This is a genomic window from Caballeronia sp. SEWSISQ10-4 2 (assembly GCF_030464885.1).
Taxonomy (GTDB): Bacteria; Pseudomonadota; Gammaproteobacteria; order Burkholderiales; family Burkholderiaceae; genus Caballeronia.
Map to the genome: position 1 here is coordinate 1 of NZ_JALPRJ010000016.1, position 57,671 is coordinate 57,671.

General features: G+C 60.6%; 50 protein-coding genes, 1 tRNA gene and 3 pseudogenes (1 of these 54 running past the window's edge). 36 read left to right on the plus strand and 18 right to left on the minus strand.

Features of this window, described 5'->3' with window-relative positions:
* From M0D69_RS12945 to M0D69_RS12960, 4 genes and pseudogenes are all read left to right on the plus strand, one after another.
* Positions 1–130, plus strand: a pseudogene (locus M0D69_RS12945) (IS5/IS1182 family transposase); the annotation flags it as partial.
* A gap of 851 nt (positions 131–981) precedes the next feature.
* On the plus strand, positions 982–1,164 hold the full coding sequence (locus M0D69_RS12950; RefSeq protein WP_301782396.1) for a hypothetical protein: 183 nt from the start codon (positions 982–984) through the stop codon (positions 1,162–1,164).
* 127 nt (positions 1,165–1,291) lie between these two features.
* Positions 1,292–1,549, plus strand: coding sequence for a transcriptional regulator (locus tag M0D69_RS12955; protein WP_301782397.1), 258 nt, complete (start codon positions 1,292–1,294; stop codon positions 1,547–1,549).
* A 131-nt stretch (positions 1,550–1,680) separates the two neighbouring features.
* On the plus strand, positions 1,681–1,917 hold the full coding sequence (locus tag M0D69_RS12960; protein WP_301782398.1) for a hypothetical protein: 237 nt from the start codon (positions 1,681–1,683) through the stop codon (positions 1,915–1,917).
* Positions 1,918–2,052: 135 nt separating this feature from the next.
* Here M0D69_RS12960 and M0D69_RS12965 read toward each other — a convergent pair.
* Positions 2,053–2,129 (minus strand) — tRNA-Pro (locus M0D69_RS12965).
* Between the two features lie 406 nt (positions 2,130–2,535).
* Between M0D69_RS12965 and M0D69_RS12970 the strand changes: the two genes are divergently transcribed.
* Positions 2,536–2,799, plus strand: coding sequence for a hypothetical protein (locus tag M0D69_RS12970; protein WP_301782399.1), 264 nt, complete (start codon positions 2,536–2,538; stop codon positions 2,797–2,799).
* 12 nt (positions 2,800–2,811) lie between these two features.
* On the opposite strand, the gene M0D69_RS12975 is transcribed toward M0D69_RS12970, so the two are convergent.
* From M0D69_RS12975 to M0D69_RS12985, 3 genes are read right to left on the minus strand one after another with little or no spacing between them, the layout of a single operon-like run.
* Positions 2,812–3,780 (minus strand): LysR family transcriptional regulator, encoded by a 969-nt coding sequence (locus M0D69_RS12975; protein WP_301782400.1) that lies wholly within the window; start codon positions 3,778–3,780, stop codon positions 2,812–2,814.
* A 47-nt stretch (positions 3,781–3,827) separates the two neighbouring features.
* The gene (locus tag M0D69_RS12980; protein WP_301782495.1) at positions 3,828–4,808 is read right to left on the minus strand and encodes a LysR family transcriptional regulator; all 981 of its coding nucleotides are present in this window, start codon (positions 4,806–4,808) and stop codon (positions 3,828–3,830) included.
* A gap of 29 nt (positions 4,809–4,837) precedes the next feature.
* Entirely contained in the window at positions 4,838–5,653 is an 816-nt protein-coding gene (locus M0D69_RS12985; protein ID WP_301782401.1) for an IclR family transcriptional regulator, read from the minus strand.
* A gap of 258 nt (positions 5,654–5,911) precedes the next feature.
* Between M0D69_RS12985 and M0D69_RS12990 the strand changes: the two genes are divergently transcribed.
* The 7 genes from M0D69_RS12990 (at position 5,912) to M0D69_RS13020 (ending at position 12,017) form a co-directional block, all read left to right on the plus strand.
* Positions 5,912–6,616 (plus strand): 3-oxoacid CoA-transferase subunit A, encoded by a 705-nt coding sequence (locus M0D69_RS12990; RefSeq protein WP_301782402.1) that lies wholly within the window; start codon positions 5,912–5,914, stop codon positions 6,614–6,616.
* Between the two features lie 110 nt (positions 6,617–6,726).
* Positions 6,727–7,395, plus strand: coding sequence for a 3-oxoacid CoA-transferase subunit B (locus M0D69_RS12995; protein WP_301782403.1), 669 nt, complete (start codon positions 6,727–6,729; stop codon positions 7,393–7,395).
* Between the two features lie 25 nt (positions 7,396–7,420).
* The gene (gene pcaF, locus M0D69_RS13000) at positions 7,421–8,623 is read left to right on the plus strand and encodes a 3-oxoadipyl-CoA thiolase (protein ID WP_301782404.1); all 1,203 of its coding nucleotides are present in this window, start codon (positions 7,421–7,423) and stop codon (positions 8,621–8,623) included.
* The gene (locus M0D69_RS13005; protein WP_301782405.1) at positions 8,623–10,008 is read left to right on the plus strand and encodes a 3-carboxy-cis,cis-muconate cycloisomerase; all 1,386 of its coding nucleotides are present in this window, start codon (positions 8,623–8,625) and stop codon (positions 10,006–10,008) included. The genes pcaF and M0D69_RS13005 overlap by 1 nt, the downstream gene beginning before the upstream one ends.
* Positions 10,008–10,796: a 3-oxoadipate enol-lactonase gene (pcaD, locus tag M0D69_RS13010; protein WP_301782406.1), complete on the plus strand. Its 789-nt coding sequence runs from the start codon at positions 10,008–10,010 to the stop codon at positions 10,794–10,796. Before M0D69_RS13005 ends, pcaD begins: the two co-directional genes overlap by 1 nt.
* A gap of 1 nt (position 10,797) precedes the next feature.
* Positions 10,798–11,187: a 4-carboxymuconolactone decarboxylase gene (gene pcaC / locus M0D69_RS13015; RefSeq protein ID WP_301782407.1), complete on the plus strand. Its 390-nt coding sequence runs from the start codon at positions 10,798–10,800 to the stop codon at positions 11,185–11,187.
* Between the two features lie 503 nt (positions 11,188–11,690).
* The gene (locus tag M0D69_RS13020; RefSeq protein ID WP_301782408.1) at positions 11,691–12,017 is read left to right on the plus strand and encodes a hypothetical protein; all 327 of its coding nucleotides are present in this window, start codon (positions 11,691–11,693) and stop codon (positions 12,015–12,017) included.
* On the opposite strand, the pseudogene M0D69_RS13025 reads toward M0D69_RS13020, so the two are convergent.
* Positions 11,946–12,257, minus strand: a pseudogene (locus M0D69_RS13025) (DUF2844 domain-containing protein); the annotation flags it as partial. The gene M0D69_RS13020 and the pseudogene M0D69_RS13025 sit on opposite strands and share 72 nt — an antisense overlap.
* A 12-nt stretch (positions 12,258–12,269) precedes the next feature.
* The gene (locus tag M0D69_RS13030) at positions 12,270–12,461 is read right to left on the minus strand and encodes a hypothetical protein (RefSeq protein WP_301782409.1); all 192 of its coding nucleotides are present in this window, start codon (positions 12,459–12,461) and stop codon (positions 12,270–12,272) included.
* A 510-nt stretch (positions 12,462–12,971) separates the two neighbouring features.
* Between M0D69_RS13030 and bamC the strand changes: the two genes are divergently transcribed.
* Positions 12,972–14,183, plus strand: a complete 1,212-nt coding sequence (bamC, locus tag M0D69_RS13035) for an outer membrane protein assembly factor BamC (RefSeq protein ID WP_301782410.1) — start codon at positions 12,972–12,974, stop codon at positions 14,181–14,183.
* Positions 14,184–14,793: 610 nt separating this feature from the next.
* Complete coding sequence (locus M0D69_RS13040; RefSeq protein ID WP_301782411.1) at positions 14,794–15,081, plus strand: putative quinol monooxygenase; 288 nt, start codon at positions 14,794–14,796, stop codon at positions 15,079–15,081.
* A gap of 43 nt (positions 15,082–15,124) precedes the next feature.
* Here M0D69_RS13040 and M0D69_RS13045 read toward each other — a convergent pair whose 3' ends face one another.
* The 3 genes from M0D69_RS13045 to M0D69_RS13055 all read right to left on the minus strand — a co-directional run bounded on the left by M0D69_RS13045 (position 15,125) and on the right by M0D69_RS13055 (position 16,740).
* Positions 15,125–15,388 carry a hypothetical protein gene (locus tag M0D69_RS13045; protein WP_031358965.1) on the minus strand — a complete coding sequence of 88 codons (264 nt, stop codon included), beginning with the start codon at positions 15,386–15,388 and terminating at the stop codon, positions 15,125–15,127.
* 192 nt (positions 15,389–15,580) lie between these two features.
* Positions 15,581–15,820, minus strand: coding sequence for a hypothetical protein (locus M0D69_RS13050; protein ID WP_301782412.1), 240 nt, complete (start codon positions 15,818–15,820; stop codon positions 15,581–15,583).
* Positions 15,821–16,098: 278 nt separating this feature from the next.
* Positions 16,099–16,740 carry a YdcF family protein gene (locus M0D69_RS13055; protein ID WP_301782413.1) on the minus strand — a complete coding sequence of 214 codons (642 nt, stop codon included), beginning with the start codon at positions 16,738–16,740 and terminating at the stop codon, positions 16,099–16,101.
* A gap of 398 nt (positions 16,741–17,138) precedes the next feature.
* Here M0D69_RS13055 and M0D69_RS13060 point away from each other — a divergent pair, with 398 nt between their 5' ends.
* Positions 17,139–17,453, plus strand: a complete 315-nt coding sequence (locus M0D69_RS13060; RefSeq protein ID WP_301782414.1) for a hypothetical protein — start codon at positions 17,139–17,141, stop codon at positions 17,451–17,453.
* Between the two features lie 334 nt (positions 17,454–17,787).
* Here M0D69_RS13060 and M0D69_RS13065 read toward each other — a convergent pair whose 3' ends face one another.
* Positions 17,788–18,048: a hypothetical protein gene (locus tag M0D69_RS13065; RefSeq protein ID WP_301782415.1), complete on the minus strand. Its 261-nt coding sequence runs from the start codon at positions 18,046–18,048 to the stop codon at positions 17,788–17,790.
* Between the two features lie 442 nt (positions 18,049–18,490).
* Positions 18,491–18,877 (minus strand): annotated as a pseudogene (locus M0D69_RS13070) (transposase); the annotation flags it as partial.
* Between the two features lie 412 nt (positions 18,878–19,289).
* Between M0D69_RS13070 and M0D69_RS13075 the strand changes: the two are divergent.
* The 9 genes from M0D69_RS13075 to truB all read left to right on the plus strand — a co-directional run bounded on the left by M0D69_RS13075 (position 19,290) and on the right by truB (position 32,272).
* Complete coding sequence (locus M0D69_RS13075) at positions 19,290–20,204, plus strand: LysR family transcriptional regulator (RefSeq protein WP_301782416.1); 915 nt, start codon at positions 19,290–19,292, stop codon at positions 20,202–20,204.
* 182 nt (positions 20,205–20,386) lie between these two features.
* Positions 20,387–21,640, plus strand: coding sequence for a pyridoxal phosphate-dependent aminotransferase (locus M0D69_RS13080; protein WP_301782417.1), 1,254 nt, complete (start codon positions 20,387–20,389; stop codon positions 21,638–21,640).
* A gap of 388 nt (positions 21,641–22,028) precedes the next feature.
* Positions 22,029–23,327: an SMC-Scp complex subunit ScpB gene (scpB, locus tag M0D69_RS13085; protein ID WP_301782418.1), complete on the plus strand. Its 1,299-nt coding sequence runs from the start codon at positions 22,029–22,031 to the stop codon at positions 23,325–23,327.
* Positions 23,328–23,427: 100 nt separating this feature from the next.
* Positions 23,428–25,362 carry a 23S rRNA pseudouridine(2605) synthase RluB gene (rluB, locus tag M0D69_RS13090; protein ID WP_301782419.1) on the plus strand — a complete coding sequence of 645 codons (1,935 nt, stop codon included), beginning with the start codon at positions 23,428–23,430 and terminating at the stop codon, positions 25,360–25,362.
* 431 nt (positions 25,363–25,793) lie between these two features.
* The gene (gene rimP / locus M0D69_RS13095) at positions 25,794–26,255 is read left to right on the plus strand and encodes a ribosome maturation factor RimP (protein ID WP_047898052.1); all 462 of its coding nucleotides are present in this window, start codon (positions 25,794–25,796) and stop codon (positions 26,253–26,255) included.
* Positions 26,252–27,727: a transcription termination factor NusA gene (gene nusA, locus M0D69_RS13100; RefSeq protein WP_301782420.1), complete on the plus strand. Its 1,476-nt coding sequence runs from the start codon at positions 26,252–26,254 to the stop codon at positions 27,725–27,727. Before rimP ends, nusA begins: the two co-directional genes overlap by 4 nt.
* Before the next feature lie 92 nt (positions 27,728–27,819).
* Positions 27,820–30,810: a translation initiation factor IF-2 gene (gene infB / locus M0D69_RS13105; RefSeq protein WP_301782421.1), complete on the plus strand. Its 2,991-nt coding sequence runs from the start codon at positions 27,820–27,822 to the stop codon at positions 30,808–30,810.
* A 121-nt stretch (positions 30,811–30,931) separates the two neighbouring features.
* Positions 30,932–31,339 (plus strand): 30S ribosome-binding factor RbfA, encoded by a 408-nt coding sequence (gene rbfA, locus M0D69_RS13110; protein ID WP_301782422.1) that lies wholly within the window; start codon positions 30,932–30,934, stop codon positions 31,337–31,339.
* A gap of 3 nt (positions 31,340–31,342) precedes the next feature.
* Positions 31,343–32,272, plus strand: coding sequence for a tRNA pseudouridine(55) synthase TruB (gene truB / locus M0D69_RS13115; protein ID WP_301782423.1), 930 nt, complete (start codon positions 31,343–31,345; stop codon positions 32,270–32,272).
* 74 nt (positions 32,273–32,346) lie between these two features.
* Here the strand turns inward: truB and M0D69_RS13120 are convergent, their stop codons facing one another.
* The 4 genes from M0D69_RS13120 to M0D69_RS13135 all read right to left on the minus strand — a co-directional run bounded on the left by M0D69_RS13120 (position 32,347) and on the right by M0D69_RS13135 (position 37,419).
* Positions 32,347–33,906: a DHA2 family efflux MFS transporter permease subunit gene (locus M0D69_RS13120; protein ID WP_301782424.1), complete on the minus strand. Its 1,560-nt coding sequence runs from the start codon at positions 33,904–33,906 to the stop codon at positions 32,347–32,349.
* Positions 33,907–33,936: 30 nt separating this feature from the next.
* Positions 33,937–35,193: an efflux RND transporter periplasmic adaptor subunit gene (locus M0D69_RS13125; RefSeq protein ID WP_301782425.1), complete on the minus strand. Its 1,257-nt coding sequence runs from the start codon at positions 35,191–35,193 to the stop codon at positions 33,937–33,939.
* Positions 35,194–35,235: 42 nt separating this feature from the next.
* Entirely contained in the window at positions 35,236–36,768 is a 1,533-nt protein-coding gene (locus M0D69_RS13130; RefSeq protein ID WP_301782426.1) for an efflux transporter outer membrane subunit, read from the minus strand.
* Between the two features lie 129 nt (positions 36,769–36,897).
* Entirely contained in the window at positions 36,898–37,419 is a 522-nt protein-coding gene (locus tag M0D69_RS13135) for a MarR family winged helix-turn-helix transcriptional regulator (protein ID WP_301782427.1), read from the minus strand.
* 373 nt (positions 37,420–37,792) lie between these two features.
* Here M0D69_RS13135 and typA point away from each other — a divergent pair, with 373 nt between their 5' ends.
* The 6 genes from typA (at position 37,793) to M0D69_RS13165 (ending at position 47,726) form a co-directional block, all read left to right on the plus strand.
* Positions 37,793–39,619, plus strand: a complete 1,827-nt coding sequence (gene typA, locus M0D69_RS13140; protein WP_301782428.1) for a translational GTPase TypA — start codon at positions 37,793–37,795, stop codon at positions 39,617–39,619.
* A 319-nt stretch (positions 39,620–39,938) separates the two neighbouring features.
* Complete coding sequence (locus M0D69_RS13145; protein ID WP_301782429.1) at positions 39,939–42,797, plus strand: 2-oxoglutarate dehydrogenase E1 component; 2,859 nt, start codon at positions 39,939–39,941, stop codon at positions 42,795–42,797.
* Between the two features lie 217 nt (positions 42,798–43,014).
* The gene (odhB, locus tag M0D69_RS13150; RefSeq protein ID WP_301782430.1) at positions 43,015–44,310 is read left to right on the plus strand and encodes a 2-oxoglutarate dehydrogenase complex dihydrolipoyllysine-residue succinyltransferase; all 1,296 of its coding nucleotides are present in this window, start codon (positions 43,015–43,017) and stop codon (positions 44,308–44,310) included.
* Between the two features lie 107 nt (positions 44,311–44,417).
* Positions 44,418–45,848, plus strand: coding sequence for a dihydrolipoyl dehydrogenase (lpdA, locus tag M0D69_RS13155; protein ID WP_301782431.1), 1,431 nt, complete (start codon positions 44,418–44,420; stop codon positions 45,846–45,848).
* Positions 45,849–45,976: 128 nt separating this feature from the next.
* Positions 45,977–47,074: a cell division protein ZapE gene (zapE, locus tag M0D69_RS13160; protein WP_301782432.1), complete on the plus strand. Its 1,098-nt coding sequence runs from the start codon at positions 45,977–45,979 to the stop codon at positions 47,072–47,074.
* Positions 47,075–47,240: 166 nt separating this feature from the next.
* Entirely contained in the window at positions 47,241–47,726 is a 486-nt protein-coding gene (locus tag M0D69_RS13165) for a transposase (protein ID WP_301782433.1), read from the plus strand.
* Between the two features lie 112 nt (positions 47,727–47,838).
* On the opposite strand, the gene M0D69_RS13170 is transcribed toward M0D69_RS13165, so the two are convergent.
* From M0D69_RS13170 to M0D69_RS13180, 3 genes are all read right to left on the minus strand, one after another.
* Positions 47,839–48,312, minus strand: coding sequence for a DUF2147 domain-containing protein (locus M0D69_RS13170; protein WP_301782434.1), 474 nt, complete (start codon positions 48,310–48,312; stop codon positions 47,839–47,841).
* Positions 48,313–48,477: 165 nt separating this feature from the next.
* Positions 48,478–50,181 (minus strand): ShlB/FhaC/HecB family hemolysin secretion/activation protein, encoded by a 1,704-nt coding sequence (locus tag M0D69_RS13175; RefSeq protein ID WP_301782435.1) that lies wholly within the window; start codon positions 50,179–50,181, stop codon positions 48,478–48,480.
* 490 nt (positions 50,182–50,671) lie between these two features.
* Positions 50,672–52,372 carry a collagen-like triple helix repeat-containing protein gene (locus tag M0D69_RS13180; protein ID WP_301782436.1) on the minus strand — a complete coding sequence of 567 codons (1,701 nt, stop codon included), beginning with the start codon at positions 52,370–52,372 and terminating at the stop codon, positions 50,672–50,674.
* A gap of 866 nt (positions 52,373–53,238) precedes the next feature.
* Here M0D69_RS13180 and M0D69_RS13185 point away from each other — a divergent pair.
* From M0D69_RS13185 to M0D69_RS13210, 6 genes are all read left to right on the plus strand, one after another.
* Positions 53,239–53,400, plus strand: a complete 162-nt coding sequence (locus tag M0D69_RS13185; protein ID WP_301782437.1) for a Flp family type IVb pilin — start codon at positions 53,239–53,241, stop codon at positions 53,398–53,400.
* Between the two features lie 226 nt (positions 53,401–53,626).
* Positions 53,627–54,175, plus strand: coding sequence for a prepilin peptidase (locus tag M0D69_RS13190; protein WP_301782438.1), 549 nt, complete (start codon positions 53,627–53,629; stop codon positions 54,173–54,175).
* Positions 54,176–54,288: 113 nt separating this feature from the next.
* Positions 54,289–54,708, plus strand: coding sequence for a TadE/TadG family type IV pilus assembly protein (locus M0D69_RS13195; protein WP_301782439.1), 420 nt, complete (start codon positions 54,289–54,291; stop codon positions 54,706–54,708).
* Between the two features lie 33 nt (positions 54,709–54,741).
* Positions 54,742–55,710: a Flp pilus assembly protein CpaB gene (gene cpaB, locus M0D69_RS13200; RefSeq protein ID WP_301782440.1), complete on the plus strand. Its 969-nt coding sequence runs from the start codon at positions 54,742–54,744 to the stop codon at positions 55,708–55,710.
* A gap of 135 nt (positions 55,711–55,845) precedes the next feature.
* Entirely contained in the window at positions 55,846–57,354 is a 1,509-nt protein-coding gene (locus M0D69_RS13205) for a type II and III secretion system protein family protein (protein WP_301782441.1), read from the plus strand.
* Between the two features lie 129 nt (positions 57,355–57,483).
* On the plus strand, positions 57,484–57,671 hold the beginning of the coding sequence (locus M0D69_RS13210; RefSeq protein WP_301782442.1) for a fimbrial protein. The gene runs 1,216 nt beyond the window's last position; the window shows 188 of its 1,404 coding nt (coding positions 1–188); it begins with the start codon at positions 57,484–57,486; the stop codon falls past the right edge of the window.

The following is a 57,671-nucleotide window of genomic DNA, read 5'->3' on the forward strand; positions in this document are numbered from 1 at the left end:
GGCCAAGAGCATCGGCGGTATGCGCCAGGTGATGGTGCGCGGCTTGAAGAAGGTCGATCAGATGTTCGTGCTGACGATGACCGCGTACAACCTCGTGCGCATGCGCACCTTGGGACAACTCCGTGCGTAGCAGCCGCAGTGAACCAAAAATGCGCAAGAGAACGTCATCAACAGGTCCGAAAACCGAAATTAACCGGTCCATATTTCAAACTATGAGAAATCCCCCGCCGAAAATTCTGATCAAGCTCATGGTTCAGTAAAGTCGGCCTGTATTTCCGCAGCCTGTTAAGCCAGTTCTGTTTCACTGCATATCAAACTCCTATTCCCAGTTCAAGCTTGCTGGCGGGTCAGGTTAAGCGATCAATATATCGCTTTCCACACAGGTCGTGCCGTATCGCGACAATCACGCTTTGCTGGTCGGTACACGTGCAGTCAAGGAATCCGCGTACCAGCGAGGTGGATGTCGAGCCATCCAACGACGTGTTTGTGCTGACCGTCAAGCGGGTGCCAGATGGTTTGCCGGTCGGTACAGTCGTTGATCCTGACGATGGGCCGGAAATCTCGGATAGTTAGGAAAACCTATTTATAGATCCGTGGCGGGCTTGGTGGGGGGCGGCGCCAGCTGTGAAGACGAGACGCTCGCTATCTCTTGTGGCGCTTTGAAACGGAGTTCTATGGCCACGCGGCTACCGATCAACCGGACGCAAGAATGCTGCAAACAAGTCTTCACGGTCTGATGTTCACGCGACAAGGGACGATCGGGTGTAATAGCGGAATGGCCGCACCTGGCAGGACTGAGACTGTCTTGGCCGGCGGCACACGTTCCACATCGAATCTTCAACGTCAAACACCCCCTTTCATGGCATCACGGATCCGCAACGGCGCTACACTAAAAAGGAAGCCGCACGCCGGAGAAAGCCATGACAGACTTTGACCCTGATACCACCTTTCGGTGGTTACCTCACCCCGGAGCAAAGCGCGATGCTTAAAGACATGCTGCAACCCCCAGGTGACGACAACGACGAATTCGACGCCTCGGTAGACGAGACGAAAGCGGCCGCCGAGCGCGCAATGGGTTCCGTTGAAGAAGAGATGGATCCCACCGAGGCGAGCGAGGAGTGGAACGCGATGGAGTCGGAAATTATGAAAGGGCCGAAGCGGTAAGGCTAGTGGGGCCGATTGCGAAGTTTCTCTCATCGCTGCTGCGTGCGCTTTCTACGCTTGAGCGCCAGTCTCGGCCCATCGACACACGGGGCCGCGATATTTCCATCGGACACACGAGGGGCTGAAGATGCGACTGATCGAACCGGATGAACACAAGGAGTTTCTTGCGACCTTGGAGCGCATTGGTCTGGCAAGAGATGATTTCAGTCTTCAGGAAACGGATACGACGGATCCCAAAGGCGACGAGAATTTCGGTCTGCAGGGCTATGTCGTCATTACCAGACTATCGACGCGGGTGACGAAGGAATACAGAATCGGCGACGAAGGCGACTGGCTAGAGCATTTCAGGAAAGATCTCAAAGCGGGCGCTTTCGATCTGGAATGAAATTCCGCATGCCATTGGAGCGAAGGTGACAAATTGCTGCCTGAGCTTGCGCGCTCTCGGTTTGGACTTTGTCCGGTGCCTGCGCTTCAATTGAATGGCCGTAACTTTTGCTACCGCGACACGTGAATGCGTTGGCCGCGCTGGGCGAAGGACAAATTCGCTGCCTCGGGGCGGCGATCCTGCTCGCCAAGGCTCACAGCGTACGCACGCCGCTCATCATTTTCGACGACGCGATCAACGCGATCGACCACGACAACCGCAGCGGCAACCGCCAACTGGGCGGCGCGTTAGCGTCATGCAGTAGTCATCCACTTTCCCCGCAAGTCTTATCACTTCGGTCTTGTCCGTCTAACGAAAAACCAGTCTGAGTCTTACTAATTCCGTTTCCCAACACGACTTACGAGGCCCGCCAGACCGACGCTGTGTTGGGGTCAATGTTCGAGTCAAACAACACATAATAAAAAAGGCCTTACGAACGAATGCTCGTAAGGCCTTGATTTTACTGGTCGGGGCGAGAGGATTTGAACCTCCGACCACCTGCACCCCATGCAGGTACGCTACCAGGCTGCGCTACGCCCCGAAAGACGCAAAGTATATCAGACAGTCTTGGATTTTAGAACCTGCGGGCTCATTTTTGAACCCAAAGCCCGTCAGTTTCACTCATCGATGGAGCAAATGGCGTTCATTCCGCCATCGTGGCAGATGCCGGAAACGGCCCTGCGGCTTAGGCCGATCGAGGCAGACCCGCACGACCGCCAACCTCAATACCGCAACTCCGACTGCGTGTACTCTGACGTTTGAATAACCACCGACGGTTCCGCACGCCGCTCTCGCAGCCGGAATCTCACCGCCATCAACGCAGCAACGCAGCAACGGCACAGGGAATCGCATACGCCATTGCATGTTTGCCAAAGGCCGACAGCGACGATAAATCGATGTAACGCTCTCGATCCGCGGTCGTCGCGGAAGCGAAAACAAAAGTCAGCGTGAAATCCAGCACCATCGCCAGAACGCAGAAGCCGATGAATATCAGCTCGCCGTTCCAGGCCGGTGCGCGGCGTCCGGCGTTCAGTGTTGCAGATCAACAGGGCCGCTGCCAGCAGGAGAAAATTGAGGATCAACGGAAACCAGGGGAAATTCATCACACGCCGCTTGGCAGTCTTGGTAGTGGAAGGAAAGAGCCTTCGGTCGTCATTTCCAGGGAATTGAACGAGCGAATCGGCGCGATCTTCACACGAGCGGTTACGTGATTTGAATACGATTTATCCTGGTTTTCGAGGCGATCGCGAGGAGCCGCGGGAGCGGGCGGGCGCATTGACGCGTGGCATGGAAGCGTCGACGGAATCATCGGCGGCGAGTGCTTCCGAGACAAAATCGATGAACGTACGCACCTTCGTCGTCATGTATTTGCGGCTCGTGTAGACGGCATAGACGCGCGGCGCGAACGTCGTGTACTCGGGGAAAAGATGCGTCAGTACACCCGACGCCAGTTCTTGCGCGACGATCCATTCAGGGAGGTAGGCAAGGCCAAGTCCGGCGCGCACAAGCTGTAGCGACATGGAGCTGTCGTTGGTCTTGAGCACGGCGTTGTTCTTCACCACGAAAACCCCATCGGGACCGGAAAACTCAACCGTGTCCACACTGGTGTAAGTTGGCAGCACGATTTCACGACGTTCGCTGAGTTCGCTGGGATGCCGCGGATAACCCCGCTGCTTCAAATAGTCCGGCGAACCCACGAGCACGAACGGCACGTTGCAGAGTGGCCGCACGATCATCGTAGGCGAGGGTTCCGAGGTTGCGCGCAACGCCATGTCGTAGCCTTCCTCCACCAGATCGACGAAGCGGTTTTCCAGCCTCAGATCGATCAGCACGTCCGGGTAACGCGCGCGGTACGCAACCAGGATATCGGCGAATTTCGCGGTCGCGAACCAGCCCGGCGCGGTGATCTTCAACACACCTCGCGGCTGATCGGTCTGCGATCCGACCGCGGCTTCCGCGGCTTGCAGGATATCCAGCGCTTCCCGGCACTGCTCGTAATAAACGCTGCCGGCTTCCGTCAGGCTCAGATGGCGCGTGGTCCGGTTCAACAGGCGCACGCCGAGTTGCCGTTCGAGATTCGCGACGTGTTTGCTGGTCATCGCCGTGGAAATATCGAGCCGCTCGGCAGCTTTTACAAAACTGCCTGCTTCTACAACATCGCGGAACACTCGCAAGCTGGTTAACGCATCCATGACTCGGCATCCATGACACTTTCCCAACAGGAAACAAAGCGCTCAGTTTAGCGGCGTTTGTCGTCACGACGCGATTGCTCGGGACGCTTTGGCCACTCGTCGAGTTCATCGTTGAAAAGCGATGCGACCACGCCGCGCAGCCACATCGTGCGCGGATCGTTGTGAAATTTCCGGTGCCAGTGCTGCTTCAGATCGAAGTGCGGCAAGGGCAGCGGCGGTTCAGCCAGCGTGATGGACGCGTGTTCAGCCACATAGGCGTAGCCGATGGCATGCGGCACGGTCGCGATCAGGTCGGTACGAGAAAGGATGAACGGCAAGCTCATGAAATGCGGCGTCTCGAGCACGGCGCGGCGATGGATGCGTTTTTTATCGAGGTAATTTTCCAGGACCTCTTGGCTTCGTCCCTCCGCGCGCACGACCGCGTGGCCGCATTCCACGTATTGCGCGAGCGTCAGCGGGCCGCGTGAGCACGGATGATCGCGCCGCATCAGGCAAATGAAGCGATGCGAAAAGAGCCGCTGCTGGAAGAAATTGTTGCCGGCGAGATCGGGGAAATAACCGACGGCCAGATCGATGTCGCCGCTTTCCAGGCCGCGTTCGACCTGATCGTGTTTCAACGATACCGACCGCAGATTCGCCCGTGGTGCGACGCTGGCAAGCGTCTGCAACAAGCGCGGCAAGAACACGATTTCACCGACATCCGAGAGCGCGATGGCGAAAGTGTCGGTAGTGACGGCGGGATCGAAATGCTGGGTATCGAGCAACCCGCGCTCGATCCGGTTCAGCGCCTCACGAGCCACCGGCACGAGCGCGAGGGCGCGCGGCGTCGGCTCCATGCCGCGCGACGTCCGCACGAACAACGGATCGTTGAAATACTCGCGCAAGCGGCCGAGCGCCGTACTGACACGCGGCTGGCTCACGCCCAGCCGCTCGGCCGCGCGGCTCACGTTGCGCGTCTCCTCGATCGCGACCAGATACGGGATCAGGTTCAGATCGAGGTCGTGCAGCGCTAGTTCACCGGGTTTCATCGCCATGATTTGATCGGCCTCCGCCTGGCCTAGCCACGTCTCGCGACCATTTCGGAGACGCGCTGGGCCGCCTCCAGCAGCGGTTCGAGGAACACTTTCACCATCTGCTTCGCGTTCTTGCGCTGCGCGTTGCCGCTGATGTTCAGCGCCGCGATCACGCGTCCCTGACGGTCGCGGATGGGCGCGGACATCGAAATGAGGCCTTCCTCCAGTTCCTGGTCGACGATGGCCCAGCCTTGCTTGCGCACCACGGCGAGCGCGGCTTTCAGCGCGGGTTTATCGGTGATCGTACGCGGCGTGCGGGCTTCCAGCGCACTGGCGTCAAGCACGGCGTCGAGTTTGTCGTCGTCGAGGGCGGCGAGCAGTACCCGTCCCAGCGACGTGCAAAACGCCGGCAGACGGCTGCCGATAGACAGGTTGATCGTGATGATCTTGTGCGTAGGCACGCGCAGCACGTACACGATTTCCGTGCCGTCCAGCACGGCGGCCGAACAACTCTCGTGCACCTGGCCAACAAGCTCTTCCATGACCGGTTCGGCGAGATTCCAGAACGGCATCGACGTCAGATAGGCAAAACCGAGGTCGAGGATTTTTGCCGTGAGCGTGAAATAGCGGCCGTCTGCATCGACATAACCGAGCGCCTGGAGCGTCAGCAAAATGCGGCGCGCGCCGGCGCGAGTCAACCCGGACGCAGCAGCGACTTCCGACAAGGTCTGCGCCGGGCGCGTAGCATCGAAGGAGCGAATCACCGACAAACCGCGCGCGAACGATTGCACATAAGCATCGCCCGGCCGGGAGGATGGCTCCGGGTCCGGCAATTGGGCTTCGGCAGAAGAGGTGGTCATCGTGGTTTCGTCCTGTGAATCGGATAAATCGCGGGTAAATCGCGGGTAAATCGCGGACAAATCGGTACAAACCCGAGGTTCATTGACAACGCAACGAATGCGGGAATACCATGACGCTTGTTCGTTAAACGAATCTATGTTCGCACAGCGAACTTAAAGATGCAAGCAATGCCGGTCGAAATCAGGTCACCCGGCGCGCTTCGGTTCAGTTGCAATGCGGCTTCGATGCATTCAGCATTCGTCAAAGGAAGAGACGGCATGATCAACAAGATTTTCGACTCGCTGAGTTCAGCGGTGAAGGACGTTCAGGACGGCGCGACCGTGATGATCGGGGGATTCGGCACGGCGGGCATGCCGTCTGAACTGATCGATGCACTGATCGAACAGGGTGCGCGCGAGCTCACGATCGTGAACAACAATGCGGGCAACGGCGAGACCGGTCTGGCGGCGCTGCTGAAAGCGAAACGCGTGCGCAAGATCATCTGCTCGTTTCCGCGCCAGAGCGATTCGCAAGTGTTTGACGGGTTGTACCGCGCGGGCGAACTCGAACTCGAGCTCGTGCCGCAAGGCAATCTCGCCGAGCGCATTCGCGCGGCGGGCGCGGGCATCGGCGGATTTTTCACGCCCACGGCGTATGGCACGAAGCTGGCGGAAGGCAAGGAGACGCGTCTTATCGATGGCCGGCATTACGTGCTCGAAGCGCCGCTGCATGCGGACTTCGCGCTGATCAAGGCGTTCAAGGGCGACCGCTGGGGCAACCTCGTGTATCGCAAGACGGCGCGCAACTTCGGACCGATCATGGCGATGGCAGCGAAGACGGCCATCGTGCAGGTCTCGCAGGTGGTGCCGCTCGGCGCGCTGGATCCGGAAGACATCGTGACGCCGGGCATCTTCGTGCAGCGCGTGATCGAAGTGCCGCAAGCGGTGCACGCGGCAGAGCTGGTGGCAGCGAAAGCGGCTTAAACAGAGCTGCTTTTGTGCAAGCAGCGCATGCGGCGATTCTGAGGCTAGCTTCTTAGGCTCGCTTCTTAGCCCAAGCCGCAACAACGAATGCATCAAGCAAGGACATCGACATGAAAAAACTGACTCGTGACGAAATGGCGCAACGCGTCGCCCGTGACATTCAGGAAGGCGCGTACGTGAATCTGGGCATCGGCGTGCCGACGCTCGTTGCCAACCATCTCGCAGCCGATCGCGAAATCTTCCTGCATAGCGAAAACGGTCTGCTCGGCATGGGCCCGGCGCCGGAGAAAGGCGCGGAAGACGACGAACTGATCAATGCCGGAAAACAGCACGTCACGCTGCTCACAGGCGGCGCCTATTTCCACCACGCCGATTCGTTCGCGATGATGCGCGGCGGCCACCTCGACATCTGCGTGCTCGGCGCGTTCCAGGTGTCGGCCAAGGGCGATCTCGCGAACTGGCACACGGGCGCGCCCGACGCCATCCCCGCTGTCGGCGGCGCGATGGACCTGGCAATCGGCGCGAAGAAGGTCTACGTGATGATGGAACTGCTCACCAAGCAAGGCGAAAGCAAGCTGGTGGCCGAATGTTCGTATCCGGTGACGGGCGTGAATTGCGTGAATCGCGTGTACACGGATCATGGTGTGTTCGACGTGACGCCGAATGGCTTCGTGGTGCGGGAAATTATCGAAGGTCTGTCGTTCGACGAACTTCAGAAACTGGCGCAAGTGCCGCTGACGTTTGAACCGCTCGAAGCGGCTTCGACGCTCGAAGCGTAATCAGGGAGTAGTCAAGGAGATGGGCATGAAAGAAGCTTTCATTTGCGACGCGATTCGCACGCCAGTCGGCCGTTACGGCGGCGCGTTGTCCTCAGTACGGGCCGACGACCTCGGCGCCGTGCCGCTGCGCGCGTTGATCGAACGCAATAAGGACGTGGACTGGAACGCCGTCGATGACCTGATCTTCGGTTGCGCGAACCAGGCGGGCGAAGACAATCGCAACGTTGCGCGCATGTCGGCGCTGTTGGCCGGTTTGCCGGACAGCGTGCCGGGCTCGACGATCAACCGCTTGTGCGGATCGGGCATGGACGCAATCGGTGTGGCCGCGCGGGCGATCAAGTCGGGTGAAGCGGCGCTGATGATCGCGGGTGGCGTGGAAAGCATGAGCCGCGCGCCGTTTGTGCAAGGTAAAGCGACGACGGCGTTTTCGCGTCAGGCAGAGATCTTCGATACGACCATCGGCTGGCGTTTCGTGAATCCGCTGATGAAGAAAATGTACGGCGTGGATTCGATGCCGGAAACGGGCGAAAACGTCGCGACCGATTACAAGGTGAGCCGCGAAGATCAGGACGCGTTCGCTGTGCGCAGCCAGCAGAAAGCGGCACGCGCGCAGAAGGACGGAACGCTTGCGCAAGAGACCGTGCCGGTTTCCATCGCGCAGAAAAAGGGCGATCCGGTGCTGGTCTCGCAGGATGAACATCCGCGCGAAACGAGCATGGAAGCGCTCGCGAAACTGAAGGGCGTGGTGCGTCCGGAGGGCACGGTGACGGCGGGCAATGCATCGGGCGTGAACGATGGTGCCGCGGCCTTGCTCCTCGCCGATGAAGACAGCGCGAAGCGTTTTGGTCTCGTGCCGCGCGCTCGCGTGTTGGGCATTGCGACCGCTGGCGTGCCGCCGCGCGTGATGGGTATCGGCCCGGCGCCGGCATCGCAGAAACTGATGAAGCGGCTGGGCATGACCATCGATCAGTTCGATGTAATCGAGCTGAACGAAGCGTTCGCATCGCAAGGCTTGGCCGTGCTGCGCCTGCTCGGCATTGCCGACGACGATCCTCGCGTCAATCCGAACGGCGGCGCGATCGCGCTCGGCCATCCGCTCGGCATGAGCGGCGCGCGCCTGGTCACGACCGCGACGTATCAGTTGCATCGGACCGGCGGACGCTTTGCGCTGTGCACGATGTGTATCGGCGTGGGGCAGGGTATTGCGATCGCCATCGAGCGTGTGTGATGTCTGAGCCGACATTTTCGGCGGCGGGACGGCTGACGGATCTGCTCTGCGGCACGCGTGAGATGAACACCGTGTGGTCCGCGCGCCAGACCGTTCAGTCGATGCTGGATGTCGAGGCGGCGCTCGCGCGGGCATCGGCGCTTCATGGCGTGATTCCGGTGGCCGCGGTCGACGCGATCGTGGTTGCGTGCAACGCTGATTTCATCGATGCCGACGCGTTGATGGCCGGCGCCGCATCCGGCGGCAATCTCGCGATTCCGCTGGTGAAGCAACTGACCGCCGCGGTCAAACTTAAAGACGCCGATGCCGCTAAATTCGTGCATTGGGGTGCGACGAGTCAGGACATCATCGATACCGGCACGGTTTTGCAACTGCGCGCGACGTTCGATTTATTGGAAGCCGGATTGAACGAGGCTTCCGACGCGTTGGCGCTTCAGGCGCAGAAATATCGTGGAACGCCGGCGATCGGCCGGACCTGGCTCCAGCAGGCTTTGCCGATCACGCTTGGCCTTAAATTCGCTCAGTGGCTGGATGCGTTGATGCGGCATCGCGAGCGTCTGGCTCAATGCCGGGCGCGCGTGCTTGCGCTGCAGTTCGGCGGCGCGGCGGGCACCTTGGCCAGTTTGCGGGACAAAGCGCCTTTGGTCGCTCAGGCTTTAGCCGACGAGCTCAGCTTGAACCTTCCTTCACTTCCGTGGCATACCCAACGCGACCGCATCGCGGAAGCAGCGGCGTGCTTCGGTATGCTCATCGGCACGCTTGGGAAGATAGCCCGAGATATCTCGCTGCAGATGCAAACGGAAATCGGCGAACTGGCCGAACCGGCTGCAGCAGGCAAGGGCGGATCGTCGACGATGCCGCACAAGCGCAATCCCGTCGGCTGCGCCGCTGTTCTCACCGCCGCGATGCGCGCGCCGAACCTGGTCGCGACCGTATTCGGCGGCCTGGTCCAGGAGCATGAACGCGCGCTTGGCGGCTGGCAGGCTGAATGGGAAGCGCTGCCCGATCTTGCTCGCCTGACGGGCGGTGCGCTCGCACAGATCACGGCGATCGTGTCGAATATCGAAGTGAACACCGAACGGCTCGCCGCCAATCTCGATCTCACTCACGGACTGATTCTCGGCGAAGCCGTGATGCTTGCGCTCGGTGACCGTATTGGCAGGCTCGACGCGCATACGCTTGTGGAGCATGCATCAAAGCAAGCCGTGGCGACCGGCGCGACCCTTTACGACGTGCTCTCGAACGACGAGCGTGTCACCCAGCACCTGTCTCTTGTTCAACTGCAAGCGTTGCTCGACCCGGCGAACTACGCCGGTCAGGCGCACGCTTTCGTCGATGCGGCGTTGCTTTTGCATCGATTCCCTTCATCCAGGAGTCTTCCGTAATGCCTTTTGCCGCCGTCAACGGTATTCAACTCTTCTATCGCGTCGACGTCACTGCCGGCAGCGACGCGCCCTGGCTCGTGCTGTCGAATTCGCTCGGCGCCGACGTGTCGATGTGGACACCGCAAGTGGAAACGCTCGCAACGAAGTATCGCGTGCTGCGTTATGACACGCGCGGCCACGGCCGTTCGGACTCACCCAAGGGTCCGTACACGCTCGATCAGCTCGCAGGCGACGTGATCGGTTTGCTCGACACGCTCAACATCAAGCGTGTGCACTATTGCGGCCTCTCGATGGGCGGCCTGACCGGCATCGCACTCGCGGCACGGCACCCCGAGCGCTTTGAACGCGTGGTGCTCTCGAACACGGCGGCGCTGATTGGCTCGGACGCGATCTGGACGCCTCGTGCGGCCAAGGCCCGTGAAGAAGGCGGCATGCCCGCATTGGTCGACGCCGTCCTGTCGCGCTGGTTCACGCCCGGCTTCACGGCGGCGCAGCCGCTTATGCTGTCGGGTATTCGCGACGTGTTCCGCCACACATCGGGCGAAGGTTACGCGTCGAATTGCGAGGCCATTCGCGACGCCGATGCGCGCGAAGAAGCCAGGACGATCAAGGCGCCGGTGCTCGTCATTTCGGGCACGCACGACCAGTCCACGACCGCTGCACAAGGGCGCGAGCTGGCCGGATACATTGCGGGCTCGCGCTATGTCGAACTCGATGCCGCGCACTTGTCGAACATCGAGCAAGCCGATGTTTACACTAAAACGCTGCTCGATTTCCTGGGAGCCTGACATGACCGAAGACGAACGTTACGAAGCAGGCCTGAGCGTACGTCGTGCAGTGCTCGGCGATGCGCATGTCACGCGCTCGCTTGAAAATCGTACTGATCTCACGACCGAATTCCAGAACCTGATCACGCGCTATGCATGGGGCGACATCTGGACGCGTCCCGGCCTGCCGCGCCATACGCGCAGCCTCCTGACCATTTCGATGATGGTCGCGCTCAACCGCAGCGAAGAACTCGCGCTGCATCTGCGGGCGGCGAAAAACAACGGCGTCACGCGTGACGAAATCAAGGAAGTGCTGATGCAGACGGCGATTTATTGCGGTGTCCCGGCAGCGAATTCGGCGTTCCATCTGGCGCAAAAAATCTTCGACGAAGACGATCGCGCGGTTGAGTGATTGTTTTGAGCGTCAAAAAATAACAGGCGGAGACAAAGATGGCGGCGTTGTTCACAACGCCGCCATCTTTTCAATTGAGGCCGCCGGTTTTAATTTTTTGCGCGTTTCTTGTCTGCACGCGCACAAGACGTTTTAGCTCACTCAGGATACACGGCCCCTCGATAGCCGGAAACCTTCTTGCGTCATCTCAGTGAAAAATGCACAAATAGTGCGTAGTAGAAGCTCGAGATCTCTATCGAATGGTCTATCTCCCGTCGTTTTAAGAGTTTTCTGATCGGGGAAATTTATCTTGACCTGTCACAGTGGCACACGAGCGTGCTACCGGCTTTCTGCCTGACAGGAACCACATTGATGACCGTCTGCTAGCCGCTGAAGCAATTCGGCGGCTGTGCGCGTTCCTGCGCACGCTCAAGTCGTCGGCCCGGATTGATCGACCGTCCAGGCCGATGCCAATGATTCCGAGGGCGCGTCCGCGTGTCTCAAGACCTGAGTGAGCAAAAGCAATGAACAAGACGCAGCGCGTGGTATCGAAGAAGCAGAATGAAGTGTCCGTTGGTCTGCGTGCGACCGGCTCGCACGATCTTTTGAAGGTCGCGGGCTCCATTCGGCGAACACGCGTGGGCGCCGCGGTATTCGTCGCGCTTGCGCCCGTCTCCTTGGTGGCCGTGTCGCAGGCATCGAGCGCCGCGCTCGTGGACAATCTTGCGAACGCATCGAATGAACGCGCGCAGGTTTATTCGTCGCAAGTACGCGAGGCGTTAAGCGCGGTTGCGCCGCGCGCCGCGGGGTCCGGCAGCGATGGCGCACGCCAGTTCGCGACGGTTGCCTGACGCGCGGCCGCTGAAATTGCGCAAACGTACGGCGGTTTCCACCATGAGGTCGCTGCTGCTCACGCGTGACGAGGGCAGGCCATTTGCATTGGGTAAGGCCGCGCTCGCGCCTTGTCGATATCGATCGAACCATGTGCCGAGCAGTGCTGCGAGATCGGGCATGGCGGGGCCGTCCCAGCTGACGGCATAAACCTGTCCCGATGACGCCACGTACTGGCGCACGCGAATCTGGTTGGCATCGGTTGATTCCTGCTAGCGCACCGCGCTGTTAGCGGCCTGGTGCAGCACGGCAGCCGATGCATCCGCTGTGTCCAATGAACTCGATGAACCCATTGCAGCAATCGCGACAGTGGCTCCAAGTTGTGCGTATGCCGATCCGCTTGCTGCAATCACCAGCGAGGCAGCGGTTGCCCGAAGAGGGATGAGAGACTTGACGTGAGGCATGGCGTTACTCCGTTCTCCTGGCCGTTCTTGTTGTCGAGAACTAATTTTAGGATCGCGATGCGTTCAAAAAACGAGTTAGGAATTGTCTTGCAGGGTCTTTAAAAATCTCAGCATAAATAGTTAAAAGTGCTTATTAAACAACGTGTTGGTTGTGAAAATGAGACTAGGACAAAGCAAGAATGAATGTCATAAATTGTCTCTTGCGTGGTCAGTAAAACGAGTTATGAGATTGAAAAGAGATTTCGGGGAGTAAGAAAAGCGAGCAGGACAGGGCGTAGAAACGGATGCGCGAAAGTGTGCAGAAAGATCCCGGTTGGCAGAACCCGGGCGCACGACGTCCATGCGAATTTCAAGGTCCGGAATTCGTGCCCGGGTGCATGTCGTTAATGTTCTGTCATTTGGGGCGTATGGCGTCAGGGGCACTGTTTTTGCACGGCGGAGCGTGGGACCGGTAAAATGCTTGGTTGATCCACGGAAAACGCCGTGGCGTAGCGGAAGGATTTCCCAAACATGACAGATTTTCGTGTGAACAAGCCGGCTTTGAAGGTGGCGGCCCTCTTGATGGTGGGTGGCCTTGTTGCCGGATGCGGTACGTCGTCTCCGAATGCAATCAATTACAAGAGCGATTCCCGATCAAAACAGGCATCCCTCGCCGTCCCGCCCAATCTGCTCGATGAAACGGGGGATCAGCGCTCGTTGCCGCCGCAGGGCGGGCAGGCATCGCTATCTGATCTCCAGCAGGTCCAGAAGGCCGCCCCGAACGCACCCACGGTTATCCCGCCCGTGTCCGGCATGCATATCCAGCGTGACGGCACGGAGCGCTGGCTGGTCATCGACAGCAAAACGCCCGAACAGGTCTGGCCGCAGATCCGCCGTTTCTGGCAGGAGCAGGGCTTTTTGCTGGTCGTGGACGCGCGCGACAAGGGCGTCATGGAAACCGACTGGAACGAAACGCATCCGCAGATCTCGGACGGGCTGATTCGTAACACGCTGACAATGGCAACAGGCAACTCCTACGTTGCCGCCGAACGCAACAAGTACCGTACCCGGCTCGAGGCAGCGCCGAACGGTGGCACGTATGTGTTCGTGAGCCAGAAAGGCATGCGCGAAGCGCTCACGGGCACCAATAACGAGCAAAGCCAGTGGCAAGCCAAGCCGAACGATCCCGCGCTGGAAGGCGAATACCTGAAGCGCTTGATGGCGAACCTCGGGCTGGCCGACGCGCGTCAGGCAAGCGGCCAGACCGGCGCGACCGACGCAGCCATGGCTGCTGCCGCGGCAGCGAGCTCGCCATCGGCGGCTACGTCGGCGCAGCGGGCCGCGCAGAACGCCACCCTCGCGGCGCAGACGCCGATCAAGGAAGACGTGGTGCCGGAGGCCAGCTCGGTTGAGATCAACCTGCAGGAACCCTACGATCGCGCGTGGCTGCGTGTAGGCCTGGCGCTGGACCGCACGAACTTCACCGTCGACGATCGTGATCGTGGCCGAGGCATTTACTTCGTCCGGTATGTCGATCCCAAGGACATGACGTCGGCCGAGCAGGGCTTCTGGAACCAGGTATTCCACGGCAAGAAAGAGAAGCTTGCGAAGAATTATGAGGTGAACGTGCGCGCGCTTACGGAGACGCAGACGCGCGTGTCGATCATCGATAGCAAGGGCAACGTCGACTCCTCGCCGCAAGCGCGGCAGATCATGGGCTTGCTCGACGACCAGTTGCATTGAAGTGCATGCCGGCGGCTTTCAGGCGGCTGGTTCAGGAAACTGAAGCAGTCGGTTGAACGCCACCAGAAGACGCCGAGCACCATGACCAACCCGCCTGACTTCAAGGCGGGTTTTTTTATGTGTCGGGGAGTATTTAAAGCAATGGAGTAAGCATTTTGCGCGGGAATGCGCGGTAACGCGCGCGAGCAACCGAAGTCGCCACGTTACGCTTCGAGCGAAGGGAGTCGAGCTTTGATGATGTCGATGTCGCGTTACAGGAAGTAGTTACATTGTCTTGGATCAGACGCTGTTTTTGCTTTTTTATGTGCGGGAAAGCTTATAGGAATCAATCGCATAGGGATTACATTGCATCTATGGCATGTAATCTGCTGGTGCCCGCGGCGAAAGCGCATTGCTGTGTCACATCGCCGCGTGTCACCCATTTTTGTTCTCGAATTGCGGTCCGCTGGCCAAGCGGATCTCGATGGCCCCGTCGCCTATCCTCGTAGGGCGACGGCTTTTGCCCGCGCTCCCCAAGGGAACGCGGGCTTTTTTCTTGTGCGTCCCAAGGCCGTTTCTGCGACCGCTCGGCGTCAACGTTATGCTTGATCCTTTACTCTGGAGTCAAGTCATGACGGAAATCGCCGTGGTCGCAACATTCGTCGCCAAGCCGGGCAACGAGGAGAAACTGAAGGAAGCGCTGCAAGGCATCGTGGCGCCGACGCTGAAGGAACCCGGAGCACTTCAGTACGACCTGCATCGCGACATCAAGGAGCCGCGCCGGTTCGTGTTCTTCGAGCGGTGGCTGAGCGAGGCGGCGCTGGCGCAGCACAACCGGACGCCACATATCCAGGCGCTCGGCAAGACACTGCCGGACCTGATCGAACACGGCGAAATCAACGTGGTGGCGAAGCTCTGAACGGCTGCATCGAGCCGTGCACGAACGTCAATGCATCAATGCATCAATGTGTCTCGTGCGGCACGTCAAGAATCAGGATGATGGTCCAGTCGGCGTCGCCGTCGTGATGGTACTGACGCTCGGCCACAATGAACGGCTGCTGTTTGCCGTCCGGGCCGAGGAACAGCACATCGCCTTCCATTGGCAGGCACTCCACGGGCGGCAGCGCAAGGTACGCGTCCTTGTCTTTCGCGTTACGCGGCATCAGCTTTTCAATCTTGCGCGAAGCTGCTTCCGTCCATTCGATATCCAGCTGGATGTTGCTCATACGTTCCTCCGCACACGAGTGCGATTCAATTTATCGACGCGGAATGTAGCATACGCCGCGTCGGCGAACGCATCGTTGCCTGAAGTTGGCGCCACGAAGAAAAGCCGGATATGACGCCTCGTGCGTCATATCCGGCTTTTTTCGCCGAACGGCTAACGTTTGCGCGCCGTTGCGACGCATACACCGAATCGCTTATTGGGCCATGCTCTTCGAATGCTTCATGCCCGACTTCTTGTGATGCATGGTGCCTTTGTGCATCGGCATTTCGGTCTGCATGCTCGACTGGCGCGTCTGCAGGTCCTGCGCGCGCTGCTCGATATCGGAGATCTTGGCCGGATCGGTGCTCATCGTGACGCCCTGATCGGATTGCGCGAATGCTGCGCTGGTCATTGCGCTCAGGGAAAACAAGACTGCCAGGGACATTTTCTTCATTGTTACCTCCATAGACTCGTTGAACCCGGGTTGGCCTGTCCCGATTGGCGAGACATTACACGTTGCGCAGCAAATACCGATCCTGCCCGCGAATCGTTACATGTAGTTACAGTGTTGTCACATTTCAGCGATGACACTGCGTTTTGACTCTAACAGAGCATCAGCCCGGCCAGTCGATTGACTGAGCCGGCGATAATACCGGCGAAGCTCATTGGTTTCTAGTACTGAATTTCGAGATACCCGTCGGTTCCATGGCACGATTTGTAACGGCAGCTCGACTAATACAGCCGCAAGCTCCTGTACACGTAAAAGCGTGCGACGCCGACCAGCTCATGAAGCGCGGTTTCCGCGTCGATGAAACCACGCGACCGCGGAAAGAACGTAGCCTTCGATTGCCGCGCGTTGCTGACGAAAGCTTGCGCGTTGATGCCGAAAGCATTGAAGGCAAGCAACGCCCGGTGCATGTGATAAGCCGACGTAATCAATACCAGCGTCTCGTCACGTTCGGGCTGCACGAGGCTCGCGACATTGCGAGCGTTCTGGTACGTGTCGAGACTTTCATTTTCCCGCACGAGATCGGTGGCGCTTACGCCGCGAGCGAGCAGGAAGGGCGCGTAATTGTCGGCTTCCGCTTGTTCGTGATGCTGAGGGTTGCCCCCGCTTACGATCACGCGGCAGGCACCGCCTGCACGCCTGCACTCACGGTACAGCTCGGCTGTGACAACAATGCGTACAAATGCATCACGTTTGGGAACCAGGTGTTTGTCGTCGTCGTAGCGGGTGCCTCCGCCAAGCAGCACAAAAGTCGTTCGCGATGCGAAATGCACGTCTTGCGGCGTCGACTTCTCTTCGAAACCGCGCTGCGCAAGGTGGAGCAGCGGTGCCGAAAGCCAACCCGCCCCCAGCGCCCAGAACAGCACGATGCAAACAGTCGCGACGGCGCGCCTGCGCTGTCGCCAAACGGCGAACAGTGCAAAGAAAAGCAGCAATAAAGTTATAAGAACCAATTTGGTTTGAGGTAACGTATAGGTTTTCGAGATAATCCGCTTCGTGGTCATCGCATTCTTGAGAATGCATCGCCGGAACTGCGGAACGCGTTGCGAAAGTTGTGTAATGCGTTTAACGGGCGCTCGGAATTATAAGTAGCGGTAAGCAGAAACAAGCAGCACCTAGCGCAAGCGGCGGCTGCGAGTTCCGGTCAGGGGCCGCAGAGTCGGCATTTTGACTGGTTTCGGGGCGTGCCGCGTTTAGTCGGTGCCGCTGGCAGTCTCTTACTGCCATGTGGCGCCGTCACGGCTGCACTGGAAGACATAACGAGATGACCACGTATTCAAACGAAGCCGTACTAGAAGCGCTCCGGCGAGCGCAGTATCGTCAAGTTCCGTGGGCAAAACGCCCTAACGTTTTCAGCCATCTGCGCGACCTGGGCCTGCTGGAACTGGTCCGGCAACGCACCGTAGCACCCGCGCCCGGTTTTCACGCACCTGTGGATATTGCAGTGGTCACCGAGCGGGGCAAACTCGAATTCTCCCGGCTTGCGCGCGACGAACGTTCGATGGAATGGGATCTGCACCGCGCCGCACCCTATTCTCCGGCGGTGATTCAGGAACCGATGGCCGAAGCGCGCGCTTAAAACCTTCCCATCCACCGCGTTTCGCGGTGTGTGCTTCGCAGTGCTCGAAGGTCGGGCAAACGGTTGCGCCACGGGTGTGCCGCGGTTACGCCATCGAAACGAAGTGGCGAGAGTGGCGCGCTGATGACGGCGACTAAAATTCCGGCGAAAAAAAGCCCGTATCGCAAGGATACGGGCATACCGGATTTGCTACTGCCACGCTGTGCTCATGGCATAACTTCCGACTTGCGCGACGGGGAAGGGTTCCCCATCAGCTAAATACAGCTTAAACAGCTTAAACAGCTTATACGCGGCAACATTCTGGCGGCCATGTGCTCATGTGCACGCCGGCTACTCAACGGTGATGCTGACGATCCCCGCGATCAGGCTCCGGCCGCGTGCGTGCGTTGTTCGCTATATCGCCGCGCAAATCCCCGCGTGGCGCCGGCTCGGTCATTTTGCGGCCACGCATCTGTTCCTTCTTCCATGCCTGCAGGCTGGCCTGCGTATCGGCGCGCAACGCGAAGTTACCCGCTGGTGATTCGGCGTGCACCTGAATCGCCGTACAAAGCGATGAAACCACAATGCCGCACGCCAGCAGTGACATTGGTTTCATGATGAAAATTCCCCTTCGGACCGGATATCGGTCCGCTAGCCAGCTTCACACGCTATGCCAGTGCACGAAAGGGTGCTGTAAATATTGGTAAAGAGTTGTTTCGTGAGCGTTGGGACCGGACACGACGAGTCATTGCGAGACGGGTGTTCGCGTGGTCGCAATATCAATGTGCGCAAAACGAGAATGCACGTCATGCGCTCGCTTTCGATAAACGAAAAGCGAGCGCTTGCCGGCAAATTTTTGACTGACTAAAACGGTCTGCGAGCGCAGACCGGTGGCTCGTCACTCGAGGGAACGCATCGGGTGGGAGCCCGGGTAAAGCGCAGGAAACCTGCGCGCGGGTGCTTCGCGTAAGCCTGATCGTACAGCGTGGGTCGTACAGCGATCGACCATACAGCCCGAACGTGCAACTTGCCGCGCAAACAGAGTCTCAGGCCATCTTGACCGGAGCGCGCCACGATTCCGGATTCGTCCAGAATGCGCCACGCAGACGGTCGCGGCTCGGCGGTGCAGGCGGCTTCGCAGCGGTAGAACCGATCCGGCCCCGCAGCGACACTTCACGGCCGTTGTTGCCGAGACGCTTCACAATTTCGGCGAGCGTACCATCTGCTTGCCATTCGTCGAACCGGCGACGGCAGGTCGGCGGCGACGGGTAACGGCCCGGCAACTTCGACCAGCCTTCGCCCGTGGACAGGACCCACAACACGGCATTGACGACAGCGCGTGCTTCGACGCGCGGACGGCCGCGCCGTTCACTGCGTGCCGGTTCTGCGCAAAACAAGGCCTCGACCAGCGCCCACTCGTTATCTCTTAAATCGTCGAACATCATGTTTCACCTCAGCGAAGCTAACCCCGGTGCGCTGCCCCGCGCCGCGCACTCTGGTCGGAATTCGAAGATCGAACCCAGGTAAGGTCGGAGCAGACATTGCGACGGACGATTTGCGTTTAGAACTGCAATGGCGCCGACCTCTGCACAAGTAAATGCGAGAACCGTGCCATGCTTGTATCGATCGGTCGGAAAGCCTCGCGGCAGTAGGCTGGCGCGGTGCCAGCATGGGCCGTATGAGACGCTATAAGTGCAGTTAATGAAATCGGGACAATCACCAATCAAGTGCAGCAAGCCCATCCGGCGTGCGCAGATGCATTTTTGCTGCACCGCAGCGCGACGGTTATGAAACCGTTTTCTTGGCGACCTTTGATCTACAATCTGCATTAATTAGAAAGATTGATGAGGATAGGGTATGAGTCGGGTGCTCAATGTGACGTTGCGGCAGCTACGCGTGTTTATCGAAGTCGCGAAGCTGCAGAGTTTTAGTCGGGCCGGCGATGAAATCGGCCTGACGCAGTCGGCGGTGAGCCGCTGCGTGCGCGAGCTCGAAGGGGAAATCGGCTTGAAACTGGTCGATCGGACCACGCGCGAGGTGCAACTCACCGATGTCGGCACGAATCTCGTGGGCAGTGTGTCGCGCTTGCTGTCAGACCTCGATGAAGCGCTCAACGAAATCCGCGATCTTGGTCAGCAGCGGCGCGGACGGGTGATCGTGGCGGCCAGTCCGACCGTGGCGTGTCGCTTGATGCCGCTCGTGATTGCCGCGTGTGTCCGGGAATTCCCGCTGATTTCGCTGGGTTTGCGCGACGACCTGCAGAGCGACGTGATCCGCAAGGTCAAGTCCGGCGAAGTCGATTTCGGCGTGGCTATCGGCCCGTATGCCAATGACGACCTGTATGGCGAAGTCGTAATGACCGACTCGTTCTGCGCGGTCGTGAGGCAGGACCATCCCCTGGCAGCCGCGCAGGAGGTGCCGTGGGCGGCACTGTCAGGAGAGCGTCTCGTCATGCTGGATCACGCCTCCGGAAGCCGTCCGATTATCGATGCCGTGCTACGCGAGCATCGCGTTATCGCCGAAGTGGTGCAGGAACTCGGCCATTCCGCCACGGTGTTCGGGTTGGTGGAGGCGAGCGTCGGGATTAGCGTGCTGCCGCGGCTGGCCCTGCCGTTGCCGGCGAATTCGTCGCTGTTAGCGCTGCCGCTCGTGCCGCGGGTTGAACGAACGGTGGAACTGGTGCGGCGGCGTGACCGGTCGTTATCGCCGGCGGCGGAGTCGGTGTGGGGATTGGTCGCCGGATTGCCGAAGCGGGTTGAAGAGCTGGATTAGCCGATTCGCGGAGGGGGGATGGCGAAGCGCGTAGGCGGTCCTCGAGCTTATTTCTCCGGTTTAGCCATCTCGCAGGCTTCGCGATTCCGCGTAAAACTGGCCTGATGGCTAACGCACGAGCCGTACAGCGCTTTTCCGAGGGTGTCGCGTTAGACTTTCGCTTTCCATCGGCGGAGGCGGCAATGAGCGAGTCAGAAGGAGCGGTTATCTCGGAACTTGGTGCGAGGGCGAGTGCGCAAAGCGCGCCGAATGCACGTGAGGCGGTCCGCGCGCTGCGCCCGTCGCAGATTCGCGAGGTCGCCAACGCGGGTTTCGGTGTCCCGGATGTGCTTCCTTTCTGGTTTGGCGAATCGAATCAGGTCACGCCGCAATTTATCCGCGACGCTGCCAGCCGCGCGCTCGCCGATGGTGCAACCTTCTACACGCACAATCTGGGCGTGGCGCCGCTGCGCGAAGCGCTCGCCGCTTACGTCGGCAAGCTGCATGGCGCTACCCGGCCTGCGGAAATTGCTGTGACAAGCGCCGGTGTTAATGCGCTGATGCTGGCGACGCAGTTGGTCGCGGGTGCCGGCGACCGGGTAGTGGCTGTCACGCCGTTGTGGCCAAATCTTGTCGAAATCCCGAAGATTCTCGGTGCTACCGTGGAAACGGTCGCATTGACGTATGGTGCCGACGGCTGGACGCTCGATCTCGACCGTTTGCTTGCCGCGCTGACGCCCGGTACGCGGATGCTGATGGTCAACTCGCCGAACAACCCCACCGGCTGGGTCATGACGCGCGAGCAGCAGCAAGCGGTGCTTGACCGGTGCAGGCAGCTTGGCATCTGGCTGGTCGCCGACGAAGTGTACGAACGCCTCTATTACGGCAATGACGCCACGGTCGCGCCTTCGTTCCTCGATCTGGCGAACCGCGACGAACGCGTGATCGCGGTGAACTCCTTCTCGAAGGCATGGCTGATGACGGGCTGGCGGCTGGGTTGGATCGTCGCGCCCGAGCGTCTGATGGAGGATCTTGCCAAGCTGGTCGAGTACAACACGTCTTGCGCGCCTTCGTTCGTCCAGATGGCGGGGATCGCCGCGGTGAAGGACGGCGAGCAATTTACGCGATCGCTGGTCGCTGACCTGCGCGCCAGCCGCGACTACCTGGTGACGGCATTGCAGCGCATCCCGGGTATTGACGTGCGGGCGCCCGCCGGCGCCATGTACCTGTTCTTCAGGCTTCCGGGCGCGGACCGCAGCCTCGAGTTGTGCAAGGCGCTGGTGCGCGAAAGCGCGCTCGGACTTGCGCCGGGCAGCGCGTTCGGTCCGGAAGGAGAGGGTTTTGTGCGCTGGTGTTATGCCTGCGACACCGCCCGACTGGACGCCGGCGTAGCACGTCTGCGGGCGTTTATGGAGGCGCACCCGGCTTCGTCACACGCAACGGGGCATCGGGGCTGAAGGATTTGGGCCGCAGGGCAGGGAGGCAGGCGAGAAGCGGTCACCTGCGAGGCCCGCCTGACGTGAGTCTTGCGGCGACCCAATGTTTCACCTTTACGCACCGTTTGTTTTTGCGTAATATGCGTCCAGTCACGCGCTTCCGCCTTGGAAAGTGCTACTTCGTCCGGCTGGGAAAAACTCGGCGATCAGGATCTGATCCCGTGTTTTGCTTCCCCCCGGTGCGTGCTCCCAATCAATATGACCGATCAGAAATCGGGCGAGCGCGTCGTCAGTATCCTCGTCCACGGTTTCCCAGTCTGAGCGTTGCGAATGGTTCGAGTAATCGGCGTCCTTCGTTTTCGGCCTGACTTGAACGGTTCATAGACCATACAGGGTCCTATCTAGCTGCATGAATACCCAAGAGGCGAAGATCGTCCTCGAGACTGCCTTGATCTGCGCGCAGGAGCCGCTGAAACTCGCCGAGTTGCGAAAGCTTTTCGTCGACGATATCTCGGCAGACACGGTTCGCACCTTGCTCGACGCCCTGAAGCAGGATTGGTCGGGACGCGGCGTGGAACTGGTGGCGCTAGCGTCCGGATGGCGGTTTCAGAGCAAACCTGCAATGCGGGCCTATCTCGACCGGCTACATCCGGAAAAGCCGCCAAAATATTCGCGAGCCGTGCTTGAAACGCTCGCGATCATTGGTTACCGGCAGCCGGTGACGCGTGGAGACATCGAAGAAATTCGCGGCGTCACCGTGAACACGCAGGTCGTGAAGCAACTGGAAGACCGCGGCTGGATCGAGGTGATCGGTCATCGCGACGTGCCCGGCCGGCCCGCGCTTTATGCCACCACCAAGCAGTTTCTGGATGACCTGGGCCTGAGCGCGCTGGACGAACTGCCCGCACTCGATAATCCGTCTGCGCAACTGGAAGCGTCGTTGCTCGCGCAGCATGCGATCGATTTTCCTGGCGACGATCCGGTGGCCGCCATCGGTGCCGCGCTGTCGCAAGGGCTGGTGGGATCGAAGCACGAAGCCGCTTCGCTGCCCGATGCGCCGGATGCGGAAATATCGACGCCGTCCGAGTCCATATCGGATGTTGATGTTGATGTTGACGTTGATGTTGACGCGGGCTTGGGCCCAACTTCGACGGCTATCGCCGAAAGAAAGCCGGATGGCGAGCATGGGGCGGTCGTCGATGTTGCCGATTCAGGAACGCCGGATGCTTCGGCAAGTATGACCAAGCATGACGCGGCTCAGCCGATGCATGTGGGGGAACCCGCAGCGCCGGGGCCAGTCCACGCAGAAGGCGAGCCGCTTTTGCACCCGCAGGCCGGTTCTGACGAGCCCGTGAACGAGACGAACGCCGATGCGCAAACGAACGCACCGGTGCAATTCCAACCGCAACATGCGGTGTCCGCGACCGGTCCGGAGCCGCACGAAGCGGTTGTGGATATCAACCGGAACCAGACGCACGCGAGGCCAGGCGACGCGGACAACCGTCGCGAGGCGCCGGATGCCGGCGCACTGACTGGCGACGCCGCGCAACACGCATTACCGCGCGCCGCAGATGAATCCGATGGCTTCGACGACAACGCGAGCGCACCGGATGCATCGAACCAATTCGACGCATCGAATGCGCCGGACGAATCAAACGAAATCGACGAATTCAACGCACCGGACGACCAGACTGCGCGCCGCGCCTGAGGCCTGTTTGCACGAACCTTCATTCGGCTATTAATCACCATCGGCCGGATTTTTTGACGCGCCTGCGACGGGCGCGCGACCCGACACAATTGAGGTTGTTTTGACACATTCCCACGACAGCGATTCGCCCGAATCCGAGCGCCCCGTTCGTGCCGATGAAGCACATGGCCAGGCCGACGCAGGCGAACGCACACGCAACGACGAACCCGCCGACGGTGAAGAACGTCCGCGTCGCGGCTTGCGGCGGGGGCCTCGCAGCCTGATCGCGCGCCGTCGCGCCGTCGCCAAGACGAAGGGTGCCGATGGTGCGCCGCCGGTTGCGCCGGGTGGCGTGATCGCTGAAGCGCCGCCGGACGGCGTAGTCGCGGCGCAGGTGCGGATGCCGCGCAAGGATGCGGGTTCGCGCGGGCCGCGAAACGGTGCGGGTAGCGCAGACAATGCGCGCGCCGGGTCGGGCGGCAAGCCCCGCGGTCCGCGTGAAGGTTCGGTCGAGGGTGCTCGCGAAGGCCAGGCGCCGCGCGAAGGCGGCCGTCGCCCGGCGCGGCAGGCTCAACCGGGGCAGGCTCAAAAACGCGGTCGCGGCGATGGCGCCGCAGCGCCGGCCGTGCCGGTGGCAGCGGGTGCGGAAGACGACGTTTTCGCCTACGTGACATCGCCGGCATTCGACGCCGACAACACCACGGGCGGCGTGCGTGCTCCCATGTTGCGCCGCGGCCGCACCGCACCTCAGAAACGTGTGCTGGAAGCGGACGACGACACCCCGAAGCTTCACAAGGTGCTCGCCGAGGCCGGCATGGGTTCGCGCCGCGATATGGAAGAACTGATCGTGGCAGGACGGGTATCGGTGAATGGAGAGCCGGCGCACATCGGCCAGCGCATCATGCCGACCGACCAGGTGCGCATCAACGGCAAGCCGGTGAAGCGCAAGCTCGCGAGCAAACCCCCGCGCATCCTGCTGTATCACAAGCCGACGGGCGAGATCGTGAGTCACGCCGATCCCGAGGGCCGTCCTTCGGTCTTTGACAACCTCCCGCCGATGAAAACGGCCAAGTGGCTCGCGGTCGGACGGCTCGACTTCAACACGGAAGGTTTGTTGCTGCTGACGACATCGGGCGATCTGGCCAACCGGTTCATGCATCCGCGTTACAGCGTCGAGCGTGAATACGCGGTGCGGGTGGTGGGCGAATTGTCGGAAGGCATGCGCCAGAAGCTGCTGCACGGCGTGGAGCTGGAAGACGGCCCGGCCAATTTCCTTCGTATTCGCGATGGCGGCGGCGAAGGCACGAATCACTGGTATCACGTGGCGCTGGCTGAAGGCCGGAACCGCGAAGTGCGCCGCATGTTCGAAGCGGCCGGCCTGATGGTGAGCCGGCTGATCCGTACCCGGCACGGCCCGATCGCGTTGCCCAAGGGGCTCAAGCGCGGCCGCTGGGAAGAACTCGAGGACAATGAAGTGCGTGACCTGCTGGCATCGGTCGGACTCAAGGCGCCGGCCGAAGAGCGGGGTTCGCGCAGCGCCGCGCCGCGCGTGCAGCCTGATCCGCTGCAAACATCGATGGGCATCATCACGCGTGAGCCCGTGCTCAGTTCGCATGGCCGATTCGCCCAGACGCCGACGCGCGGTGGCCCCGGCGGGACGGGCGGCCGGCGTGGTGCGCCCGGCGGTTTCGGCGGCGGCTCAAGTGGCGGTTATGCAGGCAGCGGCAGCGGAGGCGGTTACGGCGCACGCAGCGGCAACGGCGGCCGGGAAGCAAACGGCAATCGAGCGGGCGGCGAAGCGAACGGCAACCGCGCAATGCCGCGTCCGGGCGGCTCCGCCGGCGGTCCGCGCGGCAGTCGTCCACCAGGTTCACCTGCCATGGGCAATGGCAACGGGGCAGGCGGGCGCTCGGCAAATGGTGGCGGCAAGCGCCCCGGTCAGGGCGGCCGTCAAGGCCCGGCTGGCGCGGGTGCACAAGGTAATGGCGGCAACGCGGGCGGCGCAGGCCGTGGCGGCGCGCGCCCGGCGCCGCGCAACCGTACGCGCGGACGCTAAACTAAAGGTCAAACGTCGCGCCGATCGAACAGCTGGATGCGCGAGGGCGCGGTACTTCGTGGCGACGGCTAGTGGGCAGGCGGATCGCCAGCTCACCCGTTAGTGAAATTCCGCGCGATGACTTTAGCCTCGGGAAAGTCCGACAAAAGCGCACTAAATGCCTTCGATTTGCTTGGTAAATAGCCACCAAAGGGCTATATACAGGGCGTATTGGTTGCGTTTATCCCGAAAAATGGCTAACATCACAAAGTCGCTGGGCATGGTGTTTGTTTCGCCGCCCGGATGTGATCTCGGTACAGAAGGATGGGCGTTGCGCCCATTTTTTTTTGGCCGTTCGGTTCAGCATCTTGGGGCAACGAATGCGCGCCGGCTCAAGGCGCGGTCCGCAGGTGTTCGGCGTGGAGCGCGCGAACATCTTGGAGTCTTTCACTGTGCAACTGACGGAAATCATCGAAACCACGGTCTCGGGCCTGGGCTACGAACTTGTCGATATCGAGCGCGCGGGAGGCGGTTTGCTGCGTATCTCCATCGACCAGCCCGCCGGTATCGCGATTGAAGACTGTGAGAAAGTCACACGTCAGCTTCAATATCTTTTCGAAGTGGAGAATATCGATTACTCACGGCTCGAAGTCGGGTCGCCGGGTCTCGATCGTCCGCTCAAGAAATTGGCGGATTTCGAACGCTTCGCGGGCAGCGAAGTCACTATCACATTGAAGAAGCCGCTGGACGGGCGTAAGTCGTACCGTGGCATCCTGCATGCCCCGGACGGCGAGTCGATTGGTTTGGAATTCGAAGGGAAGGACGGCGGCGCTGCGATGCTCGATTTCACGCTCGCAGACCTCGATAAAGCACGTCTCGTCCCCAAAGTTGACTTTAGGAGCCGCAAACAATGAGTCGCGAAGTTTTGATGCTGGCGGATGCGCTGGCGCGCGAGAAGAACGTCAACAAGGACGTGGTGTACGCAGCGCTCGAAGCAGCGCTTGCTTCGGCAACGAAGAAGCTGTTCGAGGAAGACGTGGATATCCGCGTGGCGATCGACCGTGAAAGCGGTGAGCACGAAACCTTCCGTCGCTGGAAAGTGGTGCCGGACGAAGCCGGCCTGCAGGAACCGGATCAGGAAATCCTGTTGTTCGAAGCGAAGGAAGAGAAGCCTGACGCACAAATCGACGACTACATCGAGCAACCCATTCCGTCCATCGAGTTTGGCCGGATTGGCGCGCAGGCTGCCAAGCAGGTGATTCTTCAGAAGGTTCGCGACGCTGAGCGCGAGCAGATCCTGAACGACTTCCTGGAGCGCGGCGAAAAGATCATGACCGGCGCGGTGAAGCGTCTGGACAAGGGCAATTTCATCGTCGAATCGGGTCGTGTGGAAGCGCTCCTGCGCCGCGACCAGTTGATTCCGAAGGAAAACCTGCGTGTCGGCGACCGGGTTCGCGCTTATATCGCGAAGGTCGACCGCACGGCACGTGGCCCGCAGATCGAACTCTCGCGCACGGCGCCCGAGTTCCTGATGAAGCTGTTCGAAATGGAAGTGCCGGAAATCGAGCAGGGCCTGCTCGAAATCAAGGCGGCCGCGCGCGATCCTGGCGTGCGTGCGAAAATCGGGGTGATTGCTTACGACAAGCGCATCGACCCGATCGGTACATGTGTCGGGATTCGCGGTTCGCGGGTGCAGGCGGTGAGAAATGAGCTCGGTGGCGAGAACGTCGACATCGTGCTATGGTCAGAGGACCCCGCTCAGTTCGTGATCGGCGCGCTCGCGCCGGCCGCCGTTCAGTCGATCGTCGTCGATGAAGAGAAACATTCGATGGACGTCGTCGTGGACGAAAATGAACTCGCGGTTGCCATCGGCCGCAGCGGCCAGAACGTGCGTCTTGCCAGCGAATTGACCGGCTGGCAAATCAACATCATGACGCCGGACGAGTCCGCGCTGAAGCAGAACGAAGAGCGTGGCACGTTGCGCAGCCTGTTCATGGCGAGACTCGACGTTGATGAGGAAGTGGCCGACATTCTCATCGACGAAGGCTTCACCAGCCTCGAGGAGATCGCGTATGTGCCGCTCAACGAAATGCTCGAAATCGAAGCCTTCGACGAAGACACCGTTCACGAATTGCGTAACCGCTCTCGTGACGCGCTTCTGACGCTGGCGATAGCGAACGAAGAGAAGGTCGAGGGCATCGCGCTCGACCTGAAGAGCCTCGAAGGTATGACCGATGAGTTGTACGCGAAGCTCGAAGAACATCAGATCCGGACGCGCGACGACCTCGCCGAGCTGGCTGTGGATGAGCTGGTCGAGATGACCAGTATTGAAGAGGATGCCGCTAAGGCGTTGATCATGAAAGCACGTGAACACTGGTTCCAGTGAGAAATGACCATGGCGCACTGACATATCGCGGCCGTTAGGCCGCATGACCCGATCAAACAGCAGGGAATTTGTCCTTGCATCAAGAGGAATGAATGGCGAGTAACAACGTAGCCCAATTTGCCGCGGAACTCAAAATGCCTGCGGGCGTCCTGCTCGAGCAGTTGCAGGCGGCTGGCGTGACGAAAGCGAGCGAGGATGACGATTTGTCCGAGACGGACAAATCGCGCCTGCTCGAACACTTGCGCAAGTCGCACGGTTCCGCCGATGCTGACAAACGCAAGATCACTTTGACCCGCCGGCATACGTCGGAAATCAAGCAATCCGACTCTACGGGTAAAGCTCGCACCATTCAGGTCGAGGTCCGCAAGAAGCGCGTGTTCGTGAAGCGCGACGAGAGCGGTGTTGAACAGGTCGTCGAAGGTGCGAACCACGTCGAAGAAGACGAAGTGGACGAAGCCGAATTGCAGCGTCGGGACGAAGAGGCGCGTCAAGCTGCCGAATTGCTCGAGAAGGAAGCGCTGGAGTTGAAGGAACGTCAGGAACGCTTCGAACGCGAAGAGGCGGAACGGGTCGCGCGTGAAGAGGCTGCCGAGGCCGAGCGCCGCCGTGCCGAGGAAGAAGAGGCGAAGCGTGCTGCCGCCCAGGCGGAAGCCGCGGAAATTTCGCGTGCTTCGTCCACGGCTCGTCCGGAGTCCCGCGCTCAATCGAAGGCGGAACACGTCGCTGACGGACCGGCGAAGGCTCAAGTCGTTGCGCCGCAGGTCGACGAGAAGGCCGCCGCCGAGCGTGCCGCTCAGCGCGAAGCCGCGAAGAAGGCGGAAGATGCCGCGCGCGCCGCGACCGAAAAGGCGCGTGCCGAGCACGACCAGATCGCGAAACGCCGTGCAGCAGCTGAAGCTGAAGCGCGCGCTATCCGCGAAATGATGAATACGCCGCGCAAGGCTCAGCAGGCGAAACCGGCTGAGCCGGCACCTGCAGTCGTGGCTGCGGCTGCTGCTGCCGCCAAGGTGGCGGAAGTTGCCAAGGCTGCGGAAGCCAAGGGTACGCTGCACAAGCCTGCACGTCCGGAAGGCTCGGCTCCGGCACGCCCGGCGGTCGCCAAGAAGCCGGCCGCAGGCGCACCGGCTGCGACCACGCCGTCGTTGGGACCGGACAAGAAAAAGGCCGGCGGCAAGAGCAGCTGGCAGGACGATGCAGCCAAGCGTCGCGGTATCAAGACGCGTGGCGACACCAGCGGCGGTGTGGACCGCGGCTGGCGCGGCGGCCCGAAGGGCCGTGGCAAACATCAGGATCAGACCAACTTCCAGGCGCCGACGGAACCGGTGGTGCGGGAAGTGCACGTGCCGGAAACGGTATCGGTGGCAGATCTGGCGCACAAGATGTCGGTGAAGGCTTCAGAAGTCATCAAGGTGATGATGAAGCTGGGCCAGATGGTCACGATCAACCAGGTGCTCGACCAGGAAACGGCGATGATTGTCGTCGAAGAACTGGGTCACAGCGCGGTTGCGGCCAAGCTGGACGATCCGGAAGCCATGCTGGTCGAGGGCGAAACGCAGGAAGAAGTGGGCGAACGCCTGCCGCGTCCGCCGGTGGTTACCGTCATGGGTCACGTCGACCATGGCAAGACCTCGCTGCTCGATTACATTCGCCGCGCGAAGGTGGCTTCTGGCGAAGCGGGCGGGATTACGCAGCACATTGGCGCCTACCACGTGGAAACGCCTCGCGGCGTGATCACGTTCCTGGACACGCCGGGTCACGAGGCCTTCACGGCCATGCGTGCTCGCGGCGCGAAGGCCACGGACATCGTGATTCTCGTAGTCGCGGCTGACGACGGCGTGATGCCGCAAACGAAGGAAGCCATCGCTCACGCGAAGGCGGGTGGCGTGCCTATCGTCGTGGCGATCAACAAGATCGACAAGCCGGGTGCTGCTCCTGAACGCGTGAAGCAGGAGCTCGTGGCTGAAGGCGTCGTGCCGGAAGAGTACGGTGGTGATTCGCCGTTCATCGAAGTGTCGGCGAAGACCGGTGTTGGCATCGAAAGCTTGCTGGAAAACCTTTTGCTGCAAGCGGAAGTGATGGAGCTGAAGGCGCCTGTCGATGCACCGGCCAAGGGTCTGGTCATTGAAGCCAAGCTCGATAAGGGCAAGGGTCCGGTCGCAACTATCCTGGTGACGTCAGGTACGTTGAATCGCGGTGACATCGTGCTGGCGGGCACGGCTTTCGGTCGCGTCCGGGCCATGCTCGACGAAACCGGCAAGCCGATCAAGTCCGCGGGTCCGTCGATTCCGGTCGAGATCCAAGGTCTGTCGGAAGTGCCGGGCGCAGGCGAAGAAGTCATGGTCCTGCCGGACGAACGCAAGGCGCGCGAAATCGCGTTGTTCCGTCAAGGCAAGTTCCGCGACGTCAAGCTGGCGAAGCAGCAGGCAGCGAAGCTCGAAAACATGCTCGAGTCCATGACGGAAGGCAACGTGCAGAACCTGCCGTTGATCGTCAAGGCCGACGTGCAGGGCTCGCAGGAAGCGCTGGTGCAGTCGCTGGTCAAGCTGTCGACCAACGAAGTGCGCGTACAGATCGTGCACAGCGCGGTCGGCGCGATCAGCGAATCGGACGTCAATCTGGCGACGGCGTCGAAGGCGGTCATCATCGGCTTCAACACACGAGCCGACGCCCAGGCGCGCAAGGTGGCGGAGTCGAACGGTATCGACATTCGTTACTACAACATCATCTATGACGCTGTAGATGAAGTGAAAGCGGCCATGTCGGGCATGCTGGCGCCGGAGAAGCGCGAAGTGATCACGGGTATGGTGGAAGTGCGCCAGATCATCCGTGTGCCGAAGATTGGCGCGATCGCGGGTTGTATGGTCACCGACGGTTTCGTCAAACGGAACTCGATGGTGCGCGTGCTGCGCAACAACGTGGTCGTTCACACGGGCGAAATCGATTCGCTCAAGCGCTTCAAGGACGACGCGAAGGAAGTGCGTCAGGGCTTCGAGTGCGGTATGTCGCTGAAGAACTACAACGACATGGTGGAAGGCGATCAGTTCGAGATCTTCGAAGTGACCGAAGTCGCACGTACGCTATAAAAGATTCACCGCTGGACTCGAGGGCGGAGTGGGCTTCACGCCCGCTCCGCCCTTTTTATTTGCCTGGTCGAACGCTCGTGCGAGGCCGGCATCCGGCGGCATACAAATTTACGGAAACATCATGGCCAAGAAACGTACTTCCCCTAATCGCAACGTGCAGATTGCGGATCAGATCCAGCGCGATCTTTCCGAACTGGTGCGCGATATCAAAGATCCACGCGTCGGCATGGTAACGATGCAAAGCGTCGAACTGACGCCCGACTACGCGCACGCGAAAGTGTATTTCACGACGCTGACCGGCGATCCGAAGGAAACGGAAGCCGGGCTGAATCACGCAGCGGGGCATTTGCATAACCTGCTGTTCAAGCGCCTGCATATCCACACCGTGCCGACGCTGCATTTCCACTACGACCAGACGGTCGTGCGTGCGGTGGAAATGTCGAAGCTGATCGATGAAGCGAATTCGACGCGCGCGAAGGACGACGAAGAAGACGAAGCAAACAAAGCAGACGACGAGAAGGGCGCCTGATCGATGAACGGTTCTGCTCGTCCGAAGATTCCGCGTCGTTTGCTGGATGGCGTGTTGCTGCTCGACAAACCGCTCGGTCTTTCCAGTAACGACGCGCTGATTCGCGCTAAAAGAATTTATCTGGTGAAGAAGGCCGGGCATACGGGCACGCTCGATCCGCTCGCGACCGGTTTGCTGCCGCTGTGCTTCGGCGAAGCGACGAAGTTCTCGCAGGATTTGCTCGAGGCCGACAAGACTTACGAAGCAACGATGCGTCTCGGCGTGCGCACAACGACGGGCGACGCCGAAGGCGAAGCGCTGCAAACGCGCGAGGTCACTTGCGACGAAGCCGCGATCCACGCAGCCATGGCCCATTTCCGCGGTGAGATTGCGCAAGTCCCGCCGATGTATTCCGCACTCAAGCGCGACGGCAAACCGCTGTACGAATACGCACGAGCCGGGCAGACGGTCGAGCGCGAAGCCCGCAACGTGACCATTCACGCGCTTGAAATGATCGCGTGTGCGTTGCCTGACGTGACGTTCCGCGTGACGTGCAGCAAAGGGACGTACGTGCGAACGCTTGCCGAGGATATCGGCGAGAAGCTGGGGTGTGGCGCCCATCTGGTCGCGCTGCGGCGCACGGGCGTAGGCGCGTTGACGCTCGAACACGCGGTCACGCTCGAGACGCTTGCAGAGGCTACGCAAGCCGAGCGCGACAGCTGGCTGCAACCGGTGGATGCATTGCTGACGACGTTTCCGGCCGTTCATCTCGACGCCGATGCCACGCGCCGTTTTGCGCAAGGCCAGCGCTTGAAGTTATCGGAGATTGCGGATGCGCCGGCCGAAGCGGGCCGCGTGCGTGTCTATGCCATCGATGACCAGCGTTTGCTCGGCGTAGCACGAGCGGGCGAGGGCGTGCTGGCGCCGGAGCGACTGGTGGTATCGACGGTTTAAAGAGCCGCCTCGCCAAAGAAAAACGCCACGGAAGAAAATTCCGTGGCGTTTTTTATTAGCGATTCAAACAAGCTTCAATGCGCCGCCGAAGCCGCGGCCGCCGAATCTCCGCCGCCTGATCGATCGGGCTTCGTGATCCAGATGAGCGCGATCAGCGCGACGAATATTCCCGCCGATATATAGAACAGATCGTTCACGCCCAACTGCGCGGCCTGCTGGGTCGCCATGCTATTGAAGAGCCCGTAACCCTGCGGCTGGCTAAAACCGGCCGCACCGAACTGCTGCATGGAAGCGTTGAAGTTCGGGTTATACAAATTGGCCTGTTCCACCAGTTGCGCGTGATGAAAATTCGACCGACGATCCCACGCGGTCGAAAAAATCGATGTCCCGATACCGCCGCACATGATCCGCACGAAGTTCGACAATCCCGATGCCGCCGGAATCCGGTTTCCCGGCAGCCCGGACAGTGTGATGGACACGAGCGGGATGAAGAACCCAGCCATGCCGATGCCCTGAATCAAGGTGGGCATCATCAGCGAGAAGGTATCGACGCCCGTGGTATAGCGCGAGCGCATCCAGAACACGAGCGCGAACACGAGGAAGGCGGCGGTTGCGATCTTGCGTGGATCGGTGCGCGGCAGGAACTTGCCGACTACCGGCGAGAGCAGCACCGCGAACAATCCGACGGGCGCGAGCACCAGACCGGCATCGGTAGCGGTATAGCCAATATCGGTCTGCAACCATAGCGGCAGCAGCACGAGATTACCGAAGTACAGCCCATAGCCGATGGCGAGCGCGATCGTTCCGCCCGTGAAATTGCGCAGCTTGAAGAGTGACAGATCGACGACCGGATGTTCCGCGGTCAGCTCCCACACAATAAAGAATGCCAGCGCGATCACTGCAATCAACGTCAACACGACAATGGTGGTCGAGTTGAACCAGTCCAGATCCTTGCCCTTGTCGAGCATGATCTGCAGCGAGCCGACCCAGATCACAAGCAGGCTTAAGCCGACCGTATCGATGGGCGCCTTGCGAATCACCGAATCGCGCTCGCGGAAGATCGCGAACGTGGCGATCGCCGCAACAATGCCCACCGGAATATTGACGTAGAAAATCCACGGCCATGAGATGTTGTCGGAGATCCAGCCGCCGAGAATCGGGCCGGCGACTGGCGCGATGAGGGTGGTCATTGACCACATGGAGAGCGCCATTGGCGCCTTCGCTCTGGGGTAACTCGCGAGCAGCAAGGTCTGCGAGAGCGGGATCATCGGCCCGGCGACCGCGCCTTGCAACACGCGCGCGGCGAGCAGGAAGGGCAATGTGGGCGCGAGTCCGCACAGCCACGACGCGAGCACGAACAGCACGATGGACGTCATGAACAGACGCACCTGGCCGAAGCGCTGTGTGAGCCAGCCGGTCAGCGGCACCGAGATTGCGTTGGCGACCGCGAACGACGTAATCACCCACGTGCCCTGATCCGACGATACCCCGAGGTCGCCGGAGATCGACGGAATGGACACGTTCGCAATCGACGTATCGAGCACGTTCATGAACACCGCGAGCGAAACCGCGATCGTACCGATTACGAGTTTCACGCCCTCCAGCGGCGCATGAACGGCGTTTGCTTGAGACATATGACAGGCCCGATAGAACTTGAAAAACGCTTACATCAGCTTGGCTAGATCTTGCTTCGACGCGGGTTGCACGTTTTCCTTCGACGTCTTCTGCGAGCCGCCCGTGCCCGGACCCGAGCTGCCTTCGTTCGCCTCGATAATGCGGGCGATCTCGGCATCGGCCTGATCGCCGTACTTGGCGAACACGTCGGTCTGGTACACCGTGTTCGGCGCCGCCGCAAGCTGGCCGCCTTGCTCGCTCTTGATCGTCACGTCCACGTTCATCGACAAACCGATGCGCAGCGGATGTTTCTCAAGTTCCTGCGGGTCAAGCCCGATTCGCACCGGCAGACGCTGCACAACCTTGATCCAGTTGCCGGTTGCGTTTTGCGCCGGCAGCAGCGAAAACGCCGAGCCCGTGCCTGCCGAGAAGCCGATCACCTTGCCGTGGAACACGACGTTGGAGCCGTAGACGTCCGCCGTCAATTCGACCGGCTGGCCGATGCGCATATGCGTGAGCTGCACTTCCTTGAAGTTCGCGTCGACCCACACGCTATTGAGCGGCACGATCGCCATTAGCGGATTACCCGGCGAGACGCGCTGGCCGACCTGCACCGAGCGCTTGGCGACATAACCCGTCACCGGCGCCGGCATGGTGTTGCGCGCGTAGTTGATGTACGAATCGCGGACCTTCGCGGCGGCGGCGAGCACGTTCGGATGGCTCGCGATGGTCGTATTCGCGGTGAGCGAACGGTTCGACTGAAGCTCTTGTTGAGCGGCGTTCAGCGACGCTTGCGCGGCCCGCACGGCATCGCGGGCGTGGGAGATTTCTTCGCCCGAGACCGCGCCCGTTTGCGCCACCGTCATGCGGCGGCGCAAATCGTCTTGCGCACGCGAGAGATCCGACTGACGCAGCGCGACTTGCGCCGCGAACTGGTTGTCGTTGACGAACAGCGTGCGGACCTGGCGCACCGTTTGCGCGAGATTCGCTTCGGCCTGATCGAGCGCGACCTTTGAGTCGGCGGGATCGAGTACCACGAGCGGGTCTCCCATCTTCACGGTTTGCGTGTCGTCGGCATTCACCGAGATCACCGTGCCGACCACTTGCGGCGTGATCTGCACGATGTTGCCGTTCACGTAAGCATCATCCGTGCTTTCGTGGAAACGCGCGATCAGGAAGTAATACAGTCCGTAAGCGATAGCCGCGATGATCACGACCAGTACGATCAGGCTCATCAGAACCCGGCGCTTGGTGTTGTTGGTTTTAGGTGCCTGCGCGGCTGCGGCGTTTTGTTGAGGGTCGCTCATGAATGGCTCCGTATTCTTTGTCTTGGATTGCTGCTAATCGATTCAGTTGGCTAGCTTGGGCGCGGCCGACGCGGTCTGCGAAGGTGCGCTCTTCGATGTCTGTCCGTCGATGGCCAGGTTCATGTCGGCGGCGTCGAAACCTCCGCCCAGCGCCTTGATGAGACCGAGTTGCAGGTCGCGGCGCTTCAAGCGCAGGTTCGTCACGGTCTGCTCGTTCGCCAGCCGGTTCTGATCGGCGGTGAGCACCTGCAATTGCTGCGACAAACCGGCCTTGTAGCGGATCACGGCAAGCTGGTATGCATGCGTGGAGGCATCGAGGGCGCGGGTGGCATCGCTGGTTTGCTGATCCACTGAACGGATCGATGCAATCTGCGTGGCCACGTCATTAAGCGCGTTGATCAGGGTCTGGTTGTAGTTCGCCACGTCCAGGTCGAAGTCCGCGTAACGACCTTTCAGCTGTGCGCGCAACGCGCCGGCATCGAAGATCGGTAAATGCACGGCCGGTCCCACGGTGTACTGACGGCTGCCCGCAGTGAGAAAGCGGCCCCAGCCGAATGCGTCGAAACCTGCCGCAGCCGACAAATTGATATCGGGGAAAAACTCGGCTTTCGCTTCCTTGATGTTCGACGTCGCCGCTTCCACTTGCCAGCGGGCCGCGACAATATCCGGGCGGCGCGACACCAGATCCGCGGGCACGTTGTCCGGCAGCGCGACCTCGATCTTCGTATTCAGCACCGGCTTCGCGATCTTCAGGCCACGATCCGGGCCTTGACCGAGTAGTGCCCCAAGCTGATAACGCGTGGTCGTGATCTGGCCGTCGAGTTCGGACAGGTTCGTCTGGCTCGTCGCGATATTGCCTTCGGCGGTGCGGCTTTCCACGTTTGTATCGAGGCCCGCGAGCACACGGCCGTTCGTGATGCGTCCGATGTCCACCCGGTTCGCGATCTCGCGCTGGGCAACGTCGCGCAGCGCGTAGAGCAGGGCGAGCTGGTTGTAGGTCTGCGCAACGGATGCCGCGAGCGTGATGCGCGCTTGCTGCATGTCGGCCTCGGCGGCCTTCTGCTGCGATACCGCCTGATTCAACCGCGCGCGATTCTTGCCCCACAGGTCGAGATCCCACGACGCGCTCGCGAGCGCATTGTTTTCGCTATACCAGGTCCCGCCGTAAGGAGGCGGATAGAGCGCGTTGCCAGAAAACAGTTCGCGCGACCATGAATACGAGCCGTTCACCTTCGGATAAAGAGCGGAGCGCGACGACTCGATATACGACGACGCCTTCGCAATCCGCGCTTGCGCCTGGGCAATCGACGGACTGCCGGCCAGCGCTTCGTCGATCAGTTGCGGCAATTGCGGATCGCCGAACTGCTTGGCCCAGTCGAGCGACGGCCACTGGCCGCCTTGTGACGGCAGGCTTTGCGTCGCTTGCAGGGCGTCGTTTTGCGGCTGGGCGATTTGCTTGTCGCTTTTGATGCCGGCGTAGTTTGCACAACCTGCAAGGGCGAACGCCGCCACGGCGGCGGCCAGAACGCTTCGCGCAGCGATGGGCGCGGGCGCGGACGAATAAAAGAGTTTCATCGCTCGGCTCTTTGATATTGGATGTAAAGATGGACGCTGCAACTAATTTCTTTCATTTTTATTTCAACGGCGGCGCTTCGGGGTGGGCCGTTGTTCTCCGGGCGCCGATTCGAAGCGCGCGGCGTGACATCAATAAGAGGATTTAGAGGCAGATTTGTCCTGCATTCCCAGCAACGCTGCGCATGCCGGGTCGCCTGAGTTGAGCAGAATTCGACGCAGCATGCTTTTTAGGAAGCCTACTTCTTCAGGCGTAAAACCGCTAAGCAGCTTGTCTAGTACCTTTGTAAAAATAGCTGGAATCTGCCCGGCGAGCGCATGGCCTTCGTCGGTCAGCGCCAGCCGGACGACCCGACGGTCTTCCTCGCTACGCAGGCGTGTTATGAGTCCGCGCTTTTCCAGGCGGTCGATCAGGCGGGTAACGGCGCTCGCGTCGATCCCGTATTCGCGGGCGAGATCGGCGGCGGCAAGCGCCCGGCCGCTCGCCAGCATGAACATGATGCTGGCCTGCGTACTGGTGATGCCAAGGTCAGTCATGGTGTGTTGCGTGACCAGGTTCCACAAGGTCGAGCGGACACGGCTAAGCAGATAACCGACGCTTTCGCTGAGTTCGTAGTTTGAAATTTCAGGAACTGGCCGAGGGGCGTCGCTCATGGATACTCGTGCGCCTGCAATAATTGACTATGCAACATTATAGAATCGCATCGTTGACCCGGCAAGTACTTTAAGAGTCCTCTTAATTCGCTGCCTGTTTACGTCGATGTCGTTATTTTGGGATTGGCGCAAGACCCGCTGAGCCGTGAAGGCAGGCATTGACGGCGTTTTTCGGCTGTCTTGAAATAGAAAAGCGCTTCCGGGTTATGTCCTATTGCACGATGGGGAGGAAGTGGACACGTCGGCGTGTTACACTCTCGGGTTCCCATCGCGCCGAGTGCGGGGGGCGTGGACGTTTCCTTTTGAGCTGATTCCACGGCCTGCTGCTTGCACCCACGGCGCTCAACTGTATGTACAAGCTCCTCAGCCTCCTATGACTCGCGCCCTCCGCAATATCGCCATCATCGCCCACGTCGACCACGGCAAGACAACGCTCGTCGACCAACTGCTCCGCCAGACGGCCACGTTCCGAGAGAACCAGCAAGTGGTCGAGCGCGTGATGGACTCGAACGACATCGAAAAGGAACGTGGCATTACGATCCTTTCGAAGAACTGCGCGGTCGAGTATGAAGGCACGCACATCAACATCGTGGACACCCCCGGACACGCCGACTTCGGCGGCGAAGTGGAGCGTGTGCTGTCCATGGTCGACTCCGTGCTGCTGCTGGTGGACGCCGTTGAAGGCCCGATGCCGCAAACGCGCTTCGTGACGAAGAAGGCGCTGGCGCTGGGACTCAAGCCTATTGTAGTGATCAACAAGGTCGACCGGCCGGGCGCGCGGATCGACTGGGTGATCAACCAGACTTTCGACCTGTTCGACAAGCTGGGCGCCACCGAAGAACAACTCGATTTTCCGATTGTCTATGCGTCGGGCCTGAACGGTTATGCCGGACTGAACCCGGACGTGCGCTCAGGCGACATGCGCCCGCTGTTCGACGCCGTGCTGGAACACGTTCCGGTTCGCCCGGCCGATCCGGAAGCGCCGCTGCAGCTCCAGATTACGTCGCTCGACTTTTCGTCGTATGTCGGCCGTATCGGCATCGGCCGTATCACGCGCGGCCGCATCAAGCCGGGCATGGCTGTCTCCGTGCGCTCGGGTCCTGACGGCGCGATCCTGAACCGCAAGATCAATCAGGTTCTGTCGTTCAAGGGTCTGGAGCGCGTGCAGGTCGAAGAGGCCGAAGCCGGCGACATCGTGCTGATCAACGGTATCGAGGAAATTGGCATCGGCGTGACCATTTGCGCCGTGGACACCCCGGAAGCGTTGCCCATGATCACCGTGGACGAACCCACGCTGACCATGAACTTCCTGGTGAACTCGTCGCCGCTGGCTGGCCGCGAAGGCAAGTTCGTCACGAGCCGTCAGATCCGCGACCGCCTGTTCAAGGAACTGAACCACAACGTGGCGTTGCGCGTGAATGAAACCGGCGACGAAACCACGTTCGAAGTGATGGGCCGCGGTGAACTGCACCTGACCATTCTCGTGGAAAACATGCGTCGTGAAGGCTACGAACTCGCCGTGTCGCGTCCGCGCGTGGTGATGACCGAAGTCGACGGCGTGAAGCACGAGCCGTACGAAAACCTGACCGTCGACATGGAAGATGCAAACCAGGGCGGCGTGATGGAAGAACTGGGCCGTCGCAAGGGCGAAATGCTCGACATGGCGTCGGACGGGCGCGGCCGTACGCGTCTTGAGTATCGTATTTCGGCGCGCGGCCTGATCGGCTTCCAGTCGGAATTCCTGACGCTCACGCGCGGCACGGGTTTGATGAGCCACACGTTTGACTCGTATCAGCCGGTGAAGGAAGGCGGTGTTGGCGAGCGTCGCAATGGCGTGCTGATTTCGCAGGACGACGGCGCAGCTGTCGCCTACGCATTGTGGAAGCTGCAGGATCGCGGCCGCATGTTCGTGTCGCCGGGTGATGCACTGTACGAAGGCATGATCATCGGCATCCACAGCCGTGACAACGACCTGGTCGTCAACCCGATCAAGGGCAAGCAGCTGACCAATGTGCGTTCGTCGGGAACGGACGAAGCGGTGCGCCTCGTGCCGCCGATCCAGATGTCGCTGGAATATGCGGTCGAATTCATCGACGACGACGAACTGGTCGAAGTCACGCCGCAATCCATCCGTCTGCGCAAGCGTTACCTGAAGGAACACGAGCGCCGCAGCGCCAGCCGCAAGGGCGCAGTGGACTAAGCTGACACAGCGCAGCCTGTCGGAAAAAGAAAAGCCGCCTTCGGGCGGCTTTTTTATTGCAAAAGCGGCGCATAAGCGCCTCGTGTTTAATGCGTCCCTTATTCGCGAAAGATCCTCGAAAGCCCGCTGGATAAGCATCCTGGCTGCGACCATCCGCGCGTCGACCTATTGACCTGTGCTATGCTAGCGAAAGTATTGCCAGTTTTAGGTCCTTCCAAGCAGACTTGATTCGCGCAATCCGCTAAACGGTCAGGCCGTGTTGCGGAAGGTTGAGTAACCCGCTATTTCTCGAGAAACTCGAAGAAAGGTGAGCGTAAAAATGATGAAGAATTCCCAGCTGAACTCTTATTTGTTCGGCGGTAATGCCCCGTATGTTGAAGAACAGTACGAGGCATATCTCGATAATCCCGCGTCAGTGCCCGAGACCTGGCGTACCTATTTCGATGCGTTGCAGAACGTGCCTGCATCGGATGGGACCAATCACAACGACGTGGCCCACGGCCCGATCGTCGAATCGTTTGCGCAACGCGCGAAATCGAATGGCTTCGTGCCGCGCGAGAGCAGTGGTGATCTGGCGACCGCTCGCAAGCAGGTCTATGTCCAGTCGCTGATTGGCGCGTACCGTTTTCTCGGCTCCCAGTGGGCCAATCTCGATCCGCTGAAGCGCCGCGAGCGCCCGGCCATCCCTGAGCTCGAACCCGCGTTCTACGACTTCACCGAAGCCGACATGGATCAGATGTTCCATGCACAGAACCTGTATTTCGGTTTCGAGCAGGCGTCGCTGCGTGAGATCGTGAAGGCATTGCGTGACACCTACTGCGGCACGATCGGCGCCGAGTTCATGTACATCAGCGATCCGGAACAGAAGCGCTGGTGGAAAGAGAGGCTCGAATCGATCCGCTCCACCCCGAATTTCTCGCCCGACAAGAAAAAGCACATTCTTCAGCGCCTGACGGCTTCCGAAGGGCTCGAGCGTTTCCTGCACACGAAATACGTCGGCCAGAAGCGTTTCTCGCTGGAAGGCGGCGAGAGCTTTATCGCGTCGATGGACGAAGTCGTGCGCCACGCTGGTGCAGCGGGCGTGCAGGAAATCATTATCGGCATGGCTCACCGCGGACGTCTGAACGTGCTGGTGAACACGCTGGGCAAGATGCCGGCTGACCTCTTTGCCGAATTCGAAGGCAAGCACGTCGATGACCTGCCGGCCGGTGACGTGAAATATCACAAGGGTTTCTCGTCGGACGTTTCGACTGACGGCGGCCCGGTGCACCTGTCGCTCGCGTTCAACCCGTCGCACCTTGAAATCGTGAACCCGGTGGTCGAAGGGTCGGCCAAGGCGCGCATGGATCGTCGCGGCGACGTCGACGGCCTGCAAGTGCTGCCGGTCCAGATTCACGGCGACGCGGCGTTCGCCGGTCAGGGCGTGGTCATGGAAACGCTGAACCTCGCGCAAACGCGCGGTTACGGCACGCACGGCACGCTGCATATCGTTATCAATAACCAGATCGGCTTCACGACGTCCGACCCGCGTGATGCGCGTTCGACGCTGTATTGCTCGGACGTGGCGAAGATGATCGAAGCGCCGGTGCTGCACGTGAACGGTGACGATCCGGAAGCGGTCGTGCTGTGCACGCAGCTGGCTATCGATTTCCGCATGCAGTTCCACAAGGATGTGGTTGTCGACATCATCTGTTTCCGCAAGTTGGGTCACAACGAGCAGGACACGCCGGCGGTCACGCAGCCGCTGATGTACAAGACGATTGCGAAACATCCGGGTACGCGCGCGCTGTACGCTGAAAAGCTCGTACAGCAAGGCGTGATGACGGCGGAAGACGCTGACGGTTACGTGAAGGCGTACCGCCAGGCAATGGACGACGGTCATCACACGGTCGATCCGGTGCTCTCGAACTACAAGAGCAAGTACGCGGTGGACTGGGTGCCGTTCCTGAACCGCAAGTGGACCGACGCCGCCGACACGGCCGTGCCGCTGGCAGAACTGAAGCGTCTCGCTGAACGGATCACTACGGTTCCCGATAACTTCAAGGTGCATCCGCTGGTCGAGCGCGTGATCAACGATCGCCGCGCAATGGGCCGTGGCGAAGCGAAGCTCGACTGGGGCATGGGCGAGCATCTGGCTTACGCCTCGCTGGTGGCATCGGGATACGCCGTGCGACTCACGGGCCAGGACTCGGGCCGTGGCACGTTCACGCACCGTCACGCCGTGCTGCACGATCAGAACCGCGAACGCTGGAATGACGGCACGTACATTCCGCTGCAGAACATCGCTGAAGGTCAGGCGAAGTTCACCGTGATCGACTCGGTGTTGTCGGAAGAAGCGGTGCTCGGTTTCGAGTACGGTTATTCGACGGCGGAGCCGAACACGCTCGTCGCGTGGGAAGCGCAATTCGGCGACTTCGTGAACGGCGCGCAAGTCGTGATCGACCAGTTCATCTCGTCGGGCGAAGTGAAGTGGGGCCGTGTTTCCGGTCTCACCATGCTGCTGCCGCACGGTTATGAAGGGCAAGGTCCGGAGCACTCGTCGGCACGTATCGAACGGTTCCTGCAACTGTGCGCGGATCACAACATGCAAGTGGTCCAGCCGACCACGCCGGCGCAGATTTTCCATTTGTTGCGCCGTCAGATGATCCGCTTGTTCAGGAAGCCGCTGATCGTCGCTACGCCGAAGTCGCTGCTGCGTCACAAGGAAGCTGTTTCGGATCTGTCGGAACTGGCGAAGGGTTCGTTCCAGCCGATCATCGGCGAAGTGGATGGCGCGGTCGAGCCGAAGAAGGTCAAGCGCGTGATCGTGTGCTCGGGCCGCGTGTATTACGACCTCGTGGCGCATCGTCGCGAAGCGAAGGCGAACGACGTCGCGATCCTCCGTATCGAGCAGTTGTATCCGTTCGCCCACAAGCAGTTCGACGCGGAAATCAAGAAATACGAAAACGCGAACGAAGTGGTCTGGGCACAGGACGAGCCGCAGAACCAGGGCGCCTGGTTTTACGTCGAGCACCATCTGCGCGAAGGCATGCGTGAAGGACAGAAGCTCGCTTACAGCGGCCGTCCGGCATCGGCATCCCCGGCAGTCGGCTATTACGCGAAGCACTACGAGCAGCTGAAGGCGCTGATCGAAGGCGCGTTTGGCCGGCTGAAGGGCGCGCAGACGATCTCGAAGTAAGCGGTTGTGACCGGGGAGTGTCGCTTTTGGCGGCTCCCCGGTTTTTCACGCGCTGTCCTGTGATTCGAGTTTCGATTTTGAACGTGGAATGCAGAAGCAGCGCTCGCTTTTCGGTTGAAGCGCGCAGCGTTCACACGGCTCGAGCTTAACGAAATTCATAACGAATTGACGACGATTCGATTTACGTCGTACCCAGATACATTCAGGAAAAAACATAATGTCTATTGTAGAAGTCAAGGTTCCCCAGCTCTCCGAATCAGTGTCGGAAGGCACCATGCTGTCGTGGAAGAAGAAGCCGGGCGAAGCAGTTGCTATCGACGAAATCCTCATCGAAATCGAAACGGACAAGGTCGTGCTGGAAGTGCCGGCACCCGCTGCAGGCGTGCTCGCGCAAGTGATCAAGCATGACGGCGATGTGGTCGGCGCGGAAGAAGTGATCGCGATGATCGACACGGAAGCGAAGGCGGGCGTTGCACCGGTTGCTGCCGCTGCAGGCGCCGCCGAAGTGAAGCCGGCACCGGCTGCGCAAGCTCAACAAGAAGCCGTGCCGGCAACGGCTGCCGCTTCGAACACCGCTGCATCTCCCGCTGCCGCCAAGATCCTGGCCGAGAAGAACGTCTCGAACGACCAGGTTTCGGGCTCGGGCCGCGATGGCCGCATCACGAAGGGCGACGCACTGGCCGCGACGCAAGGCGCGCCGGCTGTGTCTGCTTCGGTCTCGGCGCCTGCTGCAAAGGCAGCCGCTCCCGCCAAGGCTGCCCGTCCGTCCCTGCCGGACGTGAAGGCGCCGGGTGCTGACCAGTGGCTCAAGGATCGTCCGGAACAACGCGTGCCGATGTCGCGTCTGCGCGCCCGTATTGCCGAGCGTCTGCTCGAGTCGCAGCAAACGAACGCCATCCTGACCACGTTCAACGAAGTGAACATGGCGCCGGTGATGGATCTGCGCAACAAATACAAGGACAAGTTCGAGAAGGAACATGGCGTGAAGCTTGGCTTCATGTCGTTCTTCGTAAAGGCTGCCGTCCACGCGCTGAAGAAGTATCCGCTGGTGAACGCATCTATCGACGGTAACGACATCGTCTATCACGGTTACTTCGATATCGGTATTGCCGTCGGTTCGCCGCGTGGTCTCGTGGTGCCGATCGTTCGCAATGCGGATCAACTGAGCCTGGCCGACATCGAGAAGAAGATTGCTGAATACGGGGTGAAAGCGCGCGACGGCAAGCTGTCGATCGAAGAAATGACCGGCGGTACGTTCTCGATCTCGAACGGCGGTGTGTTCGGGTCCATGTTGTCCACGCCGATTATCAACCCGCCGCAGTCCGCAATCCTGGGCGTGCACGCAACGAAGGAACGCGCTGTGGTCGAGAACGGCCAGATCGTGATCCGTCCGATGAACTATCTGGCGCTGTCTTACGACCACCGGATCATCGACGGCCGCGAAGCCGTGTTGTCGCTCGTCGCGATGAAGGATGCGCTGGAAGATCCGGCCCGCTTGCTGCTGGACCTGTAAGCCTTTAAGCGTTAGGCCTTTAAATCAAGCGGTAAAACCTTATTTGGGACTCATGGCGCGTTCGATAGACTCGGACGCGCCATGTATCCAACAAGAGAAGGATAGTCATGTCCAAAGAATTTGATGTCGTCGTGATTGGTGCGGGCCCTGGCGGTTACATCGCGGCGATTCGTGCAGCGCAACTCGGCAAGTCGGTTGCGTGTATTGAAAGCTGGAAGAACCCGGCCGGCAATCTGAAGCTCGGCGGCACGTGTCTCAATGTGGGCTGCATTCCGTCGAAGGCGTTGCTGGCATCGTCGGAAGAATTTGAAAACGTTTTGCATCACCTGGGCGATCACGGTATCAACGTAGGCGATGTGAAGCTCGATCTCTCGAAGATGCTTGCCCGCAAGGAAGGCATTGTCGAGAAGATGACGAAGGGCATCGAGTTCCTGTTCCGCAAGAACAAGATCACGTGGCTGAAGGGCCATGGGAAGTTTACCGGCAAGACGGACGCCGGCGTGCAGATCGAGGTCAGCGGCGAAGCAGAAACCGAAACGGTGACCGCGAAGAACGTGATCATCGCGACGGGATCGAAGGCGCGTCATCTGCCGGGCATTCCGGTCGACAACAAAATCGTTGCCGATAACGAAGGCGCGCTGTCGTTCGATGCCGTACCGAAGAAGCTCGCCGTGATCGGCGCTGGCGTGATCGGTCTGGAACTGGGTTCGGTGTGGCGTCGCCTGGGTGCGGACGTGACCGTGCTCGAAGCGTTGCCCGCGTTCCTCGGCGCATGCGACGACTCGCTCGCAAAAGAAGCCGCGAAGCAATTCAAAAAGCAGGGTCTGGACATCCACCTCGGCGTGAAAATCGGCGAAGTGAAGACGACGGATTCGAGCGTTTCGGTGGCTTACACGGACAAGGACGGCAACGCGCAGACGCTCGACGCTGATCGCCTGATCGTGTCGATCGGACGCGTGCCGAATACGGATAACCTCGGTCTGGAAGCCATCGGCCTGAAGGCGGACGAACGTGGTTTTGTTCCCGTCGACGACCATTGCGCGACGAGCGTGCCGAACGTGTACGCAATCGGCGACGTGGTGCGTGGCCCGATGCTCGCGCACAAGGCGGAAGACGAGGGTGTGCTGGTGGCCGAGATCATCGATGGTCAGAAGCCGCATATCGACTACAACTGCATTCCGTGGGTGATCTACACCGAACCGGAAATTGCGTGGGTCGGCAAGACGGAGCAGCAGCTCAAGGCCGAAGGCCGCGAGATCAAGACCGGCCAGTTCCCGATGATGGCGAATGGCCGCGCGCTGGGTATCGGCAAGGCTGACGGCTTCGTGAAGATGATCGCCGACGCGAAGACCGACGAACTGCTCGGCTGCCACATCATCGCGGCGAACGCGTCGGACCTGATCGCTGAAGCGGTTGTGGCGATGGAGTTCAAGGCGGCGTCGGAAGATATCGGCCGGATCTGCCATCCGCACCCGTCGTTGTCGGAAGTGATGCGCGAAGCCGCGCTCGCCGTCGACAAACGCGCGCTCAATATGTGAACGTAGCATCGCGCAGCATCGTTTGAGCGGCAGGACGAAGGCGGGCGGGAGTTTTCCCGCTCGCCTTTGTTTTATCCACGGCCTTTAGCCTCTTTAGCCCATCTTCAGGGCGGTCAAACCCTCGCACCATGAACGTCACCGAATACTACGCACACGAACTGCAGACGCGGGGTTATCAGTCGGATGCCGCACAACTCGCGGCGGTCGAACGTTTGCAGCGCTGCTACGACGAATGGGTCGCTTATAAGGCACGCCGCTCGAATGCATTCAAGAAGCTGATCGTGCACCCGGAGTTGCCGCGAGGCATCTATATGTGGGGCGGTGTAGGGCGCGGCAAGAGCTTCCTGATGGACAGCTTCTTCGCGGTGGTGCCGGTGCAGCGCAAGACGCGTTTGCATTTCCACGAGTTCATGCGCGAGGTGCATCGCGAGCTGGAGGAGTTGAAGGGCACGGCCGATCCACTCGATGAACTCGCGCGACGCGTCGCGAAGCGCTACCGGTTGATCTGTTTCGACGAGTTCCACGTCTCCGATATCGCTGACGCGATGATTCTTTATCGCCTGCTCGACCGGTTGTTTGGGGCGGGCGTGCAATTCGTGATGACGTCCAACTACGATCCTGACCTTTTGTATCCGGATGGTTTGCATCGCGACCGACTGCTGCCTGCCATCGAGCTGATCAAGTCGAAACTCGATGTGATCAATGTCGATGCCGGTACGGATTATCGTAAGCGGACACTTTCGCAAGTGACCGCATACCACACGCCCTTGGGCGCCGCCGCCGATCAAGCCCTGCGCGCCGACTTCGCGAAGCTCGCAGCCGTACCGGACGAAAGCCCGATCCTGCGTATTGAGAAGCGCGAGCTGAAGGCGTTGCGCAAAGCCGATGGCGTGGTCTGGTTCGACTTCGCTACGCTCTGCGGCGGTCCGCGTTCGCAGAACGATTACCTTGAGCTGGCGAGCCGCTTCCACGCGGTGATTCTCTCCGATGTACCGAAGATGTCGCCGCGCAATGCATCGGAGGCGCGTCGCTTTACGTGGTTGATCGATGTGTTCTACGACCACAAGGTCAAGCTGCTGATGTCGGCGGCAGTTCCTGCTGAAGAGTTGTACGTGGAAGGTCCGATGGCCAATGAATTCGCGCGCACGGTATCGCGGATCACGGAGATGCAGTCGAAGGAATATCTGGAGTCGGAGCGTCGGCTGGTAGATACATCGCTGACCTGACGCAGCGCTGGCCGACCGGGCGAGTTGACAATGCGAGACTCATAATTTCGATGTGAGCTTACTGCTGTAAGGCTCTGAGCCGTATTTCAAGATTCGGACATATCTGATACCAGGGTGTCGGGCGGATCGGTATCTTCTAATCACTTACCTGTGATTGGAGAAAACCATGAAGCCTTACCGCGATATGTCCGACGAAGAATGGCAAATGGTGGCGCCGTTGTTGCCTGAGCTGCGTCCCCGTTCCGAGTTGCGCGGACGGCCACTTGCCAACACCCGCGCCGTGCTCAACGGCGTGCTCTGGGTGACGTACAGCGGTGCTTCATGGTCGAGCTTGCCGCGTAAATATCCGTTGTATCAGACGTGTCACCGGCGCTTCAAGGCATGGCATGAATCCGGCGTGCTGGCGCGTGTGATGCAGCAATTGTTCGATTTGGCGAGCGAAGGTTTATACGCATTGATGACCTCGCGCATGCGGGTGCCGATTGAGTTGCCGGAGGGTTTTGGCGAACGTGCCGGACATGCGATAGGCATCGATCCGACGCGCTCTGGCAGCGTGAGCGGTGATGCACGAACGGTGCTCGTGCCGCTGATTCCGCTTATGCCGGCCGCGCCGGTCGAATACGTGAACGATGGCGCGCGCCACGCGGCGTAATGCCTGGGCGCAAGATAGCTTGTGCACAAAAACCCCGGCTGGAGACTTTAAGTCTCCAGCCGGGTTTTGTTTTGCGCCATAGGTTCGTTCGAGAGCAACGAAGCCGGCGCCCTTACTGCTGTCGGATCCAGGTTTGCGAGCGTCCGAGCAGCGACACGCCGATATACCCGCGCACCACGAGTTTCTGTCCGCCGTCGTCGAGATGCATCTTGCACTTGTAGATCTTGCCGTTCTCGGGATCGAGGATCTGGCCGCCTTCCCATCCGTCGCCATCGGCTTTCATGCCGTTGATGATCGTCATGCCTTTCATTGGCTGATCCTTGCGTGAATCGGTGCAGGCGGTGCAGCGGCGGTTCGGATCGTCGTTGCTGCCGAGACCGGTGAGGATCTTGCCGCTGAGCGTGCCGTCGGGATCCTGGACGATCTGCACGACTGCCTTGGGCTGACCGGTCTTGTCGTCGATGGTTTGCCAGAGTCCAGTGGGCGATGACGCCTGCGCCATCGTTGTTGCTGCGCAGGCGAGCAGTGCGCCGGCAAGCAGGATGCGTCCGAAATGTCGATGTGTACGGTGGGTGAGACCCGTCATGCTTCCTCCTTGAGGTAAAACGTCTCTTGATGTAATGCCGTGGGCATCGGCTCGTTGCTCGCTGCACAGAATACGTCAAAGCGTTGAGCGCGTTTTATAGGACTTCCTCTAGAAGGGAGCGTTTGTTCCGCTCGCGTCCGGCGCGGCGCGGAACAAACGCTCCCTTTAATTGAACTGGTATGAAAATGTCGCGTTAACGCGCGGGCTCCGCGAGCCATTCCCTTCGACCGGTGCATCGCCGACAGGTTTCGCCAGCGATAAATCCAGACTGTAGTACTTAGCATCCGAAATCCGGAAGCCTACGCCTATCGATGCGAGCCGGGTAGGTTTCGCGGCGCCGCCATGAAGGTAGGTATGGGCGGTATCGACGGAAACGTACGGCGTGAACGTTTTCAAGAACGCAAGGCCGATCGCAAACGGCCGGTTGATTTCCGCCGACGCAGCCCAGCCAGAATCCCCCGATACTTCACCCGGCTGATAGCCGAGCGCGAAGCGTTGTCCGCCAAACGCGATCTGCTCCGACGTCGGCAGCGAGTCCGCGCTGTACTGGCCGGTCGCGGCTATTGTCGTGCCGATCTTGAACGGCCATTCGTTGCTCTGCGAGAGGGTCGCACCGGTGCGCACGAAGGTGAGCGACGCAGGGTTCGTCGTGACGCCGCCGGGAATGTTGGTGTCCGCCGACTTCGATGCCCCAAGCACATTAAACGCCTTCGCCACGTTCACGCTGGCACGCCGGACGGTTCCCGTATCGACGCCGGTGTAGTCGAGTTGCAACGTCGTCACGCGGACCTGCGAACGCTGGCCAAGTTGCGCGCCCGTGATGGTGTTCTTGAAGCGGTCTTCGTCGTGCGAAGCGTACGCGCCCACCGTGCCGATCAGGCTGCGCGTATTGCTCAATACGAACGGATACGACGCGGACAGGCAGACTTTGTCGTTGACCACCGTGCGCTCGACGTATGAGGGCAGGCCGGGGTTATCGACGGGATGTCCATAGTAATGCGAAGCATCGACCTTGGCGGTGAAACCATCGGTGCCGATAGGCAACGCGCCGTTGACCGCGAAATAGGTTTGGTCGTTGCGGCCTTTGGGAAACAACGCCGAGGCACCCAGTGTCTCACCCTCGCCGAGCATGCCGTTTTCCGTCGCGCTCACAATGCCTTGCACGCTCGGATGATTCAGGTCGATACCCGTCGCGAAATTGAACGGCTTGCGCTCGACATCGAGATCGAGCGTGGCCGCGCCATCAGTGGTCTGCGGCGGCGCGACGGTCGCCGCGATCTTCACGCCAGGGGTGAGGCCAAGCACGTTGACGTAACGTTCGAAGGTGTCCTGCCGTAGCGGCCGGTCGGCGCGAATCCGCTCGGCGACGGCACGGATGCGCTTTTCAGCAGCGCCGGGATCGCCCCTGACCTTGATCTCCGATACATACCCTTCCACCACCGTGATGCGCACCACGCCGTTTTCGAAGGTCTGCGCGGGCACGAAGGCGAAGGAGAGCGCATAACCGCGGTCCTTGTAGAGTGCGGTCACACCGTTCGCCGTCTCCATCAATTCGCCGATGGTGACATCCTTGCCCACGAGCGGCGTGAAACGTTGCGCGACTTCATCGAAGGGAATGGCTTTTACGCCTTCCACCTCGATCTTTTGCGGCGTCAAATGACGCGCAAGCAGCTCTTGAATGTGCGGGGTCTGCGGCTGGATATCGATGGTAACGGTCGGCGGTTTTTGCGGCGCGTTCACTTGCGGCAACGCGTCGAGCGGATTGCCCGCCACGGCCGGCCGCGCGACCTGCCCACTGGTCTGCGCTTCGGCGGCATGCGCCGCCACCGCCGTGAGCAGCAGCGTCCATTTCCATTCCTTGATATTCACGATACGGCCCTCGTTGGCTTTTTTCGTGCGAACTGCGGAGCAGGCCGGGTCAGGGATGACCCGAAGTCCTGCTGCGTTCGTCATCGTTTGATGCTTATGCTTCTTCTATTCTTTACCTGTGTATTACGGCTCGTTGCAGCCCTAACCTTTGCTTTTATTCCAATTTATTCTCGTCTAATCCCATTTGCTCTCATTTATTACGGAGTTTTTTTGTTGGTTGTACTTGCTGCATTTTCGTGCGGAGTGTTTGTCTATATCGCAGTGATGTCTGGCCGGATGTGAAACCGGCGCCGCGAGCGGCGCCGGGAAAGACGAGGTATTACTGGACACTGATAAGGATCATTGAGGGATTCGTGGACCCGACCCTCCTCGTCGCAAGGACGTAACGAAGGAAGCTTCAAACCGTGAACCGGAACCTGGGGCGGTTCGGCTCACGGACCCGACAGCCTCGAGTCATCGCTCCAGGCAATCGCCTCGAGGCAGTTTCTTATCACTTGTTGTGAGCACCGAGCAGGCCACCCAGCAACGTTGTGACGCCGCCCAGCGGGTTGCCCGGCGAGCTGCTGCCTGCGCCGCTGCCCGTGGTGCTCGAGAGACCCACTCCGACGCCTACGCCAGAGGTGGCCGTCGTTGTGCCGGTCGACGGCGATTTCGTTGTCGTGGTCCCGGCGCCTACACCTGCGCCCGCGCCGAGCGCGCCGGATGTCGCGCCGCTCAGGGCACCCGTCAAGCCGCTGACAAGTCCGGTGACCGGTGCCAGCGGATTGCCAGCTGATCCTGCTGCACCACCCGAGGTCGCGCCGGTCAGGGCGGCTGTGGCACCGCCCACTATGCCGGCCACGGGCGTCACTACGCCGGTTGCGACCACGCCCACTGTGTTCGTCAAGCCATTGACGAGACCTGCGACGGGAGCCAGCGGACCGGCCGCACCTGGCGCCGCACCGAGGCTTGCGACCGTGCTGGTCAAGCCGCCGACGAGACCCGTGACCGGAGCGAGAGGGCCGCCTGCGCTTCCCGTGCCGCCTACGCCACCCGTCAGGCCAGAGAGAATGCCGTTGATCGGCGAGAGAGGGTTCGTGCCCGGTGTGCCGTTCACAAGGCCGCCGGCCGACGCGAGCGTGGTTCCCGTAGCGGACACGACGCCGCCCAGACCCGTCGCAAGAGGATTGTTACCCGTCGATGCCAGCGTGTGACCGCCCGAGTCCAGCACGTTGCCAACCGTGGTGAGCAGGTTATTGACCGGTGCGCCAAGACCTGTTGCAGAGCCGACGGTCTGCGTCAGCGATTCAGCCAGCGCTGTGATCGGTGTGATCGCCGTGCTGACCTGTTGCGTGATCTGGCTGACCGCGCTTGTTGAGAGCGTCGAGCCGAGCGCACCGCCGGCTTGCGTGACGACATCACCGAGCGTGCTTACCACGTTGCCCAACGGCGTCGTCACGGGTGCGAGCGGGGAGAGCGGGCCGCTGCCGACGCTCGTTACGAGATCGCCTGCGCTGCTGACAGCGGCACCTGCTTGCTGAACCACGTTACCGGTGCTGGCGAGCGTCGTGCCCACCGGGTCGGCGCTCGAACCAATCTGGCCGAGGCCTTGCGAGACGCCGTTGCCAAGCGCATCGACCGCGCCGCCGAGATGCGAGACGACGCTGCCTGCTGCCTGTGTCGTGCTGGCACTGACACCGGGAATCGTTGCGTTGCCAACGACCGTGCCTACGTCCGTCACCGCATTGCCCACTGCTGATATAACGTTGCCGGCTCCACCGGCTACGGCTGCAACCGGGGTCGTGACGGGCGTGCCGCCACCTGTTCCACCACCCGTGCCGCTGCCTGTTCCACCGCCGGAGCCACCATCCGTACCGCCGCCGCTTCCGATAACCGTCCCTCCGCCCGATCCGCCACCGCCCGTACTTGCGCCACCGCCCGTGCCTGACCCGCCATCACTGGTGCCGCCGCCGGCGACCGTTCCATCGCCCGTTCCTGTGCCGCTCGAGCCCATACCGCCCGATCCCGTTCCTCCGCCTGCTGTCGTACTGCCGCCGCTGCCGCTTGTCGGTATCGCTCCGGATGCTGCGCTGCCTAATTGCTTGCTGGTTGAGCCTGAACCGCCGCAAGCGCCAAGGGCCAGCATGGTCGCGATAGCTGCGGTGAGGATGGTGACGCGCAATGCATCGCTTTGGATTTGGATAGTCTTCATAACGCCCTCGGATGGTATTTAGTTTTTTCTTTTTGAACTGCCATCGTCTAATTGCAGGACGCGTGCCATTTGAATGGAGGCGCACGAACGGTTTGGAATGCACGCTGGGTTAACCAGACGGTACAAGGCCCGGCATGGCTTTGTGGGAGATCGGAAGAGCGGAGCGAGATGCGCTGAAGCCGTGTTGAGACGCCACGTAACGTAACGTGCGGTCGAGGTCGTTACGCATCACGGCGTAACGCGCGTTGCTGATCTAACGGCTTATCCCACTACGCATCTGACGCTTAATACCCGCTCGATCACGCGCAATCGAGTGCAATCACGTTTTATCTCGTGTACGCCTCCATGCATTCAACCCTTCACGGTAGTGCGAACGATTACCAATATCGAGGGGTCGTTGGGCCGGCGAATAGCGCGAAGTGGCTAGGGGGAACGCCCTAGATAGAAAATCATAAAGTTAATGAGACATGGACCGTTAACTAGATAGTTAGCCGTACAAGTCTTTTATCGATGCGACAAAAATTGACACGTATAGGTAAACGTTTGAGTAGAAAGTGTTGTTGCGGCACAAACCTTACCAGTCAAGGGTAACAACCGATGAAATATTGCGTGTTACCCGTTGATTTCGAGATACCGTTCGGCTATAAATCGTCTCAGGGATGCATCATTTGACATCCTGACTGATGGAGGCAACATCGACTACATATCTAGAACTTGAGAGAAGAGGCAAGTGAAATCGCGCGTAATGACGCGCAACCAGGCATGTGGAGCCTAGCCTGCGGGAAGCGAGAACCCGCTGGCGGCGACCCAGAAGAATGCCGGATCACTTGCTACACGGCCATTAAAAATATCCGAGGGAAAGCATCATGTCTAATTTCATCAAGAACTTCGTCAAAGACGAACGCGGTGTCACTGCCATCGAATACGCACTTATTGCCGGCCTTATCGCGGTTGCACTCGCGGTATCGATAGGTAACGTTACGACAAAGCTGACAGCCGTGTTCGCGGCCATTGTGACTGCGATCTAAAAGAGCTTCGCGTTGCTGGGCATCAAGCGTCACATTTTTCTTGCGTAGCAATTGTTGTCTATACCGGTTTATTCGCCGGTATAGCTGATCACTGCGTGTTGTGCGTTAATCCGCATCACACGCAGGGGATCTGCTGTCCGCAGACGTGACGCCGGGCTTTTCTAATCGACTGCTTTAAAAAAGCGGTCGGCGGGATTAGTTTGCCTGGCCGAAGCGAGTCCAAATCATGATTAACGCCGCGTTATTCATTAGCTGGGCGCTCGCGGTCGTCTTATTCGATTGCCGGTCGCGCCGTATCCCCAACTGGCTCGTTATTGCGGGACTGGCGGTGGCTTCCGTACTGGTCGCGAGCGGCCATTCACCCTTTCACATCGACCTATCCGATGCTGCGCTCGGTCTGATAGCCGGGCTGATCCTGCTCCTGCCGTTCTATCTGTTCGGCTTGATGGGCGCCGCCGACGTCAAGGTGTTCGCCACGCTTGGTGCGTGGTGCGGCGTTCACGCGTTACCCGCGCTATGGATCGTGGCAAGCATTGCCGCCGGTATCCACGCGCTGTATTTGATTGCGTCGGCGGTGATCGAACTGAAGCGCAAGACCGCTGAGAGCGTCGACACTTTTGTTGGCGATGTTCACGACATCACCGGGAGCGGCGCCGCGCGACAGGCCCGTCATACCTTTGTTGTCGGAGGCCGCCGGGCAACACCGTATGCGGCGTTGCTCGCAGTGTCCGCAATAGGCAGCCTGACGCTGCAGGTCTTCGAGGCCGCGCGATGATTCCGCTCAGATCGGCGCGATGCGTCTCGCCCAACGCTCACCCGTGTGATCACGCGCATGCTCTCGCGCGTCGTACCTCATTCAACGCTCGACGCCGGGCGCAGCGCGGCAGCATGGCGGTGGAATTCGCCATCGTGTTTCCGCTGTTTTTCCTCGTGTTCTACGCGATAGTTACCTACAGCATGATCTTCGTCGCGCAGCAATCGCTCACGCTGGCTGCATCGGAAGGCGCGCGCGCGGCGCTGCGTTACCAGACCGGCGCGACCAGCGCGGCCAGCTCACTTGCGCTGCGTGCGAGCGCGGCCTGCACCACGGCGACGGGTCTCGTGAACTGGCTTGCGGGCAGCGCACCGTGCACAGCCACGTACGCGGCGTGCAGCTTCGACGCCACGATGCAATGCGTGAACGTGGCGCTCATCTACAACTACGCAAGCCGGCCGCTGGTGCCTTCGCTGCCCTTGATCGGCCTGCCGTTGCCAGCGAGTCTCACCGCTAGCGCCATGGTGCAACTGAACCCGGAGAACCTGTTTTGAGCGGAGTTCGCGCTTGAAACGACCACGACCATCATGGCTAACATCACCCGCATCCTCGCTGTTTTCCTGATCGTACTCGCCGTGCTGCTCGGCATTTTCGCGTGGTCCATCTCACGCCGTCCACCGGCACCGGTGCCGCAGGTCGTGCAGGGTCAGCCGAGTTTCCCCGTGGTCGTGGCCACGCGCGATCTGCCCGCCGGCAAGCCGATCGAGGCCGATGTACTGACCTTGCGGATGGCGCCATCGCGTGGAGCTGGCGAGTTTGCCGAAGCTACCGCGCTGGTAGGGCGCGTGCCGCTCGTCGCGATTGCCGCGAACACGCCGCTCGCCGAAGCAAACCTCACGACCGGACTTGCCGATGCCGTCGCGCCCGGCGAACGTGCCATCGCCGTGCGGGTCGACGAAGGCAACGCGGTGGGCAATCGAGTGCGGCCGGGCAATTTCGTCGATGTGTTTTTCATGCTCAAGCGCGATATGTCCGCCGGTCCCGGCGCTGACGCAGAAGTGGATGCGACGCAGGCGCGGCTGTTGTTGTCGCGCGTGCGCGTGCTCAGTTTCGGCGATGCGACGCTGCCCGGCACATCGGACGCCGCCGATGCCGCGGCTAACGCGGCCAATGCGCCGCGCAGCGCGGGTGCACGCACGGCGGTGCTGGCCGTGCGTACCGCCGATATCGACGCGCTCACACTCGCCGAAGGCGTGGGCCGGCTGGTGCTGGCGCTGCGCAATCCCGCCGATACCGATACAGCCGAGACGCTCGCCATCGCCCCGCTTCTGGCATCGCTAAGGATGCCGAATAATGGTGCAAATCGCGCCGCAGCGGGATTGTCGCTGGAGGCGCTGGCCGGTTCTCATAGCGCGCGGGCGTCGCGGACGACACCCGCCATGCCGCCGTTGCCGGCCATGCCCGCCATGCCCGTGGTGCGTGCGCCGCGTGTCCAGCCGGCATCGAATGATCTCGAATTGATTCGCGGTGCACGTAGGGAAAAAGTGACGTACTGAAAACGCCGGCGCTGCCGTAAACACAAATAGAAGTATGTCGGATGGATGAATTGCAGCAACCAGCATCAAAAGCAAGGTCGGGGCCATGCCGCCGTATGGCGACACCGCAGTACGCAGTCAATATATAAAAAAATCATGAGAGCCAAGGTTGCTTATCGAGGACGTAGCGTCTCTGGCGCTCGGCGGGTACTGCTCGCTGCGCTGGTCTGCGCGTGTGTGTCGGGTCCGGTCGCCAGCGCGAAGACCGCCAGGCCTGCCACCGGCGCGACCGAATCCCAGGCGTCGCGGGTCATCGATATCGCAGTCGGCTCCCAGCAGCAGATCGCGACCGGACACGTGTTGCAGCGCGTAGCCGTGGGAGATCCCACGGTCGCAGACGTGCTTTGGCTCAAGAGCAGTGACGGTGCAAGCGGTGGTTTATTGCTGGTGGGGAAAAACGCCGGACGCACCGAAATGATGGTGTGGGAGCGTGGTCAAACCGCGCCGCGTACTTATACGATCAACGTCACCACGCGGGCCGCCCGCGAATTGCTCGGCAGCGATACCCCCGCGGTGAACGTGCTTGGCCGCACGGCGGTGATCACAGGGTCCGCCGCGACGATGGAATCACATCAGCGCGCAGTGGCCGTGGCGAACGAGTCGGTCGCAAAAACCGGCGGCACGTCCGATGCGCCCGCGGGATCGGTCGGCAAGAATTCTGGAGGGCAAAACGACAGCGCTCCGGATCCGTTTGCTGGCGGGGGCGCGAAGGAAGGCGCCGTCCTCGATGCATCGACGATAGCAACAAGCCCTGTCGTCCAGGTCGATGTGAAGGTCGTGGAGTTCAGCAAGGCTGTGCTGAAGGAAGCGGGCTTCAATCTCTTCAAGCAGAACAACGCGTTTGCGTTCGGCACTTTCGCACCTTCGTCGCTGACGTCAGTTACGGGCGGTGCGACCCCGAATTTACAGGTCACGTCCGCGTCGCCTATCAGCAGCGCCTTCAACCTGATCGTGAACCTGGGTTCCCGCGGTCTCTTCGCGAACCTTAGCCTGCTTGAATCCAATAACCTGGCACGTGTGCTGGCCGAACCGACGCTCGTCGCATTGTCGGGGCAAAGCGCGAGTTTCCTCGCTGGCGGCGAAATTCCGATCCCCGTGCCGCAGTCGCTTGGCACGATCAGCATCGTCTATAAACCCTACGGCATTGGGTTGACGGTCACGCCGACCGTGCTCGGGCCGCAGCGGATCGCGCTGAAAGTCGCACCGGAAGCGAGCCAGCTCGACTTCCAGCACGCGCTGACCATTAACGGTATTTCGGTGCCGGCGATTATCACCCGGCGCGCGGATACGACCGTCGAACTTGGCGATGGCGAGAGCTTCGTGATCGGTGGCCTGATCGATCGGGAAACATCGTCGAACGTCGACAAAGTGCCGATGCTCGGCGATTTGCCCGTCATCGGCGCGTTCTTCAAGACCTTGCAGTACACGCAGAACGATCGCGAGCTGGTGATCATCGTGACGCCGCATCTGGTCTCGCCGATCGCAAAGGGAGCGGTCCTTCCCGCGACACCCGGTGAGCAGGCCGAACGACGCGACGGACCTGTGTGGCGCTCGTTCATCGGTGGTTTTGCGTCGCGTGAAGCGGTGCCGGGATTCTCGAAATGACGGGCATCCGGTCTGACAAAGGGGGCTGTGGGCAGGCGGTGAAGGCGCGTGCAGGTCCGTTCGGAACAGCGGGGGCGATGAGATGTGCAGGCAGCGTTGCCCGCGCCGATATGGCAGGAGAAAGCGGCGATGAACGCAAGAGTTCAATCTTTGACTGACGTGGAAACGCGTGCGCCCGGCGTACGCTTCCTGTGCGTCTGCTCGGATGCGGGGCGGCGGGCGTGGCTCGCGCACGCGCTGGGCACGCTGGGCGCGCTCGAGTATGTGCCGTTTGATGCCGTCGCGCTCATGCCGAAGATCTCGACGCTGGGCGCCAC

Excerpts from the sequence above, each read along its gene's own strand:
- M0D69_RS12950 (WP_301782396.1), top strand. The coding sequence starts at position 982 with ATGCTTAAAGACATGCTGCAACCCCCAGGTGACGACAACGACGAATTC.
- M0D69_RS12955 (WP_301782397.1), top strand. The coding sequence starts at position 1,292 with ATGCGACTGATCGAACCGGATGAACACAAGGAGTTTCTTGCGACCTTG.
- M0D69_RS12975 (WP_301782400.1), bottom strand. The coding sequence starts at position 3,780 with ATGGATGCGTTAACCAGCTTGCGAGTGTTCCGCGATGTTGTAGAAGCA.
- M0D69_RS12980 (WP_301782495.1), bottom strand. The coding sequence starts at position 4,808 with ATGAAACCCGGTGAACTAGCGCTGCACGACCTCGATCTGAACCTGATC.
- M0D69_RS12985 (WP_301782401.1), bottom strand. The coding sequence starts at position 5,653 with ATGACCACCTCTTCTGCCGAAGCCCAATTGCCGGACCCGGAGCCATCC.
- M0D69_RS12990 (WP_301782402.1), top strand. The coding sequence starts at position 5,912 with ATGATCAACAAGATTTTCGACTCGCTGAGTTCAGCGGTGAAGGACGTT.
- M0D69_RS12995 (WP_301782403.1), top strand. The coding sequence starts at position 6,727 with ATGAAAAAACTGACTCGTGACGAAATGGCGCAACGCGTCGCCCGTGAC.
- pcaF (WP_301782404.1), top strand. The coding sequence starts at position 7,421 with ATGAAAGAAGCTTTCATTTGCGACGCGATTCGCACGCCAGTCGGCCGT.
- M0D69_RS13005 (WP_301782405.1), top strand. The coding sequence starts at position 8,623 with ATGTCTGAGCCGACATTTTCGGCGGCGGGACGGCTGACGGATCTGCTC.
- pcaD (WP_301782406.1), top strand. The coding sequence starts at position 10,008 with ATGCCTTTTGCCGCCGTCAACGGTATTCAACTCTTCTATCGCGTCGAC.
- pcaC (WP_301782407.1), top strand. The coding sequence starts at position 10,798 with ATGACCGAAGACGAACGTTACGAAGCAGGCCTGAGCGTACGTCGTGCA.
- M0D69_RS13020 (WP_301782408.1), top strand. The coding sequence starts at position 11,691 with ATGAACAAGACGCAGCGCGTGGTATCGAAGAAGCAGAATGAAGTGTCC.
- M0D69_RS13030 (WP_301782409.1), bottom strand. The coding sequence starts at position 12,461 with ATGCCTCACGTCAAGTCTCTCATCCCTCTTCGGGCAACCGCTGCCTCG.
- bamC (WP_301782410.1), top strand. The coding sequence starts at position 12,972 with ATGACAGATTTTCGTGTGAACAAGCCGGCTTTGAAGGTGGCGGCCCTC.
- M0D69_RS13040 (WP_301782411.1), top strand. The coding sequence starts at position 14,794 with ATGACGGAAATCGCCGTGGTCGCAACATTCGTCGCCAAGCCGGGCAAC.
- M0D69_RS13045 (WP_031358965.1), bottom strand. The coding sequence starts at position 15,388 with ATGAGCAACATCCAGCTGGATATCGAATGGACGGAAGCAGCTTCGCGC.
- M0D69_RS13050 (WP_301782412.1), bottom strand. The coding sequence starts at position 15,820 with ATGAAGAAAATGTCCCTGGCAGTCTTGTTTTCCCTGAGCGCAATGACC.
- M0D69_RS13060 (WP_301782414.1), top strand. The coding sequence starts at position 17,139 with ATGACCACGTATTCAAACGAAGCCGTACTAGAAGCGCTCCGGCGAGCG.
- M0D69_RS13065 (WP_301782415.1), bottom strand. The coding sequence starts at position 18,048 with ATGAAACCAATGTCACTGCTGGCGTGCGGCATTGTGGTTTCATCGCTT.
- M0D69_RS13075 (WP_301782416.1), top strand. The coding sequence starts at position 19,290 with ATGAGTCGGGTGCTCAATGTGACGTTGCGGCAGCTACGCGTGTTTATC.
- M0D69_RS13080 (WP_301782417.1), top strand. The coding sequence starts at position 20,387 with ATGAGCGAGTCAGAAGGAGCGGTTATCTCGGAACTTGGTGCGAGGGCG.
- scpB (WP_301782418.1), top strand. The coding sequence starts at position 22,029 with ATGAATACCCAAGAGGCGAAGATCGTCCTCGAGACTGCCTTGATCTGC.
- nusA (WP_301782420.1), top strand. The coding sequence starts at position 26,252 with ATGAGTCGCGAAGTTTTGATGCTGGCGGATGCGCTGGCGCGCGAGAAG.
- infB (WP_301782421.1), top strand. The coding sequence starts at position 27,820 with ATGGCGAGTAACAACGTAGCCCAATTTGCCGCGGAACTCAAAATGCCT.
- rbfA (WP_301782422.1), top strand. The coding sequence starts at position 30,932 with ATGGCCAAGAAACGTACTTCCCCTAATCGCAACGTGCAGATTGCGGAT.
- truB (WP_301782423.1), top strand. The coding sequence starts at position 31,343 with ATGAACGGTTCTGCTCGTCCGAAGATTCCGCGTCGTTTGCTGGATGGC.
- M0D69_RS13120 (WP_301782424.1), bottom strand. The coding sequence starts at position 33,906 with ATGTCTCAAGCAAACGCCGTTCATGCGCCGCTGGAGGGCGTGAAACTC.
- M0D69_RS13125 (WP_301782425.1), bottom strand. The coding sequence starts at position 35,193 with ATGAGCGACCCTCAACAAAACGCCGCAGCCGCGCAGGCACCTAAAACC.
- M0D69_RS13130 (WP_301782426.1), bottom strand. The coding sequence starts at position 36,768 with ATGAAACTCTTTTATTCGTCCGCGCCCGCGCCCATCGCTGCGCGAAGC.
- M0D69_RS13135 (WP_301782427.1), bottom strand. The coding sequence starts at position 37,419 with ATGAGCGACGCCCCTCGGCCAGTTCCTGAAATTTCAAACTACGAACTC.
- typA (WP_301782428.1), top strand. The coding sequence starts at position 37,793 with ATGACTCGCGCCCTCCGCAATATCGCCATCATCGCCCACGTCGACCAC.
- M0D69_RS13145 (WP_301782429.1), top strand. The coding sequence starts at position 39,939 with ATGATGAAGAATTCCCAGCTGAACTCTTATTTGTTCGGCGGTAATGCC.
- odhB (WP_301782430.1), top strand. The coding sequence starts at position 43,015 with ATGTCTATTGTAGAAGTCAAGGTTCCCCAGCTCTCCGAATCAGTGTCG.
- lpdA (WP_301782431.1), top strand. The coding sequence starts at position 44,418 with ATGTCCAAAGAATTTGATGTCGTCGTGATTGGTGCGGGCCCTGGCGGT.
- zapE (WP_301782432.1), top strand. The coding sequence starts at position 45,977 with ATGAACGTCACCGAATACTACGCACACGAACTGCAGACGCGGGGTTAT.
- M0D69_RS13165 (WP_301782433.1), top strand. The coding sequence starts at position 47,241 with ATGAAGCCTTACCGCGATATGTCCGACGAAGAATGGCAAATGGTGGCG.
- M0D69_RS13170 (WP_301782434.1), bottom strand. The coding sequence starts at position 48,312 with ATGACGGGTCTCACCCACCGTACACATCGACATTTCGGACGCATCCTG.
- M0D69_RS13180 (WP_301782436.1), bottom strand. The coding sequence starts at position 52,372 with ATGAAGACTATCCAAATCCAAAGCGATGCATTGCGCGTCACCATCCTC.
- M0D69_RS13185 (WP_301782437.1), top strand. The coding sequence starts at position 53,239 with ATGTCTAATTTCATCAAGAACTTCGTCAAAGACGAACGCGGTGTCACT.
- M0D69_RS13190 (WP_301782438.1), top strand. The coding sequence starts at position 53,627 with ATGATTAACGCCGCGTTATTCATTAGCTGGGCGCTCGCGGTCGTCTTA.
- M0D69_RS13195 (WP_301782439.1), top strand. The coding sequence starts at position 54,289 with ATGGCGGTGGAATTCGCCATCGTGTTTCCGCTGTTTTTCCTCGTGTTC.
- cpaB (WP_301782440.1), top strand. The coding sequence starts at position 54,742 with ATGGCTAACATCACCCGCATCCTCGCTGTTTTCCTGATCGTACTCGCC.
- M0D69_RS13205 (WP_301782441.1), top strand. The coding sequence starts at position 55,846 with ATGAGAGCCAAGGTTGCTTATCGAGGACGTAGCGTCTCTGGCGCTCGG.